We start from the raw sequence: 55,728 nt of genomic DNA, 5'->3' as shown, positions 1-55,728 counted from the left end.
CTGCCGCCCGCGAGCGAGTACGACAGCCGTGGCGGCCCCTCGCCCGAGGCGGTGAACGTCTGCAGCACACCGCCCGAGGAGTTGCCGTACAACGCGGAGAACGGCCCGCGCAGGATCTCGACGCGGTCCAGCGAGCCGATGTCGATGTTCGAGGTCTGCCCCTGCCCATCGGGCAAGGTCGCCGGAATGCCATCGACATAGAGCCGCACGCCGCGCACGCCGAAGGTCGAGCGCGCACCGAAGCCGCGGATGGACAGCTGCAGGTCCTGCGCGTAGTTCAGCCGGTTCTGCACCTGCAGCCCCGGCACCGCGCCCAGGCTTTCGGAGAGGTTGATCTGCAGGCGGCTGTCGCGCATCTCGTCGCCGTCGACGCGGTCGACCGAGCCGGGCACGTTGAAGGGCGCAACCTCGCCGCGCGGCGTGGAGACGGTGATCTCGCGCAGGCGCGCGCCGCTGGCGCCTGGATCGGCCGGCGGCTCCTGCTGGGCCTGCGCGGCCAGCGGGACACCCAGCAAGAGAAGGCAGGCGGCGGCGGCGGGCGCAAGTTTCATCGCGCCGATTCTGCTTCGGCATGCCGGCCGCGCATGTCGCGGTGGCGCGACTCTCAGGGAAAACTAGCGGGCCGGCGCCTTGCGCCAGGCATGCCAGGCGCCCACCACGACCGGGATGCCCAGCGTGATCCAGGCCAGGACGTCGCCCAGCCCGCCGTCGCTGAAAAGCGCCGAGATCAGCCCGAAGGTCGTCAGCAGGCCCAGCACCGTCGGCCAGCCCCACATGCGCCAGAAGCTCCGGTGCTGCGTCATGCCTGCACCTTCATGGCCGATGCCGGCTCGGGTTGTGCGGTGCCGCCGGAGACACGCGCTTCATGCGCCGCGGCCCTCGGGGACGCGGGCACGGGGTTGCCCCGCTTGAGCCACAGGTACAACCCGCTGCCCAGCACGATGATGGTCGCTATGTCGAGCAGCGCCCAGATGATCTGCATCGGCATGCCGCCGTAGTCGCCGAAGTGCAGCGGCTGCGACACCAGCAGCGCCGTGAGGTACCAGGGCAGCTTCGGCACCGCAGTCACCTCCGCTGTCTTGGCATCGACCAGCACCGGCTGGAACAGCTTCGATGTGAAGGGCTCGTTGCCACGCACGAAGAAGGTCGTGTGGTGCGGGCTCGAGAACGATGTGCCGGGAAAGGCAATGAACGACAGCTTCATGCCGGGCGTCTTCTGCATCGCGGCGTCCATCGAGCGCTGCACCGAGGCACGCTCGTTCACCGCCACGATGGGTTCGCTCTTGTAGGGCGCGAGCAGCGAACTGAGCTGGTCGTGCTGCCAGTACTTGATGAGCAGGTCGGCCCAGGTGTTGATCATGCCCGTGGAGCCCACCACGAACAGCCACACCAGCGTGACGATGCCAAGCAGGTTGTGCAGGTCGAGCCACTTCAGGCGCGGGCGCTTCTCGCGCCGCACCGTGCCGAAGTCGAGCTTGCGCATGAAGGGTGAATACAGCACCACGCCCGAGACGATGGCCACCAGCAGCAGCAGGCCCATGAAGCCGAGGAAGAGCTTGCCCGCCAATCCCGCGAAGAGGTCGACGTGCAGCTTGAACATCACGTACATGAAGCCCTCGTCGAACTTCGGCTGCGCGAGCACCTCGCCCGTGCGCGCGTCGATCGCGACCGACTTGAAGTCCTCCGTGGCTTGCGGCGTGGGCGTGAGCGTGACGAACCACAGGCCGTCGTCATCCTCGGGCTGTGAGACGAACTGCACCACGCGGCCGGGGTGATTCGACTTCGCGATGTCGAGCACGCGGTCGAGACTGGCGCGCGGCGCGCCCGCGGGCATCTTCGGCGCCTCGACCTCGGTGCCCAGCAGATGGCCGATCTCGTGATGGAAGATCAGCGGCAGGCCCGTGATGCACAGCAGCAGCATGAACACCGTGCACACGAGGCTGCTCCACTTGTGCACCCAGGCCCAAGTCTTGATTTTTCGGCTGTTCATGTGGGGGCTGTTCCTGAAGGTCGTGTTCTAGAAGCGATAGGTCGCGCTCGCGACGATGTTGCGGCGCGAGCCATACCAGCAGTCGCCGCGCGACAGGCAGGTGCTGAAGTAGATCTTGTCGGTCACGTTGTTGATGTTGAGCGCATAGCGCCAGCGGTCGGTCTCATAGGCGAACACGAGGTCGGCCAGCGCGATGCCCGGCACGCGCGGACCGGTGCCGAACTGCGTGTCGCGAAACGAACTCATCAGGCGCACGCCGGCGCCGGCCGAAAAACCGTTCACGCCGCCGATGGAAAACCTGTACTTCGCCCAGAAACTGGCCTGGTGTTTGGGCAGGCCTTCGATCTGCGCATCGGCATCGGCGTAGTTGTAGTGGGCGATCAGGTCGAGGTTCGGGCCGGCCGAGCCCTTGGCCTCGAGTTCCACGCCCTTCGTCTTCGTCAGGCCGCGCTGCGAGAACACGTTCGGCTGCTCCTCGACGATCTGGTTCTTCTCGCGCAGGTCGTACACCGCTGCGCTGAACGCCAGGGCGCGGTCCCTGGGCTCGTACTTGACGCCGGCTTCCCACTGCTCGCCGCGCAACGGCGTGAAAATGCGGCCTTCGCGCGGCGACTGCGGCGTGAACGACTCGCTGTAGCTCAGGTACGGCGACCATCCCGACGGCGAGGCGTACATCAGCCCGAAGCGCTTGGTGGTCGCGCTGCTCTTTTCCTCGTTGCTTCCCGCGGCACTGGACACGGCCCTGTCTTGCCGCAGGCCCGCCACGAAGATCCAGTTGTCGAGCCTGACCTGGTCCTGCAGGTAGACGCCCGTCTGTCGCTGGCGGGTGCGTGGCCTCGCATCGCGCACGGGCTCGTCGAGATGGCCGTAGACCGGCGCGTAGACGTCGATGGTGTCGAAGGTGGTGCCGCCCCAGACGTTCTCGCGCTGGCGCGCGAAGTCCGCGCCCACGAGCAGCGTGTGCTTCAGCGCGCCGGTCTGGAAGCGGCCCTCGACGTGGTTGTCGAGCGTCTGCGTGCGGTTGCGGGTCAGTTGGCTGTCGTAGTAGCGGCCGAGCACGCGCTTGAAGACCGGGTCGGTGGACCAGCTGTCGAATCCGCTGAACGAACTGCCGTAGTGGTAGCGGTTGTCGTTTTCGTTGCGCGCGTAGCGGAAGTTCTGGCGGAAGGTCCAGCTGTCGTCGAACTTGTGCTCGAACTGCCAGCCGAAGGTCTTGCGCTCGCTGTCGTAGTAGTCGCCCGGCTCGCCGATGAAGCGGCTGCTCGGCAGACGTCCGTTCGGGTTCGGCAGCAAGGTGCCCTCCCACGGCAGGAACTGCGAACTGCTGCCGCTCTTGTCCTTCTGCCAGAGGCCCTGCAGCGTCAGCGAGGTCATGGCATTGGGCCGCCAGGTCAGCGAGGGCGCGATCACGCTGCGGTCGTCGGGCACGTGGTCGACCTGCGTGCCGGACTTGCGCTGCAGCGCGATCAGGCGGTACGACAGCGTGCGGTCGGCGTTCAGCGGGCCGGTCAGGTCGGCCTGGATCTGCTTGCGGCCGAAGCTGCCGAACTGCACGCCCACTTCGCGCTGGGCCTCCTGCAGCGGCCGCTTGCTGACCATGTTGACCACGCCGGCGGCCGTGCCGGCGCCGAACAGCATGCCCGAGGGGCCGCGCAGCACTTCGAGGCGCTCCAGCGTGTAGGGCTCGGTGCGGGTGGTGCTGGTGTAGTAGCCGTAGGCCTGGCGCAGGCCGTCGAGGTAGACGTCGGGATAGGCGCCGCGCACCCGCACGGAGTCGGTGCGGGAATCGAGTCCGTAGGCATCGGAACGTACGCCGGCCGCGTAGTTGAGCGCGTCCTGTACATTGGCCGCGCCCTGGTCGATCATCTGGTCGCGCGTGATCACGGTCACGGACTGAGGCGTTTCAGACAGCGGCGTGTCGGTCTTGGTGGCGGTGACCGCATTTTTCGCGCGGTAGCCGATCACCGGCGTGGTCGCCGTCTCGGTTTCGGCATTCGCGTCGACCCGTACTTCCGGCAGCGAGCCCGCATTCGTCGCCTGGGCCAGCACCTCGCGCTGTGTGCAGATCGCCAGACACCCTATCAGCACCGATGCAGCCTTGCGCCGCGCCTCCAACCTCTTCATCCCGGCCTCATTACAAATATTATTAAGAATGATTCGCATTTTATTACGTGACTTCTTTGTGCCTCCCCAATCACCGCTCCGATGAAGGGTGTTGCGTTGCGAAATTGCGTCTGCGGGTCCAGGGCGGACCGGCTACCATGCCGCCCGCACGCTTCCCGTGCGTTGGCAAGCCCTCATGCTCAAGCTCATCGCCTCTCTGTTTCCCGCACTGCGCGGTCCGGCTCTGCGGCTGATGGTCCTCGCGGCTGCCATTGCCCTGGCCGGCTGCGCGGGGCTCCCACCGCGCACGCCTGAACCGCCCACCCTGGCGATTGCGGCCTCGCCTGCCACCGAGCTCGGCCGCGCCGCCGTCAGCCTCGACTCCCCACCCGACGGCCTGAGCAGCATGCGGCCGCTGATCGAGGCCTCTTTTGCGCTCGACGCCCGGCTGGAGCTGATGCGGCGCGCGAAGTCGTCGCTCGACATCCAGACCTACCAGCTCGGCAACGACAAGACCGGTCGCCTGCTGCTGCGCGAAATGCGCAATGCCGCCCGGCGCGGCGTGCGCGTGCGGCTGCTCCTCGACGACTTCTACACGGCCGGCATGGACCGCCTGCTGCTCGGCCTCGCCGCCGAGCCCAATGCCGAGATCCGGCTGTTCAACCCGTTCGTGAACGCGCGCGACCACTCGTCGGGGCGGTGGCTGGAGTTCTTCACCGACTTCCGGCGCCTCAACCACCGCATGCACAACAAGCTGTTCGTGGCCGACGGCGCCATGGCCATCGCGGGCGGCCGCAACCTGGCCGACGAGTATTTCCTGCGCAGCGAGAGCGCGAACTTCATCGATTTCGAGCTGCTGCTGGCCGGCCCGGTGGTCCCCGAGTCAGCCGCCATCTTCGACACCTACTGGAACAGCGACGTGGTCTACCCCCTGCAGCGGGTGGCCAGCACCAGCAGCACGCCGCAGGCGCTGAAAGCCGATTTCGAGGAAGCCACTTCCCCGGCCCATGCGCCGCCGCCCGACCCGCTGCCTCCCACCGACCTGCTCGGCGACCTGCCGCTGGGCGCCCAGCTTGCCCGAATCGACGAGGCCAAGTGGATGCGCGCCGAGGCCCACGCCTCCGCCGACAGTCCCAACAAGGCGCTGGGCGTCATGGCGCAACCCATGGAGCCGCTGGCACAGCGCTTCCACGAGATGCTGGCCACGGCCAAGTCGAACGTGGTGGTGATCTCGCCCTACTTCATTCCAGGCGACGAGGGCATGGAACGCATCCGCATGGGGCGTGAGCACGGTGTGAACATCACCGTCATCACCAATTCGCTGGCCGACAGCGACGAGCCGCTGGTCAACATCAACTACAACCGCTACCGCGTCGACATGCTCAAGCTGGGCGTGAATCTGTACGAAGTCAGCACCCGGCAGCTGCGGCGCAGCGGCCAGTTCCGCGACCTGCTCAAGAAGGCCCGCGGCCGCCTGCATGCCAAGCTGGCACTGGTCGACCGTCAGTGGGTGCTGCTCGGCTCCATGAACCTCGACCCGCGTTCCGCCCGGCTGAACACCGAATTCGGCATAGCCGTGCGAAGCTTCGACCTGACGCAGGCGCTGCTATTCGCCTACGAGCTCGACGACATCGAGGGCGTCTACCGCGTGGTGCTCAAGCCCGACGGCCAGAACGTCCAGTGGATCGGCACCGGCGACGTCCACAACGAGGTGCTCGACAGCGAACCGGATTCGAGCATGCTGACGCGGCTGCAGCTGCTGCTGTTCTCGTGGTTTGTGCCTACGGACCAGTTGTAGGCGGCTGCGGAACCCCTTGAAAGCCCGCCGATTGCCCTTATGATTAGCACTCGCTGCTGACGAGTGCTAACAGCCTCGCTTCCAGTCGATGGGCTGCCGGCCTCCGGTCCGGCACCCGACCACAAATCCGTTTCTTATCCATACATCCAGGAGATGCAATGAAACTTCGTCCTTTGGCCGATCGCGTGATCGTCAAGCGTGTTGACAGCGAAACCAAGACCGCCTCCGGCATCGTCATCCCCGACGCAGCCGCTGAAAAGCCCGATCAGGGTGAAGTCCTGGCCGTGGGCCCGGGCAAGCGCAACGACAAGGGCGAGCTGGCCGCACTGACTGTCAAGGTCGGCGACCGCGTCCTGTTCGGCAAGTACAGCGGCCAGACCGTCAAGGTCGGCGGCGACGAACTGCTGGTCATGAAGGAAGACGACCTGTTCGCGGTCGTCGAGAAGTAATTCAACAAATCCATTCGGAGTAAACAAACATGGCAGCAAAAGACGTAGTCTTCGGCGGTGAAGCCCGCGCACGCATGGTCGAGGGTGTCAACATCCTGGCCAACGCAGTCAAGGTGACCCTGGGCCCCAAGGGCCGCAACGTGGTGCTCGAGCGCTCGTTCGGCGCCCCCACCGTCACCAAGGACGGTGTGTCGGTCGCCAAGGAAATCGAACTCAAGGACAAGCTCCAGAACATGGGCGCGCAGCTCGTGAAGGAAGTGGCTTCCAAGACTTCGGACAACGCCGGTGACGGCACCACCACCGCGACCGTGCTGGCACAAGCCATCGTTCGCGAAGGTTTCAAGCTGGTGGCTGCCGGCATGAACCCGATGGACCTGAAGCGCGGCATCGACAAGGCTGTCACGGCCCTGGTCGCCGAGCTGAAGAAGGCTTCCAAGCCCACCACCACGTCGAAGGAAATCGCTCAAGTCGGCTCGATCTCGGCCAACAGCGACGAAACCATCGGCAAGCTCATCGCTGACGCGATGGACAAGGTCGGCAAGGAAGGCGTGATCACCGTGGAAGACGGCAAGTCGCTGGACAGCGAACTCGACGTCGTCGAAGGCATGCAGTTCGACCGCGGCTACCTGTCGCCCTACTTCATCAACAACCCCGAGAAGCAATCGGCGCTGTTGGACAATCCCTTCGTGCTGCTGTTCGACAAGAAGATCAGCAACATCCGCGACCTGCTCCCCACGCTGGAACAAGTCGCCAAGGCTGGCCGTCCGCTGCTGATCATTGCCGAAGAAGTCGAGGGCGAAGCCCTGGCTACGCTGGTCGTGAACACGATCCGCGGCATCCTGAAGGTCGTGGCTGTGAAGGCACCTGGCTTCGGCGACCGCCGCAAGGCCATGCTGGAAGACATCGCCATCCTGACGGGCGGCAAGGTCATCGCTGAAGAAGTGGGCCTGACGCTCGAAAAGGTGACCCTGGCCGACCTGGGTCAAGCCAAGCGCATCGAAGTGGGCAAGGAAAACACGATCATCATCGACGGCGCTGGCGCCGCTGGCGACATCGAAGCCCGCGTGAAGCAAGTGCGCGTACAGATCGAAGAAGCCACGAGCGACTACGACCGCGAAAAGCTGCAAGAGCGCGTGGCCAAGCTGGCCGGCGGTGTTGCCGTGATCAAGGTTGGCGCCGCCACCGAAGTCGAAATGAAGGAAAAGAAGGCTCGCGTCGAAGACGCCCTGCACGCTACCCGCGCTGCAGTGGAAGAAGGCGTTGTGGCTGGCGGCGGCGTGGCTCTGTTGCGTGCCAAGCAAGCCGTGGGCGACTCGATCAAGGGCGACAACGCCGACCAGGACGCCGGCATCAAGCTGGTGCTCAAGGCCATCGAAGCACCCCTGCGCGAAATCGTGAACAACGCCGGCGGCGAAGCCTCGGTGGTGGTGAACGCTGTGTTGGCCGGCAAGGGCAACTACGGCTTCAACGCTGCGAACGACACGTACGGCGACATGCTCGAGCTGGGCATCCTGGACCCGACGAAGGTCACGCGCACCGCACTGCAGAACGCCGCTTCGGTGTCCTCGCTGCTGCTGACGACCGAAGCCATGGTTGCTGACGCACCCAAGGACGAAGGCGCAGCCGGCGGTGGCATGCCCGACATGGGTGGCATGGGTGGCATGGGCGGCATGGGCATGTAAATTTCGCTCGCCCCCAGGCTGCGCGGCACTTCGTGTCCGCTACGCCCACCCCCTACCGGGGGCAACACCTGCGGACCGGCAGAGCCGGATCCGCGGTGTTTCGCGAAATGAAAGAAGCCCGGCTTGCGCCGGGCTTTTTTCATGGGCGGTCGTGATCGCTCTGCTACTGGAATTGCGCCTGCACCGCCTTGTAGAGCGCCTGGAAGCGCGCATGCCTCGTCCTGTGGACATCGGCTACTTCGGTCGAGGCAACCAGCTTCTGCTTCACAGGCGGCAGCGTGCACACCTCGGCCACCGAGCCCCCATCCGCCAACCACGCCAGCCGCGCCGCACCCAGTGCGCCACCCGTCTCGCCGCCCGCATAGAGCGTGAGCGGCACGCCGAAGATGTCGGCCAGCAGCTGCCCCCACCACACGCTGCGCGCACCGCCGCCCACCAGCGCCATGTCGCGCAGCGGCATCCCGGCCGGCAGCCGCAGCGTGTCGAAGCCGTCGCGCAGGCCGAAGCTCACGCCCTCGACCACGGCGTACGCGATTTCCGCTGGCCCGTGTGCGTGCGTGAGGCCGAACAGCACGCCCTGCGCGTTGGGGTTGTTGTGCGGCGAGCGCTCGCCGGAGAGGTACGGCAGGAACAGCGGGCAGCCCTCGCGCTGTGCCAGCGGGACGGACGCCGCCGCTTCGAGCAGCGCGGCCTCGTCCGCGAACCTGAAAGTCTTTGCGGCCCAACTCACCGCGCTCGCAGCCGAGAGCATCACCGACATCTGGTGCCACCGCCCCGGCAGCGCATGGCAAAAGGCGTGCATCGCCAGCGCGGGGTTCGGCAGGAAGCGGTCTGTCGAGACGAACACGATGCCCGAGGTGCCGAGTGACACGAATCCCTGCCCCGGCTCGACGAGGCCCATGCCGACGGCGCTGGCCGCGTTGTCGCCGGCACCGCCGGCGATCACCACGCTGGCGCTGCCCACGCCCCAGCGCGCCGCCAGTTCGGGTTTGAGCTGCGCCGACATCTCGCTGCCTTCGACCAGCCGCGGCATGTGCGCGCGCGTGAGGCCTGTGGCTGCCAGCAGTTCGTCGGACCAGTCGCGCGCGCCCACGTCGAGCCACAGCGTGCCCGCCGCATCGGACATCTCGCTGACCGCCTCGCCGCTGAGCATGAAGCGCAGCCAGTCCTTGGGCAGCAGCACGCGCGCCACACGGCCGAAGATTTCAGGCTCGTGCTCGCGCACCCACAGCAGCTTGGGCGCGGTGAACCCCGGCATCGCGAGGTTGCCCGCGATCTCGCCGAGCCTCGGCACGGCGCGCGCAAGCGCCTCGCACTGCGCACCGCTGCGGCCGTCGTTCCAGAGGATCGCAGGGCGCAGCACCTCGCCCGCCGCATCGAGCAGCGTGGCACCGTGCATCTGTCCCGACAGGCCGATGGCGCGCACCGCCGCGAGCTCCTCGGGATGCGACTTGCCGAGCGCACGCATCACCTCCTCGAGCGCATGCCACCACTGCTGCGGCGCCTGCTCCGACCACAGCGGCCGCGGCCGTTCGACCGCGAGCGGCGCGCGGGCCACGCCGACGATGCGGTGGTCGTCGGCGAGCAGCAGCGCCTTGAGCTCGGACGTGCCGAGGTCGAGTCCCAGGTACAAGATGAACCCCCTGGCTTTGTCTAGGAAGAGATGCCGCCGCCGAAGCGGGTGTCTGCCTGCTTTCGGAATTCGCTCGGCGTCATTCCCTTGATTTCAAGAAAACGTCGATTGAAATTCGCCACGTTGTTGAAGCCCACCTGGTAGCAGATGTCGGTCACGTAGTGATCGGTCTGCATCAGCAGGTGGCAGGCGCTGTTGATGCGCACGCGGTTGACGAAGTCGGTGAAGCTGTTGCCGGTGGAGCGCCGGAAGAAACGGCTGAAGCGGCTCTCGCTCATGCCCAGTTCGGCCGCCACGTCCGACATCGAGATCGACTCCGCCATGTTGCTGGTGATGCGGTTGACGATGTCGTTGATCTGGTCGACCTGCGCATCGCCCTCGATGCCCTGGGCGCCCTGCATCTGCACGCTCGACAGCAGCCGGTAGTCGGTGCATTGCGCGAGGTCGGCCATGCACTCGAGGAACCGTCCGAGCCGGCGCACGCCGCGCGCGGCCTTGATGGCGTCCCAGTGCGTCTGCGCCTGCTGCGACATGCCGAAGAACTCGATGCCGTGCCGCGCACGTTCGAGCAGCTGCATCACTTCGCGCAGCTCGGGAATCTCGGCCGCGGCGTGCTCGATCGGCTCGTGGCGGAACTGGATCACCCGGTCGCGCCCAGCGGCGCCGCCTTCGGGCACGTCGAGCGAGATCCAGTTGTGCGGCAGGCGTGGCCCGCAGAGCACGAGGTGTCCGGGCTGGAACGGCCCGATCCAGTCTCCTATGAAGGCCTTGCCCGAGGTCTCGGTGATCAGGTGCAGCTCGTAGTCTTCATGGAAATGCCATCGCACCAGCGGGCTCGGGAAGCCGTGCGCCAGGCAGCGCACCAGGCCGGTTTCGGGGGCCTCGTAGCCCAGCGACGGGGAGCGCGCAATATCGCGCTCCAGCTCGGGTTGGCGCTGACGGGGAATCGAGCGTTTGCGTGTGGACGTTGTCATGGCAGCACGGGGTCAGGACCGGGAAGCGACGGCCCCATTGTCTTCCTGCGCCAGCGCGGCGTGAACCGCTTCGAGCGTGGGTGGATCGGCGCCTTCGCGGGTGCAGTTGAGGGCGGCGGCCGTGGCGGCGAAGCGCATCACCTCGCGCCAGGCCTCGTCGCCCAGCTCGCCGAGCTGGGCCGGGTGCTCGACGCCGTGCGCGAGCAGCGCCACCGAGAGCCCGGCCGTGAAGGTGTCGCCTGCGCCGATGGTGTCGACCACCTTGACGCGGGGCGCCGCCACGGCGAGCGGCGCGTGCCCCGTGCGCCAGAGCGTGGCGCCCGCGCCGCCGCGCGTGACGACCACGGCGTGCGCGCCGGCCTGCAGGCAATCCGCCGCCAGTGCATCGACCGGCCGGCCGGGGGCCAGCAGTTCGGCATCTTCGTCGCTGAGCTTGACCAGGTCGGCCATGGCCAGCCAGTCCGTCATGTGCTCGCGGTAGGCGGCCATGTCGGGAATCAGGCTGGGCCGCACGTTCGGATCGAACACGATCACGCGGCGGCCCGCGTTGGCCGTGACCAGCTCGGCAATGCGCGTGGCCGCCGGCTCCTGCAGCATCGAGATCGAGCCGAAATGCAGGAAGCGGCAGTCCGCCGGCAACTGCGGCAGCGGCTCGGGCGCCCAGGTGGCGTCGGCGCTGCCGCGCGTGTAGAAGGCATAGCGGTTGGTCCGCGGCGTGCGCTCGACGAAGGCCAGCGTCGACGGCGCATTGCTGCGCAGGATGAAGCTGGTGTCGACGCCGTTGCGTTCGAGAAAACGCATCAGCCGTTCGCCGAACAGGTCGGTCGACAGCTGCGTGAGAAAGCCGGTAGGCTGGCCAAGGCGCGCGCAGGCCACGGCGGTGTTGAGCGGCGAGCCGCCCTCGTGGCCCAGGAACGCGAGCGTGCCGGCCTCGCTGGCGGTGAAATCGATCAGGGCTTCGCCCGTGAGTGCAATGCGCATGGTGCTCGGATTTTCCTCTGTCAGGGCAAGGCGCGTGCATCGGCCAGGAAGCCGCGTTCGGCGGCGAGCGTGGCGGGATGGTCGAGCAGCTCGGCAAAGAGGCGCGGCGGGATGGTGATGGCTCCCACGCCGAGCCCCAGCAGGGCAAGGTAGGCCGCGCGCGAACGGATGCTGGCCACCAGCAGCCGCGTGCCCGACGAAGGGCGCTGCGCGACCAGCGACTGCATCTGCGCGATCAGCGCCAGCCCGTCGACACCGGCGTCCTCGAGCCGCCCGAGGTACGGCGCCGCATAGGCCGCGCCCAGTTGCGCCGCGAAGTGCGCCTGCTCGGGCGCATACACGGCCGTCCACGTGACGGGCACGCCTTGCGCGATGAGCCGCGCGCCGGCATCGAGGCCCTGGCGCGTGGCGGGAATCTTGACGACCAGCTGGCCCCGGTCGAAGTGCGAGAGCAAGGCCGCAGCGTCTTCGAGCATGCCGTCGACCTCGCTCGAATACACCTGCGCCTGCACCTGCCGTGCGCCCAGTTCGATGCAGCGTTTCAGCAAATCGGGCACTTCGCCGCGGCCAATGCCCGCACGCTTGAGCAAGGTCGGGTTGGTCGTCACGCCATGCACCACCGGGTGCGGCAGGCAGGCCTGCAGTTCAGACAGGTCGGCACTGTCGAGGTACAGATGGAAGTCTTCGTTCATCGCATTTTTGCAAGCATGCAGAGAATCATCAGCTCATGACATTGCCGCCATCGACATTCAAGGTCTGCGCCGTGATGTAGCGCGCCTCGTCGCTGGCAAGAAACACGGCCGCGCCCGCGATGTCGGCCGGCACGCCCATGCGGCCGAGCGGCACCTCCAGGCCCACGCGGCGCTTCTTCTCGCCGGGCGGCAGCCCTTCGGCCTTGGCGAACAGGCTGTCGACATGGTCCCACATCGGCGTGTCGACCACACCGGGTGCAATGCCGTTGACACGGATGCCGTGCGGCGCCATGGCCAGCGCAGCGCTCTGCGTGTAGCTGATGACCGCGGCCTTGGTCGCGCAGTAGTGCGACACCAGCGCTTCGCCGCGCCGCCCGGCCTGCGAGGCCATGTTGATGACCGACGCGCCCTGCGTGCCCGCTTCGACCATGTGGCGCAGCACGGCCTGCATCACGAAGAACATGCCCTTCACGTTGACCGCGAACAGCCGGTCGAACGAAGCTTCGTCGCTGTCGAGCAGCGGCGCCAGGTCGAACACGGCAGCGTTGTTGAACAGCGTGTGGATCGGCCCGAAGGCGACCTGCGCCTCGGCCAGCATGTGCGCGATGGCCTGCGTGTCGGTCACGTCGGCCGCGATGTAGGCGAGCTTGTCGGGGTGGCGCTGCTGCAGTGCCCGCACGGCCTCGGGCGCCCCTGCAGCGCGGTCGACCACGCTGCAGCGCGCGCCCTCGGCAATGCAGGCCTCGGCCACGGCCAGACCGATGCCGCCACCGGCGCCGGTCAGCAGCACATGGCGGTTCTTCAAACGTTCGCTCATATCGTTGCTCCAGAGTTCAGGAAATTTGCCACGCGCCCGCTCGCTGCGCGCACGGCGTCGACCAGCCGTGCATCGCCCGCGGCGGTGCCCCACAGTCCCGCGTCCGAACACAGCGCGAGCACCGGATCGGCGGCGTCGCAGATCGCGTGCGCCGCGGCCTCGTCCATGCCCTGGTCCTGGTAGGCATAAGGCAGCGCGCCGCGATGCCAGCGCTGCAGGAAGGCCAGGAACAGTGCGGGCAGCATCGCAACGCTGTCGATCGGCTGCCCCGCGGCGAGCCGCTCGCGCACTGTGGGCGCGATGAAGCCCGGGATCTTCGAGAAGCCGTCGGCCGCCACGCGCTGGTTGGTGTCGCGGATCGCGGGGTTGCCGAAGCGGTCGAGCACCACGTCGCGGTAGGCCGCGAGGTCGATCGGGCTCGGGCTCAGGCACGGGATCACGTCGTCGGTGACGTAGTCGAACGCCATCCGGCGGATGGCCGCGTCGTGCGTGCCTTCGTGGATGAAGTTCAGCCCTGCCAGCGTGCCCGCCCAGGCGATGCAGCTGTGCGTGGCGTTGAGGATGCGGATCTTGGCCTCTTCGTAAGGCTGCACCGATTCGACCAGCTCCACGCCCACACGGCCCCAGTCGGGGCGCCCGGCCGCGAAGTTGTCCTCGATCACCCACTGGATGAAGCTCTCGCCGGTGATCGCGGCCGCATCGTCGCGCCCCGTCGCGGCCTTCACGCGCGCGCGCAGCTCGGGCGGCGGGCGCGGCGTGATGCGATCGACCATTGCGTTGGGGCAGGAGGTGTTCGCTTGCACCCAGGCAAGCAGTTCCGCATCGCCCGCGCGTTCGATGAACTCCAGCAGCCCGGCACGGAAGCGATCGCCGTTGTGGCGCAGGTTGTCGCAGTTGAGCAGCGTCACCGGACCGGCCTGCGCGGCCTTGCGCGCGCGCAGGATCGCGCAGACGGCGCCATAGATGGTCACGCCCTCGCCACCCGCCTCGCCGCGCCGCGCGCGCTCGATGTCGGCTGCGAGATCGCCGAACGACAGGTCCAGCCGGCCCTTGGTATCGAGGTAGTAGCCGGCCTCGGTCACGGTGAACGAAATGATGCGCGTGGACGGTGCCGCGCCGCGCGCGACCACCGCGGCCAGCGAAGGCTCCCACGGCAGCACTTCGCGGATGGCTTCGATCTGTTCGTAGCGGTACTCGCCGGCCGGCGACACGGTTTCGAGCGTGTAGCGGCCGCCCTGCGCCTGCAGTGCGGCGACGACCTCGGCCATGTCGGGCCGGATGTTGGCGCCCGAGAGCGACCAGCGGGTGTCACCCGCATCGATCAGCCGTTGCAAATAGACGGCCTGGTGGGCCCGATGGAACGAGCCGAGTCCAAGGTGAAGCACCATGGACTCCGAAGGAGCCGGTGGAGTTGGCGCATCGAGAGGCGCTGCTGCGAGGGTCACGGGAATGTTCCGGAAGAAATCAGGCGGAGACCGAACGGCCTTCACGGTTGAACAAATGAAGAACCGACGGATCGAGCTCGACCGCCACGTCGTCGCCGGCATGCAGCGGCGTGCGCTCGTTCTGGCGTGCGATCAGCGGCACGCCGCCCACGTCGACGTGGATCAGTGTGTCGGCACCGAGGGCTTCGACCAGCTCGACGCGGCCCTGCACATCCGACACCGGCGCGCCCTGCTTCGGATGCACGCGCAGGCCTTCGGGGCGCACGCCCAGGAAGCCGTCGGCCGGCAGCTTGCCGCCGGTGGCGGCCGAGAAGCTGGGAATCGCATTCGCCGCCACCATGTTCATCGACGGCATGCCGATGAACTGCGCGACGAACTGATTGGCCGGGTGGTCATACAGCTCGAGCGGCGTGCCGACCTGCTCGATCAGCCCGTCCTTGAGCACCACCACGCGGTCGGCCAGCGTCATGGCTTCGACCTGGTCGTGCGTCACGTAGATGGTGGTGGCGCCGAGCGCGCGGTGCAGCTTGTGGATCTCGACGCGGGTGTTGCCGCGCAGCGCCGCATCGAGGTTCGACAGCGGCTCGTCGAACAGGAACACCTTGGGCGCGCGCACGATGGCGCGGCCGATCGCCACGCGCTGGCGCTGGCCGCCCGACAGGTCCTTCGGCGTACGGTCGAGGTACTGCGTGAGGTTGAGCGTCTTGGCCGCATATTCGACCTTGGTCCTGATCTCGCTCTTGCCCACGCCCGCGAGCTTGAGCGCGAAGGACATGTTGTCGTACACGCTCATGTGCGGATAAAGCGCGTAGCTCTGGAACACCATCGCCAGGTCTCGCTTGCCCGAGGGTGTCCAGGTGATGTCCTTGCCGTCGAGCAGCAGGTTGCCGCTGGTGATGGGCTCGAGCCCCGCGATCAACCGCAGCAGCGTCGACTTGCCACAGCCCGATGGCCCGACGAAGACGATGAACTCGCCCTTCTGGATTTCGAGGTCGACGCCCTTGATGATGTTGACTTCACCAAAGCTCTTCTTGATGTCTTTGAGTTGCAGGTAGGCCATGAGATGTCTCCCTTTCTTTACTTGACGGCGCCGAAGGTCAGGCCTTGCACCAGTTGCTTCTGGCTGAACCAGCCGAACACCACGATGGGCGCGATGGCCATCAGCGAAGCCGCCGACAACTTGGCCCAGAACAGGCCCTCGGGGCTGGAGTACGAGGCGATCAGCGTGGCCAGCGTGCCGGCCTTGGCGGAGGTGAGGTTGAGCGCCCAGAAGGCCTCGTTCCAGCTCAGCACCAGGCACAGTAGGCCGGTCGATGCGAGGCCGCCCACCGACAGCGGCATCACGACGTGTCGGAACTCGGTCCACAGGCTGGCGCCATCCATGCGCGCAGCTTCGAGGATCTCGTTCGGAATGTCCTTGTAGGCGCTGTAGAGCATCCACACCATGATCGGCAGGTTCGACAGCGTGAACACGATGGTCAGCGCGGTGAGCGAATCCAGCATGCCCGCGGTCTGCGCGATCACGTAGATCGGCACCAGCGCGCCCACGGCCGGCATCATCTTGGTGGAGAGCATCCACATCAGGATGTCGCGCGTCTTCTTCGTGCGGAAGAAGGCCATCGAGTACGCGGCCGGCGCGGCGATCAACAGGCCGAGGATGGTCGAGCCCAGGCTGGTGATGAGCGAGTTGCGCGCATACAGCAGGTAGTCGCTGCGGCGCTGCACCTCGCCGAAGTTGTCGAGCGTGGGCTCGAAGACGAAGAGCGGCGGCACATGGATCGCCTGCAGCTCCGTCTTGAAGGCCGTGAGGAACAGCCAGCCGAGCGGGAAGAACAGCAGCAGCGCGACGGCCCACGCGCCGACGGTGCGCAGCAGCTGCGGCAGGAAGTTGCTGGGAGCTTGTTGTTGCATGGTTCAGTTACTCCATCGTGCGGAGGGCAAGACACGGCCCATTCCAGGAACACCACGGAACCGGCTCGGCCGGGCCGTTGGTGTTGCCCCCTGCAAGGGGGTTGGCGAAGCGACACGAAGTGCGCGAAGACTGGGGGTGTGCAACATGACTAGTCAAGGTTCTTGCCGATGATGCGGATCAGAAAGACTGCCACGATGTTGGCCAGCACCACCGCGAACAGCGCACCCGCCGAAGCCACGCCCACGTCGAAGTTCATGAGCGACTGCTTGAAGATCATGTAGGTCATGTTCGTGCTCTCGTTGCCCGGGCCGCCGTTGGTGGTGATGGCGATCTCCGCGAACACGCTGAGCAGGAAGATCATCTCGATCATGATCACCACCGCCATCGGGCGGCCGAGGTGCGGAATGGTGAGATAGAAGAAGCGCTGGACGGCGCTCGCGCCGTCCATGCGCGCGGCCTCCATCTGCTCGCGGTCCAGCGACTGCAGCGAGGTGATGAAGATCAGGCAGGCGAACGGCAGCCACTGCCAGGCCACCATGATGATCACGGAGAGCAGCGGCACGTCGGTGAGCCAGTCGACCGGCTGGGCGCCGAAGGCGCGCCACACGTCGGCCAGCACGCCGTAGATGGGGTTCATCATCATGTGCTTCCACAGCAGCGCGTTGACCGCGGGCATGACGAAGAACGGCGAGATCAGCAGCACCCGCACGATGCCGCGCCCAGGGAAGGGCTCGTTCACCAGCAGCGCGAGCAGCACGCCCAGCACCACCGTGATGACGATCACGCTGCCGATCAGCAGCAGCGTGTTCCACGTGGCCGGCCAGAAGTCGGGGTCGGTGACGAAGTAGTGAAAGTTCTCGATGCCCGCGAAGGTGTGCTCGCCGGGCTGCATAAGGTTGTAGTTCACCAGCGAGAAGTACAGCGTCATCACGAGCGGCACGATCATCCAGGCGAAGAGCGTGAGCACGGCGGGCGCCATGAGGGCGCGGGGCAGGAGTCGTTTCATGGGCAGTCCCTTCTTGTTGTCTCTGGCTCCTTCCCCCTCTGGGGGAAGGCGGGGATGGGGGCTGCCCGATCAGGCGCGGCACCGAACGATGCGCCGCGAGCCCCCACCCCTACCTTCCCCCAGCGGGGGAGGGAGCAAGCCCGAAGACTTACTTGTAGTACCCGGCCTTCTTCATCTCGCGCTCGGCCGCCGTCTGCGATGTCTTCAGCGCCTGGTCCACAGTGACCTTGCCCGACAGCGCCGCGCTCATCTGCTGGCCCACCGCTACGCCGATGGCCTGGAACTCGGGAATGGCCGCGTACTGCACACCGACGTACGGCGACTTGGGCAGCGTGCTGTCGGTGAGGTTCGCGCTGTCGATGGCCTTCTTCTCCGCTTCGGCGAACTTGGCGACCTTCTGGAACTCGGGGTTCGCGTAGGTCGATTTGCGCGTGCCGGTCGGCACCGAAGCCCAGCCGGTTTCCTTGGCCACGAGGTTGATGTAGTCCTTGGAGGTCGCCCACTTGATGAACTTCTGCGCCGCCTCGTCCTTGGTCGAGCTGGCCGGAATGGCGAGGTTCCACGACCACAGCCAGTTGGCCCCCTTCGGCGTGGTGGCCGTGGGCGCCTGCGCGAAGGCCACCTTGTCGGCCACCTTCGACTGCTTCGGGTCACTGATGAACGAGGCCGCGATGGTCGCGTCGACCCACGCGGCGCACTTGCCTTCGTTGAACAGCGCGAGGTTCTCGTTGAAGCTGTTGGCCGAGGCGCCCGGGGGGCCATCCTTCTTCATCATGTCGACGTAGAAGGTGATCGCGTCCTTCCAGGGCTTGGTGTCGATCTGCGGCTTCCATTGCATGTCGAACCACTGGCCGCCGTGGGTGTTCACCAGCGTGGTCAGGAAGGCCATGTTGTCGCCCCAGCCCGGCTTGCCGCGCAGGCACATGCCGTACACGCCGGCCTTCGGGTCGTTGACCTTGTCGGCGAACTCCTTCACCTGGGCCCAGGTCGGTTGCTCGGGGAACTTGATGCCCGCCTTGTCGGCCAGGTCCTTGCGGTACATGAGCATCGAGCTCTCGCCGTAGAAGGGCGCGGCGTAGAGCTTGCCGTCGTTCGACAGGCCGTTGCGGATGGCGGGCAGCAGGTCGTCGATGTCGTAGGCGGCGTCGGTGGCAATGGGCTTGAGCCAGCCCTTCTTCGACCAGATCGGGGTTTCGTACAGGCCAATGGTCATCACGTCGAACTGGCCACCCTTGGTTGCGATGTCGGTGGTCACGCGCTGGCGCAGCGTGCCTTCTTCCAGCGTGACCCACTTCACCTTGATGTCGGGGTTGGCTTTCTCGAAGAAGGGGGTGAGCTTCTGCATCTCGATCATGTGGCCGTTGTTCACGGTCGCGATCACGAGTTCGGTGGCGGCCTGGGACAGCGCGCCCGTGCCGATGAGTGCGAGGACGAGGCCCGCTTTCAGAAAACGCTTCATGTTGTCTCCTAGAGGTGAGCGACGCCCTCTTGTTTGTCGGGTCGCCGTGGTCGGATTCTGGAGAAACGCGTTTGCGGTTTTGGTACTTCCGCAGTTGATACCAGTACTTTCATGCACCAGTTGGCTAGTGAATTCCCTAGTTCACGCAAGACAGCATGTAAAACGGCAACCCAAAGGCTTCAGCCGCCGCCCAGCAACTGGCGCCGGAACTGGGCGGCGGCCGGCGAAAGCGCACGGTCCTCGCGGGTGATGAGGCAAATCGGCGGCACGCGCACCGGCAGTTCCACCGGAACGGTGCGAAGCACGCCCAGCCGGGCGTAGTGGCTGGCCTGCGAGGCAGGCATCACAGCCGCCATGTCGGAGCTTTCCAGCAAGGCGGTGATGGCAATGGGCGATGCCGTTTCGATGATGTCGAGCCGGGCCTGGATGCCCGCCTCGCGCATCGCCGCCTCGAAGCGCCCGCGCTGCGGCGAGCCCGGCGGCTGCAGCACCCAGGACCAGTTCGCCATCTCGGCCAGCGTGACCGTGGGGCGATCGAACACCGGGTGCGCGATGCGCACCACCACCACCTGCGATTCGCCCAGCAGCGGCACGCTCGCGTACTTCGCCTCGTCGTGGCCGTCGGTGAGCCGGCCCAGCACGAGGTCGACATCGCCCTGCTCCAGCTGCGCCTGGATCACGTCGCTGGTCTCGACCACCACCGACACGGCCACCTGCGGATGGCGGCGGTGGTACTCCACCAGCGCCGGCGCCAGCAGCTCGGGCACGGCGCCCGGTACGCTGCCCACGCGCAAGGCGCCGCTCAGGCCCGAGCGCAGGGCCAGCATCTCCTCGCGCGCAGTGCCGAAGTCGCTGAGCACGCGGCGGGCATAGCGGATCAGGATCTCGCCGTAGGGCGTGGGCTCCATGCCCCGCGCCAACCGCTCGAAGAGCTTTTCACCGAGCGAGTCTTCAAGCTGCTGCAGCAGCTTGGTGGCCGCGGGCTGGCTGATGTTCATGGCCTCGGCCGCGCGGCCGAGATGGCGGTGGGCATCGAGCCGGGCCAGCAGCAGCAACTGGCGCGGCCGCACGTGGAGCATCAGCGAGGCGTCGGTCGAGCCGGAGTTCATGCACAAAAGTATATGAAGCTTCGGGCTTTTTCGATTGGATCGGGATGGCGAAGCTCCGTACGCTCGGTCCCCACAACAAGCAGGAGACGACCCGATGAAGCTTTACTCCCTGGCCCGCGCGGCAGGCCTGGCCGCCGCGCTGCTGGCCGCGGCGTCGGCCGGCGCCCAGTCCGCCTACCCCGACAAGCCCCTGCGCATCATGGTGGGCGCCTCGCCCGGAGGCGGTACCGACATCCTTGCGCGCGTGCTGGCCGACAAGCTGTCGCCAGCGCTCAAGCAGCCCGTGGTGGTCGAGAACCGGCCCGGCGCCTCCAACACCATTGCCGGCGAACTCACGGCCCGCGCGCCGGCCGATGGCGCCACGCTGCTGCTGGCCACCAACACGGCGCAGGCAGTGGCGCCGCACATCCTCAAGCTCAAGTACGACCCGCTGAAAGACCTGCAGCCCGTGGGCCTGGTGGCCGTGATGCCCAACGTGCTGGTGGTGTCCGCGAACTCGCCGTACAGGTCGGTGAGGGACCTTGTGACGGCGATGGCAATGAAACCCGGCGGCTTCAAGTACGCGTCGTCCGGCATCGGCAGTACCCAGCACGTGGGCGGCGAGGCCTTCAACCTGGCCACCGGCATGAAGTCGATCCATGTGCCCTACAAGGGCAGTTCGCAGGCGCACGTCGACATCATCTCGGGAGAGGTCGACATGATGTTCGACAGCACCTCCTCGGCCATGGGCCAGATCAGGGCCGGCAAGTTCCGCGCGCTGGCCGTGAGCGCGCCGCAGCGCTCGCCCGAGCTGCCCGACGTGCCCACGCTGGCCGAGCAGGGCATCAAGGGTGCCGACGTGTCCACCTGGTACGGCCTCTACGTGACGGCCGGCACGCCCCGCCCCGCGATCGAGCGGCTGAGCGCCGAACTCGTGCGCACGCTGAAGCTGGCCGATGTGCAGAGCCGCATCAAGGCACTGGGCGGCGAGCCTGGAACACTGACCGGCGAACCCTTCGCGGCGATGAACAGGCAGGAGTTCGACCACTACGGCCAGCTCGTGCGCGACGCCAACATCAAGGCCGAATGAGCCGGTCCTTGTTCCCCTTTTTCTTCAACCGCATCCAACCGACACCATGCCCACCCCACCCAAGACGCCGAGCGTGATCTCCGCCAAGCCCCGCATCGCCGTGCTGCTCGGCGACCCCGGCGGCGTCGGCCCCGAAATGGCCGTGAAGCTGCTGGCGCGCCAGCGCAACCTGGACGCCGCGCGCGTGCTGCTGATCGCCGATCCGGTGGTGCTGGCCGCTGGCGAACGCGTGGCGGGCCTGAAGCTGGCCCCGCTGCAGGTCGAGAGCCTCGACGAGCTGCATTTCGAGGACGGCCGGCCCAGCCTTCTCGCGCGCGACTGGATGAAGGGACAGGAGCCGGTGCCCGGCGAGTCGAACGAACAGTCCGGCCGGGCTTCGTTCGAGGCGCTGGAACTGGCCACGCTGGCGGTGCGCCGCGGCCAGGCCGAGGGCATCCTTTTCGCGCCGCTCAACAAGCATTCGCTGCGCCTGGGCGGCCTCGTGCACGAGGACGAGCTGCGCTACATGCAGGAGCGCTTCGCGGTGACGGGCTTCGTCTGCGAGTTCAACCTCACCGGTTCGCTGTGGACCTCGCGCGTGACCTCGCACATTCCACTGAAGGACGTGGCGAGCCACATCACCGTGCAGGGCGTGAGCGACGCGGTGAAGATCATCGCCGCCGCGCTGCGCCGCGCGGGCGTGGCGGAACCGCGCATCGCGGTGACGGGGCTCAACCCGCACGCGGGCGACGGCGGCTCCATCGGCATGGAGGAAATCGAGATCATCGCGCCCGCCGTCGAGCGGTTGCGCGCCGAGGGCTTCGACGCACGCGGCCCGTTCTCGCCCGACACGGTGTTCATCGGCGCGCGCCGCGGCGACGTCGATGCGGTGGTGTCGATGTACCACGACCAGGGCCAGATCGCGATGAAGCTCATGGGCTTCGAGCAGGGCGTGACGCTGCATGGCGGCCTGCCTGTGCCAGTGGCCACGTCGGCCAGCGGCAGTGCATTCGACATCGCGGGCCGGGGCATCGCGAACATCGAGGGCCTGCAGCAGGCCTTCGACCTGTGCGTGCGCATGGCGAGCGGCCAGGAAAAAGGGCCGCTTGCGCGGCCCTGACGATCCGGCGCTGCGTGCGCCGTTGCAAAGCTCAGGCGCTCGCCGGTGCGCCGTGCGGGTTGGTCTCGGGCTGGGAGGGCTGCACGTAGAAATAGATCAGCACGAGGTTGACGATCGGGATGAGCATCAACAACTGGAGCCAGCCGCTCTTGCCGATGTCGTGCAGGCGGCGCGCGCCCACGGCCAGCGCGGGCAGCAGGAAACCCAGCGCCGCGATGACGTACACGAACTGATGAATGAGGCTCGCGACGATGAGCACGATGACCTCGGCCAGCACGAACCACCAATATTCCGAGCGCGATGCGCGCCCGTTGAAATCGGCGTATTTGCTGAAACAAGTCTTGACCGCTGTTTGAAAATCCATTGATCGACTCCTCTTGATGGGTCCCAGGGAAATTTCCCCGGACCGATCATATCGATGCATCTTCCAACGGCAAACTCGGCCATTCGTACGCAAACAAACGGCTTATTTCAAGAAGCCGCCCAACGAATCCGGGTCCGGATTCTTCAGTTTCCCAGCCGCTTCAACAGCCCTGCCGTCGATGCATCGAGCCCCGCGACGTCGCCCGAGGCCAGGCGCGGCTCGATGTCGCGCGCGAGCACCTTGCCCAGCTCCACGCCCCACTGGTCGAAACTGTTGATGCCCCACAGCGCGCCACTGGTGAACACGCGGTGTTCGTACATCGCGAGGAAGGCGCCCAGCGATTCGGGCGTGAGCTTCTCGAACACGAAGAAGGTGCTTGGCCGGTTGCCCGGGAAGTTCTTGTGGCCGCCCTCGTCGAGCTTGCCGACCATCAGCGCCTGCGCTTGCGCGAGCGCGTTGGCCAGCAGCTTGGGGTGATGGCCTTCAAGGTCGTGCGCCGCGTCGCGCACCGCCACGAATTCGAGCGGAATCACGTCGGTGCCCTGGTGCAGCATCTGGAAGTAGGCATGCTGGCCGTTGGTGCCGGGCTCGCCCCAGAGCACGGGCGAGGTGCCGAAGTCCACGGGCTTGCCGCTGGCATCGACCTGCTTGCCGTTGCTTTCCATCTCGAGCTGCTGCAGATAGGCCGGCACGCGCTTGAGTGCGCTGTGGTACGGCGCGATGCTGCGGCTCGTGAACTTGTGGAAGTTGCGATACCAGACGTCGAGCAGGCCCAGCCGCACCGGCAGGTTGTGCTCCAGCGGCGCGGTGCGGAAGTGCTCGTCCATCGCATGCGCGCCCGCCAGCAGGCGGCGGAAACCGTCGGCGCCGATGGCCAGCGCAATCGGCAGGCCGATGGCCGACCACAGCGAATAGCGCCCGCCCACCCAGTCCCAGAAGCCGAAGGTGGTGTCGATGCCGAACTTCTTCGCCGCTTCCACGTTGGTGGTGAGCGCCGCGAAGTGGCCCGCGATGTCGGTGCCGCCCGACTGCTCGTACCAGCGCCTGGCCGACTGCGCGTTGGTCATCGTCTCGGCCGTGGTGAAAGTCTTCGAGGCAATGAGGAACAGCGTGTGCTCGGGCGCCAGGCCCTGCAGCACGCCGGCCAGCTCGTGGCCGTCGACGTTCGAGACGAAGTGGAATCGCTTGCCCGGCGCGGCGAACTCGGCCAGCGCCAGCACCGCCATCTGCGGGCCGAGGTCGGAGCCGCCGATGCCGATGTTGACCACGTCGGTGATCGTGTGGTCGCCGCGCACCTTCTCTGCATAGGCCAGCATCGCGTCGAGCGTGGCGTGCACCTCGCGCAGCTCGTTCGCGGTCTTGGGCCCGGTCGGCGCATCGGCCGGCGCACGCAGCAGCGTGTGCAGCACGGCGCGGTCTTCGGTGACGTTGATGTGCTCGCCCGCGAACATGGCGCCGCGGTGCGCCTCGAGGCCGCATTCGCGGGCCAGCGCGAGCAGCAGCTCCTCGGTGCGTGCGTCGATCAGGTTCTTCGACAGGTCGGCGAAGACATACGGCGCCTCCTGGCTGAAACGTGCAAAGCGGTTCGCGTCGTCCACGAAGGCATGGCGCACGTCGAACTGGCGGCCCGCCGTTTCGAAGCTGGACTGGAGTTGCGCCCAGGCCGGCGCATGGTCGCAGCGAAGGGTCATGGCCATGTTTACTTGCCGCTTTCCTGCATGAGTTTTTCGAGCTTCACAGCGTCGGCTGCGAAGGCGCGGATGCCTTCCGCGAGCTTCTCGGTGGCCATGGCGTCTTCGTTCAGCGCAAAGCGGAAGCCCGCCTCGTCGTAGCTGACCTTGGCGATGTCGCCCCCGGGTGCGGCCTTGGCGTCGAGCGCGTGCTGCAGCGGTTCGTTGCTGGCGGCCAACTCGGCCAGCAGCTCGGGGCTGATGGTCAGCAGGTCGCAACCAGCCAGCGCCTGGATCTGTCCCACGTTGCGGAAGCTCGCGCCCATCACCTCGGTCTTGATGCCGTGCTGCTTGTAGTAGTTGAAGATTTCCCGCACCGACTTGACGCCCGGGTCGTTGGCGCCGGCACTGGCCGCTTCGTCCCACTTGGCGCCGGCCGACTTCTTGTACCAGTCGTAGATGCGGCCCACGAAGGGCGAGATGAGCTGCACGCCGGCCGCGCCGCAAGCCACGGCCTGCGCGAACGAGAACAGCAGCGTGAGGTTGGTGCGGATGCCCTTCCTCTCGAGTTCGCGCGCCGCCTCGATGCCTTCCCAGGTGGAGGCCACCTTGATCAGCAGGCGCTTTTCGGTGTCGATGCCTTCGGCCTTGTAGAGCGCCACGATGCGCTCGCCGCGCGCCACGGTCGCGGCCGTGTCGAAGGACAGGCGGGCGTCGACCTCGGTCGACACGCGGCCCGGGATGATCGAGAGGATTTCGCTGCCGAAGCGCACCAGCAGGCGATCGATGACCTCATCGAGCGGCTTGCCGGCGTGCTTCTTCACGGTTTCATCGAGCAGCGGCCGGTATTCGGCCTTCTGCACGGCCTTGAGGATGAGCGACGGATTGGTGGTCGCGTCCTGCGGCCTGGAAACGCTGAGCTGCTTGAAGTCACCGGTGTCGGCGACGACGGTGGTCCACTGGCGGAGGGCATCGAGTTGGTTCATGAAATGATTATCCAGTGCGGGTTGTGACAAGTCCTGCACGCAGTTGCGCGTGGGCCGATGTTTTCATGCGCACCGTAGCACGGGTTTTCCGCCGCTCTATCAGCCTGTTGCGTACAGGGTTGTCAGCCGCCCTGCCCTACACCGGCTGTGGTCCGTGGCTGACGGCATCGGCCGCCCGCCCGGGGCTACGCTGCGCTCCACGCCGAAATTTTCAGCCAGGAGCCCTCCATGTCCCATCGCCAACGCGGCCCCGCGCCTCCCGACGGCCAGCCCTTCGACGACCGCCGCACCAGCGCGGCGATCGGCACCATGGCCACTGCTTTCGTCATGGGCGGCGCCGCGGCCTGGCTGGCCCTCCAAGCTTCGCGCACCGCGCGTGTGCAACCGGCCGGCCCGGCCGACGGCGCACCGCTGATGCGGGCTCCGCTGCAGGTGGTGGCGCCGGTCGACCTGCGGCGCTATGCCGGCATCTGGCACGAGCAGGCGCGCCTGCCGAACCGCTTCCAGAAAGCCTGCGCCGGCTCCGTGACCGCCGAGTACACACTCCAGCCCGACGGCACCGTGCAGGTCGTGAACCGCTGCGCGCGCGCGGACGGCAATTTCGACCAGGCGACCGGCACCGCGCGCGTGGTGTCCGTGGCAGGCCAGCCCGGCGCGGGCCGACTCCAAGTGCGCTTTGCGCCCGCCTGGCTTAGCTGGCTGCCCATGGTCTGGGGCGACTATTGGATCCTGAAGCTCGACCGCAACTACGAGGTGTCGCTCGTCGGCACGCCCGACCGCGAATACCTCTGGGTGCTGTCGCGCGCGCCGCGCCTGGACGACGCGATGCTGAAGGCCGAGCTGGACTACGCCAGCAGCCTGGGGTTCGACACCGACAAGGTGGTGCTGACCGGTAGATAGCGCTGCAGCTGCGACGGCAGCATGGCCGGCGTGGTGCAGTGGATGGCCTGCCAGCCGAAGGCGCGCGCCGCCTCTACGTTGGCGGCGGAGTCGTCGATGAACACGGTCTGTTGCGGATCGAGCGCGTAGCGCATCGCCAGCACCTCGTAGATCTCGCGCTCGGGCTTGAGGAACTTCACGTCGCCCGAGAACACGCCGCCGTCGAAGCGTTGCATGAACGCATGCCGGCGCTCGATGGCGCGGGCGTACGACGCAGGCATGTTCGACAGGTAGTACAGGCGCAGCGGCTGGCCGGCCTCGCGGTGCGCGACCAGCTGTTCGAGCATGTCGACCGTGACGCCGATCGGCTCCAGCCGCTCGCCCAGTCCTTCGAGCATGGTGCGAAGCGGCCCGGCCGGCAGCGAGAGCCGGGCCGACATGCGGGCGATGGCATCGTCCAGCGTGCGGGTGCCGCAGTCGAAACCCGTCCAGTCGTCGTGATGGAAAAGTGCCCGGCCCATGGCGACCGCGGCAGCCTCAGTGGGCGCGTGCTGCGCGAGATAGGCCTGTACCAGCCGGGTGGGCTCCCATGCGAACAGCACGGCGCCCAGGTCGAAAACCACGTTCATGGCGCCATTGTTTCATGCACCGGGCACCACGCTCACGCCGTGGGCTCCCAGCGACAGCGTGGCCTGCGCGCCCGCCGCCAGCGGACGGGACAGGTCGTTCGACACCACGAAGACCGGCCCCAGGGTGGTGTCGAAGCCGTATTCGTAGAAGCTGCCGAGGTACGCCGCCTTGCGCAGCGTGGCCGGCAGGCCGCTGCCCGCGTCCGCGGCGCCGATCTGCCAGGCTTCGGGACGCACCGCGACCTTCACCGTGCCGGGTACCACCGCATGGCGCGGCTGCAGGCGCAGCGGGCCGAGCGCCACGCTGCCGTCGACGTGCGCCGTGGCGGGGAACACCATCGCCTCGCCCATGAAACCGGCGACGAACTCGCTCTCGGGCCGCCCATAGAGCTGCTCGGGCGTGCCGCGCTGTGCGATCACGCCGTGGTCCATCACGATGATCTGGTCGCTCACGGCCAGCGCCTCGCTCTGGTCGTGCGTGACGTAGGCCACGGTCAGCTTCAAGCGCTGCTGCAGCGCGCGGATCTCCTCGCGCATCTCGCGGCGCAGGCGGGCGTCGAGGTTGGAGAGCGGCTCGTCGAAAAGCAGCACCGCCGGCTCCAGCACCAGCGCGCGCGCCAGCGCCACGCGCTGCTGCTGGCCGCCCGAGAGTTCGCTGGGCAACCGCTCGTCGAAGCCGACCAGGCCCACGCCGCGCAACGCCTCGCGTGCCCGCGCGGTGGCCTCGTCCTTCTTCACGCCGCTCATGCGCAGCCCGTAGCCCACGTTCTCGATCACGTTCATGTGCGGGAACAGCGCGTAGCTCTGGAACATCATGCTGACGTTGCGCTCGGCCGGCCCCAGCGTGGTGACGTCGCGCCCGCCCATGAAAATCGAACCCGAGGTCGGCGACTCGAGCCCCGCGATCATGCGCAGCGTGGTCGTCTTGCCGCAGCCCGACGGGCCGAGGATGGTGGTGAGCGTGCCGACAGGCACTTCGAAGCTGATGCCCTTGACGGCCAGCGGCGCGTTCCTGTCGGTGCCGTAGCGCTTGGTGACGTTGCGGAATTCGATGCCGTTCATGCCAGGCCTTCCATTTTGTGATGTCCCTGATGCTGCGGCGTGGCCCCTCGTCGTCCCAGCTTTCGCTCTCCCACCACGAACTGCACCAGTGCAATCGCCAGCGACATCAGGATCATCAGCACCGTGCAGTACGCCAGCGCGATGCCGTAGTCGCCGTTGCCGACGCGGCCGATGATGTAGGTGGTGGCCAGCTCGTTCTCGGCCGTGACCAGGAAGATCACCGCGCTCACCGTCGTCATCGCGCGCACGAAGCTGTAGACCAGCGCGGCCACCAGCGCGGGCTTCAGCAACGGCAGCACCACCTTGAAGAGCGTCTGCGAGGTCGATGCGCGCAGCATCAGCGAGGCTTCGTCGAGCGAGCGGTCGAGCTGCTTGAAGGCCGCAGTGCCTGCACGCACACCCACAGGCAAATTGCGAAACATGAAGCACAGCACGATGATGAGCCCCGTGCCCGTGAGCTCGAATGGCGGCACGTTGAAGGCCAGGATGTAGCTCACGCCGAGCACCGTCCCCGGAATGGCGAAGGCCAGCAGCGCGCCGAACTCGAACAGCCCCTGTCCCCTGAACTCGTTGCGCGCCAGCAGCCACGCGATCAGCAGGCCGAGCGCCGCAGTGATGGGCGCCGAGATGCCCGCGAGCTTGAGCGTGGTGATCAGCGAGTTCCATGCCGTACCCGCCCACACCAGCCCGAACTGCCCCCATTCGAGCGAGAACGCGTTCCTGAAGTGGTTCAGCGTGAAGCTGTAGTCGCGCCCCCAGGTCTGCACGAAGCCGCCCGCGAAGGCGAACAGGTAGACCACCGCGGTGAACGCGATCCACGGCAGCGCGATGCACTGAATGGTGCGGCGCACGCCGTCGGGCAGCGCCATCGCGATGCCGGCGTCGCCCTTGCCGCTCACGGTGGTGTAGTTCTGCTTGCCGAGCAGGCCGCGCTGCAGCGCGAACACGCCGAGCGCAAACAGCGTCAGCACCCAGGCCAGCGAGGCCGCGCGGCCCTGGTCGTACTGCGCGCCGACGATGGCGAAGAAGATGTCGGTCGACAGCACCGAGAACTGCCCGCCCACCACCACCGGGTTGCCGAAGTCGGCGATGCTCTCGATGAATCCCACCAGGAAGGCGTTGGCCAGCCCCGGCTTCAGCAGCGGCAGCGTGATGGTGAAGAAGGTGCGGCGGCGGTCGGCGCGCAGCATCTGCGCGGCTTCCTCGAGGCTTGGCGCAATGCCCTGCACCACGCCCCGCATGATCATGAAGGCGATGGGCGTGAACGCGAACAGCTGCGCCACCAGCACGCCCGGCATGCCATAGAACCAGCGCGTGGGCTCGATGCCGAACACGTTCTCCAGCACCTGGTTGACGATGCCGGCGCGGCCGAACAGCAGGATCAGGCCGAGGCCCACCACGAACGGCGGCGTGATGATCGGCAGCAGCGCCAGCACCCGCAGCGCGCCTTGCCCACGCTTGCTGCCGCGCTCGGCCATCAGCGCCATCAGCGTGCCGAGAAAGGTCGTGCCGGCCGCGGTGAGCAGGGCCAGTACCAGCGTGTTCCACGCCACGCCGCAGCGCACGCCGCCGGAAAGGCACCCCAGCCCCCAGATGCGTTCGGTGAACACGCGCGCGACAAACGCGGCGATCGACCACTGCCCGTCCTCGTTGAAGAACGCGCCGGACAGCGCCTTGCTCACCGGGTAGGCGATGAACAGCGCCATCAGCACGCCGCAGCCGATGACCGCGGCCGCCACGAACAGGTCACCCTTGAAAAGGCCGAGCCGCGCGATGCCGAAGGCGGCCAGCAGCACGAGCGCAGTGAGCGCCACGAAGCCGCCCGCGCCGATGCCGAACTGGTTGACGGCCAGGTCGCCGAACTGCGCGTTGAGCGCCGCGAAGCTCCAGCCCCGCGCGCCGATCGCGAAGCCTGTCACGGCCAGCCCGATGGCGCCGACCGCGCCACCCGCGAGCAACCAGCGTCCCTGGCTGCGGCCAGCAGGCAGCCACGCACCTGCCGCGCACATCAGCAGCCCCGCAAGGCCGACGAAGAGCCAGCCCCGACCCTGCGTCGCCGCCTGCATCAGGCCGTTGGCACCCTCCGCCTGGCCGAACACCTGAGGAACGGCTTCGTACCAGGTCGCGTCCTGAATCGCATACCAGGGCAGCAGCAGGTACGCGGCCAGGCCCAGCGCGATCCATGCCCAGATCCAGCGCTGCGAGCGCCTGGCCGCGGCCAGTGACGCCGGATTGACCGGCGCGCCGGTGTCGATCAAATGCGCAGCCACTCAGCGCGGCAGCGAATTGACGTCTTTTTCCCAGCGCGCGATCAGGCGCCGGCGCTCGGTGCTCGCGCCGTACTTGGCGTAGTCGTAGTTGATGAACTTGATCTTCTTGAAGTCCGGGATGCGCGGGTCGAGCTTGGCGTTCACGTTGCTCGGCAGCTGGAACTGCTTGTTGGCGGCGCCGAGCTCCTGCGCGGCGGGCGTCAGCGCCCACTCGTAGAACTTCTTGGCCGCCTCGAGGTTGCGCGCGCCCTTGACGATGCTCATGGAGCCGATCTCGGCGCCGGTGCCGTCGCTCGGCGTGATGGTCTCGACCGGGAAGCCCTGCATCTTCTCGCCGGGGCCGTCATGCACGAAGCTGATGGAAATCGCGGTTTCGCCGCGCGCCACCGCCTTGATCGGGCCGGTGCCCGAGCGGGTGTACTGGCCGACATTCTTGTGCAGCGCCTTCAGGTAGTCGAAGGCCTTGTCCTCGCCCATCAGCTGCACCAGCGTGGCGATCATGGTGTAGGCCGTGCCGCTGGAGGCCGGGTTGGCCACCTGGATGTCTCCCTTGTACTCGGGCTTGAGCAGGTCGGCCCAGGTCTTGGGCACGGGCAGCTTCTTCTTGGCCAGCAGCTCGGGGTTGTAGCCGAAGCCCAGCGGACCCGAGTAGATGCCGACGGTCTTGTAGCCCGACTGCCTGGCCTGCTGCTGGGCCCAGGGGTGCAGCTGCGAGAGCGTGGGTGACTTGTATTCGAGCGTGAGCCCCTGCTCGGCCGCCTGCAGGTGCGGGTCGCCGGTGCCGCCGAACCAGACGTCGGTCTTGGGGTTGTCCTTTTCGGCGATCAGCTGGGCCAGCGCCTCGCCGGAGCCCTTGAGCGCCATGTTGATGCGCACACCGGTGGTGCGTGCGTAGACGGTGGAGATCACGCTGCACCACTCGGCCTGGACCGAACAGATCACGTTGACGGTCTGCGCCGACGCGGCGGCCGACAACCCGAGCAGCGCGGCTGCGGTAAAAAGCTTCTTCATTTGAATTTTCTCCGCCTCATGCATAAAAAAAGGCCTCGCGGCCACAGGTCAGCGTAGCTTTAGTACAGGTCGGGCGAATCGGTACAAGTACCATCGCATGTGGCCCTCTCGGCGGCCCACGACCTGCTCGGCATTCAGACAAAGGAAAGTTTTTCATGAGCTTCGATCTCGTTCTGTTCGGCGGCACTGGCGATCTCGCGTGGCGCAAGCTCATGCCCGCGTTGTTCCAGGCATTCCGGCACGGCAGCCTGCCGCAAGACGGGCGCATCGTCGGCGTGGCGCGGGACGACCTGTCGGACGACCAGTACCGGGAACTGATCCAGTCGCGCTTCAGCGCGGTCGAGGGCGCCAAGCGGCCCTCCCCCGAGGAGTTCGAGAAGTTCGCATCGATGCTGCACTTCCTGCGCATGGACCTGTCCAAGCCCGACGACTATGTGCGGCTGGCCGACCTGCTCAAGCAGCGCGACGCGAAGACGATCGTGATGTACGTCGCCACGGCGCCCGCGCTCTTCACGCAGGTGGTCGAGCAGATCGCCGCGGCCGGCCTCAACGGGCCGAGGACGCGCATCGTGCTCGAAAAGCCGCTGGGCCATGACCTCGCCTCCAACCGCGCGATCAACGCCGCGGTCGGCAAGGTGCTCGAGGAGAAGCAGGTCTTTCGCATCGACCACTACCTCGGCAAGCCATCGGTGCAGAACCTGTTCGCCATGCGCTTTGGCAATGCGCTGTTCGAGCCCATCTGGCGCCGCGAGCACATCGCCAACATCCAGATCACCATGGCCGAGGACCTGGGCGTGGAAAAGCGCGGCGCCTTCTACGACCAGACCGGCGCGCTGCGCGACATGGTGCAGAACCACGCGCTGCAGTTGCTGTGCGCGATCGGCATGGAGCCGCCGATCAACTCGCACGCCGACGCCATCCGCGACGAAAAGCTCAAGGTGCTGCGCGCGCTCAAGCCCTGGACGCCCGAAACGCTGGGCCTGCACACGGTGCGCGGCCAGTACACGGCCGGCACGGCCTACGGCGAGCGCGTGCCGGGCTACCGCGACGAGCCCGGCGTGAACCCCGATAGCCGCACCGAAACCTTCGTGGCGCTGCGCACCGAAATCGCCAACTGGCGTTGGGCCGGCGTGCCCTTCTACATCCGCACCGGCAAGCGGCTGGCCTCGCGCGATGCGCGCATCGAGGTCAACTTCAGGCCCACGCCGCATGCGATCTACCGCGCGCCGACCGGCAACGTCAACAAGCTGGTGATCAACCTGCAGCCCAAGGACGGGCTGGAACTGCACATGCTCGCGCAGGCCCAGGACAACCGGCAGCGTGGCGGCAACGGCCACAGCAACGCCGCGCAACTGGCGCCGGTTCAGCTCGACCTCGACTTCGACAAGCGCTTCGGCGCCGAGCGCGTGGGCGCCTACGAGCGCCTGCTGCTCGACGTGATCGACGGCCGCCTCAACCTGTTCGTGCGCAGCGACGAGCAGGAAGAAGCCTGGCGCTGGGTCGAGCCGCTGATCGACAGCTGGGAATCGGACGGCGGCCCGCGCCCCTATGCGGCCGGCACCTGGGGCCCGAGTGCGTCGAGCGCGATGATTGCGCGCGACGGGTTCGCCTGGGGCGAGGAGCAGTAACGCTGCTGCCGCGCCCCGGCGCGCTCAGCCGAACTGCAGGCAACGCATGCTGAGCGTGCCCGACTGGAATCCCTCGTAGACCGTCTTCGCGCGTTCGCTGGTTCCTGCGGCACCGAGGGCGTAGAGGAAGGGGTAGTAGTGGTCCGGCGTCGCCACGGCGGTGGAGGCTCCGTCGAGCTTTGCGTAGTCGACCAGCGCACGGTCGTCCCGGCCTGCCAGCGCCGACTTCACCGCATCGTCGAACGATTGCGCCCATGGCCGGCTGGCGCTCGGCCCATCGGGCGTGCCGCGATCGGTGGCGCGCAGGTTGTGCACCACGTTGCCACTGCCCATCACCAGCACGCCCTTGTCACGCAAGACTGCGAGATCGCGCCCCACCGCATAGTGAAAGGCGGCCGGCTTGTCGTAGTCGATGCTGAGCTGGAACACCGGGACGTCCGCTTTCGGATAGAGATGCTTCAGCACCGACCACGTGCCATGGTCGAGGCCCCATTGCTCGGTGGCGATCACCGGTGTCTGCCTCACCGCGCCGACGGTCTCGCTGGCGAGTGAAGGATGGCCGGGCGCGGGGTATTCGACGTCGAACAGCGCCTGCGGGAAGCCGCCGAAATCATGGATCGTCTTCGGCCGCACCTGCATGCCGACACCGGTGGCGCCACGGCTCAGCCAGTGCGCCGACACGCTGAGGATGGCCGTCGGCCGTGGCAGCTCCCGACCCCAGGCCGCCAGCCGGCGCGTGAACGCGTTGTCGCTGATGGCGTTCATGGGCGTGCCATGGCCGATGAAGACGACCGGCATGCGCCGCTGCGGAGCCGCACGGGCGCGCGACGCCAGGGATGCCAGCACGGCGGTCGCGCCGAGCGCGGTACCCATGACGAAACCTCGGCGGCCCAGTTCGGTTGCGCCTTGCCGTTCGATGTCCGAGAAATTTGCCTTGCCTGCCATGGTTCCCTCCGGGTCAACCGCCCACTGTGCGGCAGCGCCCGATGCGGTGCAGTGCCTTAACGCACACTTTTCAGCGGCTAGATGCGGCCCTCTTCCACCGCGTGGCAGGCCACCTGGACACCCGCGATGCTCAGCAGCTTCGGCCGCTCCGAGGAACAACGCGCATTGGCATGCGGGCAGCGCGGATGAAAGGCGCAGCCCGTCGGCGGGTTCAGCGGGTTCGGCACCTCGCCCTGCACCGGCGTGCGCGAGCGCCCCGTGTGCTTCATCTGCGGGATGGCATCGAGCAGCATGCGCGTGTACGGATGCCGCGGCTCGGCAAAGAGCTTCTGCTTGTCGGCCACCTCGACCAGCCGGCCGAGGTACATCACGCCGACCTGGTCGGCCACGTGGCGCACCACGGCAAGGTTGTGCGAGATGAACAGGTAGGTCAGGCCCTGCTCGCGCTGCAGGTCCTTCATGATGTTGAGCACCTGCGCCTGCACGCTCACGTCGAGCGCCGAGGTGGGCTCATCGCACACCAGGAACTCGGGCTGCGTGGCGAGCGCGCGCGCGATCGAGATGCGCTGGCGCTGGCCGCCCGAGAACTGGTGCGGGTACTTGCTCATGTCCAGCGGCGAGAGGCCGACCGACTTGAGCAGCTCGCCCACGCGCTCGCGCAGCGCGACCTTTTCGCTCAGGATGCCGTGCTCGCGCAGCGGCTCGCCGATGATGTCCTCGACGATCCAGCGCGGGTTGAGGCTCGCGTAGGGATCCTGGAAGATCATCTGGATGCGGCGGCGCAGCTTGCGGCCCTCGGGCGTCTTGAACGCGGCATGCGCGTCCTGCCCGTCGAACTGCAGGCCACCGCGCGTGGGCGCATACAGGCCCACCAGCAGACGCGCCACGGTGCTCTTGCCGCAGCCCGATTCGCCCACCAGCGCGAGCGTCTTGCCGCGCTCGATGGAAAAGCTCACGCCGTCGACCGCATGCAGCAGCACGCGCGGCTTGCGTTCGAGCACGCGGTTGAGCCAGGGTGGAGAGACGTCGAAGGTGCGCGCGAGGTCGTGCGCGACCACGAGCGGTTCGTTCGCGGCGGCGCTCATCGCGTCACCTCCGCGATGGGCTCGGCCGCTTCAGGCGCGGCGCGTTCGCCGGCCGACAGCGCATCGTGGTGCTTCGCCGCGATCTCGGCCTGGCCGGCGTGCGGGTCGGTCGCGTCGTGCAGCCAGCAGGCCGCGCGCGTGGCGCCGGCATGCATGAGCTCGGGCCGCTCGACGAGGCAGCGCGCAAAGGTGCGCGGGCAGCGCGGGTTGTAGGCGCAGCCGGCGGGAATGGCATTGAGCCGCGGCATCGCGCCGTCGATCTGGTTGAGCCGCTCGCGGTCGCTCGCCATGTCGGGAATCGAGGCCATCAGGCCCGATGTGTAGGGATGCGCGGGCTGGTGGATCACCTCGTGCACCGGGCCGATCTCGGCGATGCGGCCCGCGTACATCACGGCCACGCGATCGCAGGTTTCGGCGATCACGCCCATGTCGTGCGTGATCAGCATCACCGCCGCGCCGCGGTCCTTGCACACCTGCTTGAGCAACTGGATGATCTGCGCCTGGATCGACACATCGAGCGCGGTGGTCGGCTCGTCGGCCACGATGAGCTTGGGCTCGGCCGCGAGTGCCAGCGCAATCACCACGCGCTGCCGCATGCCGCCCGAGAACTGGTGCGGGAAGTGGTCGATGCGCTGCTCGGCGGCGGGGATGCCTGTGTCCTGCAGCAGGCCGATGGCCCGCTTGCGCGCTTCGGATTCCGACACGGGCAGGTGCGCGCGAATGGTCTCGACCAGCTGCCGGCCCACGGTGTAGAGCGGGTTCAGCGAGGTCAGCGGATCCTGGAAGATCGCGCCGATCTTGCGGCCGCGAATCGGCCGCATCGCATCGAAGCCGAGGTTGTCGATGCGCTGGCCGTCCAGCACGATCTCGCCGCCGGCCACGCGGCCCGGCGGTTCGAGCAGGCCGATGATGGCCGCGCCCGTGAGCGACTTGCCGGCGCCCGATTCGCCCACCACGCCGAGGATTTCACCAGGCGCGATGTCGAAGGAAATGCGGTCGAGCGCGCGCAGCGTGCCGCGGCGGCCCGGAAATTCGACGACGAGGTCTTTGACCTGGAGCAGCGTCATGGTGGCGTTCTCCTTGTATTCAGCGCAGTCGCGGATTCAGCGCGTCGCGCAGCCAGTCGCCGAGCAGGTTCACGCTGAGTGCGATCAGCACCAGCATCAGGCCCGGAAACACCGTGATCCACCATTCGCCCGAGAACAGGTACTGGTTGCCGATGCTGATGAGCGTGCCCAGCGAAGGCGAGGTCGGCGGCACGCCGACGCCGAGGAACGAGAGCGTGGCCTCGGTGATGATCGCCGTCGCGACCTGGATCGTGGCCAGCACCATCACCGGCCCCATCACGTTGGGCAGCACGTGGCGCAGCATGATGCGCAGCGGCGCCACGCCGGTGACGCGCGCGGCCTGCACGTACTCCTTGTTGCGCTCCACCAGCGTGGAGCCGCGCACCGTGCGCGCGTACTGCACCCAGCCGGTTAGCGAGATGGAGATGATCAGCACGCCGAAGGCCAGCGACTCGTGCGCGCCGGGAAAGAGCGCGCGGCCGACGCCGGCGATGAGCAGTGCCACCAGGATGGGCGGGAACGACAGCATCACGTCGCATATGCGCATCAGGAAGGAGTCGAGCCAGCCGCCGAAGAAGCCGGCCAGCAGGCCCAGCACCACGCCGACGGCGAGCGACAACGCCACAGACACGAGGCCGACGATCAGCGAGATGCGCGCGCCGTAGATCACGGCCGAGAGAATGTCGCGGCCCTGGTCGTCGGTGCCGAGCAGGTATTTGGAAGAGCCTTCGGCGCTCCATGCAGGCGGCAGGCGCGCATCGCCGAGTTCGAGCGTGGCGAGGTCGAAGGGGTTGTGTGGCGACACCCAGCCGGCGAACACCGCGCAGATGACGCAGGCCAGCGCGATCAGCGCCGCGACGATGGCCACGGGCGAGGTACGGAAGCTGTAGCCGACATCGCTGTCGAGCCAGCGGGCTAGTGTTTTTTTCATCGTGAGGCAAAAGGAATGGGCCCGCAGGAAGCGGGCCCATGGTCAGGCCACCGCGCGAGCGGCCCTCAGTCTTACGGCTTGATGCTCATCCACTTGAAGGGCATGTAGTTGTCGGCCATTTGCGTGAGCGACACCTTCTTGCTGACACCCCAGGCCAGCGTCTGCTGGTGCAGCGGCAGGTGGCCGATGTCGGCGGTGTGGATGTCGAAGGCTTCCTTGATCATCGCGTCGCGCTTGGGCTTGTCAGTTTCCGACTGGATCTTCTTCGTCAACTCGTCGAGCTTCGGATTGCAGTACGCGCCCAGGTTGAACTGGCCGGCGCCGGTCTTGTCGTCCGGGCAGGCCATCAGCGCGGTCAGCGCGTTGTGCGAGTCGTAGGTGGTCGGGGTCCAGCCCAGCATGTAGAAGCTGGTGTCGCGGCGCAGCACCTTGGGGAAGTAAGTGCCCTTGGTCTCCGCCGCGAGGTTGATCTTGACGCCGATCTTCGCCAGGTTCGCCGCCACGCTCTGGCAGATCTGGCCGTCGTTCACGTAGCGGTCGTTCGGGCAGTTCATGGTCACTTCGAAGCCGCTCGGATAGCCGGCGTCGGCCAGCAGCTTCTTGGCGCCTTCGACATCGAGCGGCAGGCGTTTGTCCTGGGCTTCGGTCCAGCCGTTGATGCCGGGGCCGACCATCAGCCCGGTCGGGCGCGAAGCGCCGCGCATCACGGTGCGCTGGATGCCGACGATGTCGATGGCCTGGTAGAAGGCCTGGCGCACGCGCTTGTCCTTGAACGGGTTCTTGCCCTTCACGTTCGAGTAGAGCAGTTCGTCACGCTTCTGGTCCATGCCAAGGAAGATCGTGCGCAGCTCGGGGCCGGCGATGACGCGCGCCGTCGGGCTGGCGTTGACGCGCGCGATGTCCTGCACCGGCACGGGTTCCATCACGTCGACTTCGCCCGAGATCAGCGCGGCGACGCGGGTGGCCGGATTGGCGATCGGCGTGAAGATGATCTCTTGCGCGTTGCCTTCGATCTTGCCCCAGTAGGTCGGATTGCGCGTGAAGACCGTGCGCACGTTCGGCTGGCGCTCGCGCACGCGGTACGGGCCGGTGCCGTTGGCCTTGAAGGAGGCTGTGTTCTCGATGCCCTTGCGGCGGTCCACTGGCGTGACGGCCTTGTTTTCCTCGCACCACTTCTTGCTCATGATCATGATCTGCGTGATCACTTCGGGGAGGATCGGGAACGGACCCTTGGTCTCGATCTCGATGGTGTGCGAGTCGACCTTGCGCACTTCCTTGATGTCGGTGGTGTTGGACTTCATGTCCGAGCCGTCGCCCGATGCGCGCGCGAAGCTGAAGAGAACGTCGTCGGCGGTGAACGGCGTGCCGTCGTGGAACTGCACGTTCTTGCGCAATTCGAAGCGCCACACGGTAGGCGAGGTTTGCTTCCAGCTCGTGGCAAGCAGCGGCGCGACGCTCAGATCCTTGTTGCGCCCGACCAGCGTTTCATACACGTTGGCGGTGGTGCTCAGCTGCAGCGATTCGTTGAGCGAGTGCGGGTCGAGCGACAGCGCGTCACCCTGGTTTGCAACACGGATGGTCTGCGCGCCGGCGACCATGCTGACGGCGCCCAGCGCGCACAGAACGGCGGCCGCGGCCACATTTTTCTTGAAACTCATGGGAACACTCCTCGGGTTGGAATCAAACACATCACGTCGCCGCGGTGGCGGCGGCTTTCTCTGGCCGCGCACCGCGGGTAGCGGAAAGCGGCATGCCCTGCTCGATCAGGCCCGCATGCAATGCGGCACCGAGCGGCAGGATCTCGTCGTTGAAGTCGTAGCGGCTGTTGTGCAGGAAGGCGCCTTCGCGCACGTCCTGCCCGATGCGCAGGTAGGCGCCCGCTTTTTTCTGCAGCATGAAGGAGAAATCTTCGGCGCCCATGCTGGGCTCCATGCTGCGCTCGACGTTCTTTGCGCCGACCAGCGACTCGGCCACGTCGGCCGCAAACATGGCCTCGGGCGCGGTATTGATGGTGGCCGGGTAGATGCGCTCGTACTTGATCGTGGCGGTTGCACCGAAGCCGCCGGCGATGGCCGTGCACAGTTCGGTCAGGCGCTGCTCGACCTGCGCCTGCACGCGTGCGCTGAAGGTGCGCACCGTGCCGACCAGCGCGGCCTCGCCGGGCACAACGCTCATCGCGCCGAGGTCACCGGCCTGCATCGCGCAAATGCTGACGACGGCCGCATCGATCGGGCGCACGTTGCGCGAAACGATGGTCTGGGCCGCGGTGATGATGTGCGCCGCGACGATCACGGGGTCGATGGTCTGGTAGGCATGCGCCCCGTGGCCGCCCTTGCCCTTGATCTCGATGGTCACGCGATCGGCCGCGGCCATCATCGCGCCGCGGTTGATGCCCACGGTGCCGGCCGGCATGGCGGGCCAGTTGTGCATCGCGTAGACGGCATTGACGGGGAAGCGGTCGAACAGGCCGTCCTCGATCATCACGCGTGCGCCGGCGAAGCCTTCTTCGCCAGGCTGAAAAATGAGCACGGCGGTGCCGTCGAAATCGCGCGTCTCGGCCAGGTAGCGCGCGGCACCGACCAGCATGGCGGTATGGCCGTCGTGGCCGCAGCCGTGCATCAGGCCGTCGCTGGCGGAGCGCCAGCCGAAGTCGTTGTCCTCGCGCATCGGCAGCGCGTCCATGTCGGCACGCAGGCCGATCATGCGGCCGCTGGCGGTCGAACGGCCGCGTATGACGCCGACCACCCCCGTCTTGCCGATGCCTTCGTGAATCTCGTCGACGCCGCAGGCGCGCAAGGCCTCGCGCACGCGGCCGGATGTGTAGACCTCTTCGAAGCCGAGTTCGGGGTGTGCGTGCAGGTCGCGGCGAAAGGCGGTGATCTCGGGGTAGAAGTTCGCGATGTGCGCGAACGCGCGTCCGGAAGCCTTGAGGCGCGGGGCCGTGGATGTGGTTGCCGTCATGATGTCAATGACCTCCCGCCTTGCCCACGCGCAGCCGCGGATCGACCACGAAATACAGCAGGTCGACCACGAGGTTGATCACCACGAAGATCAAGGCAATGAGACACAGGTAGGCTGCCATCACCGGGATGTCGGCGAAGGTCACGGCCTGGATGAACAGCAGGCCCATGCCGGGCCACTGGAACACCGACTCGGTGATGATGGCAAAGGCAATCAGGCCACCGAGCTGCAGGCCGGTGATGGTCATCACCGGCACCAGCGTGTTCTTGAGCGCATGGCCGAAGTGGATGGCGCGGTTCGACAGGCCTCGTGCGCGCGCGAACTTGATGTAGTCGGTGCGCAGCACCTCAAGCATCTCGGCGCGCACCAGCCGCATGATCAGCGTCAGCTGGAAGATCGCCAGCGTCACCGCCGGCAGCACGATGTGGTGCCAGCCGTCGGCGCTGAAGAGGCCGCTGGTCCACCAGCCGAACTTCACGGTCTCGCCGCGGCCGAAGCTCGGGAACCAGCCCAGCGTGACCGCGAAGACGAGGATCAGCAGGATGCCGATCAGGAAGGTCGGCAGCGAAACGCCGAGCAGCGACACGGTCATGAATACCTGGCTCATGAAGGTGCCGCGGCGCAGCGCGGTGTACACGCCCATCGGAATGCCGATGAACAGTGCCAGCACCGCCGCCACGAGTGCCAGTTCGAGCGTGGCGGGAAAGCGTTCGCCAATCAACCGCGATACCTTCGCGCCCTGGCGCAGGCTCAGGCCGAACTCGCCTTGTGCAGCGTTGACAAGAAAGTGCCAGAACTGCACGAAGAAGGGTTGGTCGAGCCCCAATGCGGAGCGCAGCTCGCGGATCTGTTCGGGCTTGGCGTCCTGCCCCAGCAGGAACACGACTGGGTCGCCAACATATTGGAAGAGGAGGAAGGCGATGAAGGCGACCGCGATCATCACGATCACGGCCTGGATCAAACGGCGCAATACAAAAGCGATCATTCAGCAAACAAAGTGAACGGGCATGCTAGCAGTGCAAGGTGCGTGCCCGCACGGTGATTCCCCGGGGGTGCACGCAGATGGTGCTCTTTGCCAACATGATTCGCGATGATCGAGCCCGAACGAAAAAAGCCACTCGACTTTCGTCGAGTGGCTTTTGAGCTTTTGATTCGAAGCTGGCTTACGCCAGCGTCAAATTAGAAAGCGTGGCGGATACCGAAGTCGTAGCCGGTGGAGCTCTTCGGGGTGAAGACGCCAGCTGCGTTGTTGTAGAAGGCCGGGCCGCCAACCGTGTAGCCAGCGCCGTTCTTGTTGCTGATGCGAGCGATCGTAGCGTACAGAGCCGTGCGCTTCGACAGGTTGTGCACATAGCCCAGAGCGATCTTGTTGGCCTTGGGATCAGGCGTGTTCAGAGCGAACGGGTTGTTCGGCAGGTTCTGGTCCAGCTTGACGTGCGACCACGAAGCGCGGATCAGGCCAGCGCCGACCGGCACGGTCACGCCGAGCAGGTAGCCAGTCAGATCGATGTCGGGACGGCCGCCAGCCAGCGGGGTCACTTCGTAGTCGATCTTGTTCTTGGCCTTCGACACTTCACCGAACAGCTTCACGGGACCGAAGTCATACGAAGCGCCCAGGTTCAGGGTGTTGACCTTGGTGGTCGTGCCGACGTAGTAGTCGTCGCCAACGGTGCTGCTGCCATAAGCCAGCGCAACGTCCAGAGGACCGTTTGCGTAGCCGAAGCGGCCACCGATGTAACGGCCTTGACGCTGCGAGTTCAGCGTAGCGGGCGTGAAGATGCCCGAGTCGTACTTGGTCTTCTCTGCCAGGGCGTATTGCACTTGGCCGTAGAAACCACCCAGGTTCGGCGGCAGGAAGTAGCCGATCGAGTTGCTGGCGCGAACGTAGTTGCTGGTGCCCACGTTGGTGAACGCACCGGTCGAAGCTGCGGGCGTACCGAAGCCACCGAAGGCGGTGTTGGCCGTCGAAACCAGGTTGGTGCCAACGCCGTTGGTGCCGAACGGATCGAACACGGTGTCGTTCCAGAACGTCGGGGTGTAGTCACGACCCAGGCGGACTTCACCGAAACCACCCGACAGGCTCACGGTCGAACGACGAGCGAACGTCGCGATACCTTGCTGGCCGTCGTCATTGGAGATCGGAGCTTCGAGCCAGAAGCTGGCTGCCAGGCCACCGCCCAGGTCTTCCGTGCCACGGAAGCCGATGCGGCTCGAGTTGTAACCCGAGTTAGCCAGTTCGCGACGGCTGGTCTTGACCGAACCTTGGTTCAGGTAGACGGGGATACCGAAAGCGTTGGGGAACACGGTCGCGCGGTTGTCGCGGGCGGTGTTCGAGTAGCCGCTGATCGACGCGTCGACCACACCAAACAGCGTGACGGACGACTGAGCCGAGGCAACACCGGCAACAGCCAGGGCAGCCAGAGCAACTAGAGATTTTTTCATTGCAAGTTTCTCCAAGGTTAAACATAGGGCTCCGGTGCGAAGGGCTCACCGTGACTGGCACTTTTGTGCTCCCACCGGACCCCGGGCCAACCTCCTTTTGGGAAGTTGATGCTATTGCACCAGAGCCGATGCGGCAGGGCAAAACAATTCGCCCGAAATCTTGGATGGCCCGCGCGTTTCGTTGCACGCCTGCAACAAAGGACTTAGGCCTTGGCGCACACCACCATGTGAAATGTGACAAGGCTTCCGCCTGGCATTTCGCATGTGCGTTCAAATAGGCGCATGACACTCATGACCGACTCCGTCCTGGCCGCGGCAGACGCGGCGTTGCGCACCCTTTTCGCGCGCCCCCATGCCACGCGGGCGACGCCCACCCCCTCATTGGCGCCCGGCGAACTGAGTGAAGCGGAACGCCGCGAGGCCGGCGCGCTGATGCGGGTGAACCACGTCGGCGAAGTCTGTGCACAGGCGCTTTACACGGCCCAGGCGGCCGTGGCGCGCGACCCTGCGCTGCGCGCCCATTTCATCGAGGCGGCGCACGAGGAAACCGATCATCTGGCCTGGACCCGACAGCGTCTGGACGAACTGGGCGCACGCCCGTCGCTCCTGAATCCTCTCTGGTATGCGGGCGCTTTCGGGTTCGGCTTGGTTGCGGGCCGTCTCGGGGACCCGCTGAGCCTGGGGTTCGTTGCGGAAACCGAGCGTCAGGTAGAAGCCCACCTGGAAAGCCACCTTGGCCGCCTCCCGCCCGCAGACAGCGCCTCCAAGGCAGTGGTCGAGCAGATGAAGCTCGACGAAGCCCGCCATGCGTCACAGGCTGTCGACGCCGGCGCAGCGGAACTCCCCGCACCAGCCAAGGCCCTGATGCGTGTGGCTTCCCGCGTGATGACCACGGTAGCGCACCGCATCTAGGCCATCCGCTCAAGTTTCGATCAGGTCGAAACTGGTAGTGATCTCGGCAGTCTTCGCCAGCATGATGCTGGCGGAGCAGTAGGTTTCGTGGCTCAGTGCAATTGCGCGTTCTACGGCGGAGGCCGGAATTCCCTTGCCCGCCACGGTGAAGTGCATGTGGATCTTCGTAAAGACCTTGGGATCCTTTTCCGCGCGCTCGCTGGTGAGCTTGACGCTGCAGCGCTCGACGCGATGGCGTCCGCGCTTCAGTATCAGCACGACGTCGTAGGCGGTGCATCCACCGGTGCCGGCAAGAACGGTCTCCATCGGCCGCGCGGCGAGGTTCTGCCCGCCGTTCTCGGGTTTCGCGGCATCGGGGGCGCCGTCCATCATCAGGACGTGGCCGCTGCCTGTCTCGGCAACGAAGCCCATGGCCGATCGCGTGCCTGCGTCGCCGGTCCAACTCACTGTGCATTCCATGGTTTTCGGGGCTCCAAGTCTGAGATGCCGGGCAAAAATACACGCCGGCCTCCCTTTGTGTGTGGGAAAAGCATCACTCGCTTGTTGCAACGCAACAAACAATAGATATACTTTATTTCATTGCGCGCTTGGTTGTGCGCACCCAGTTGTCTCCTCCACCCTTCCAATTGGTGGATTTAGCCCCGAGCTGCAAAGCTCGGGGCTTTTTTCTTTTCAGCCCCTGGCCGGCTCGGCGCCACTCTAGTTTTCGCGCCGAAAGGGTAGTTGCTCTGGCTGCCCTGGCTGTTGCCGGTGTTGCCTCGGCCCAATCGTCCGTCACGCTGTTTGGTGTGGTCGACGCGTCGATCAGCGGCTACTCGAACAGTTCACGCGACCTGAACAACGGCGTGACGTACAACGCCCTCGGCTTCCCAGTCGCTTACAACCCGTTCTATCTGAACCAGGGCAGCGTCAGGGTCAGCCGCCGCGAACTGGCCAACTCGGCCTACAACTCCAGCAAACTGGGCTTCCGTGGCACGGAAGACCTCGGCGGCGGCCTGGCGGCCAGCTTCTGGCTCGAAGCTCCGATCAAGAACGACGACGGCTCGGAAGGTGTTGCAACCTTCTCTCGCCGTTCGACCGTGAGCCTGTCGGGCGGTTTCGGTGAAGTCCGCCTCGGCCGCGACTACACCCCGACGTTCTGGAACAACAGCGTGTTCGACCCGTTCGGCGCCAGCGGCGTTGGCACCAACCTGATCCAAACGGCCACCGGCGCTTTTGGCAACCCGACCCGCACCGGCAATTCCATCGGCTACTTCCTGCCGTCGAACCTGGGTGGTTTCTATGGCCAATTGCAGTACGCCTTCCATGAGAAGGACAAGTACAGCCCTGGCTTGGCTACGCCTCATGCGGCTAACAATTCGCGCACCGGTCGCTATGTCGGTGGACGTTTCGGCTACGCCAACGGCCCCCTGGACGTTGCAGCCGCCTACGGCAGCAGCACCGTGGGCGACGACTACTACGCCGGCACGACTACCAAGGTCAACACCTTCAACCTCGGCGCTTCGTATGACTTCGGCCCCGTGAAGCTCTTCGGCGAACTGTCTCGAGCCAAGCGGAAGACCGACATCGACGGCGACTTCTTCGTCCGGCCGGCTGCGATGGCATCGGACAAGCTCAACGGCTGGCTGGTGGGTGTGACGGCCCCCGTGGGTGCCGGCCTGATCCGTGCATCGTATTCGGCCGTGAAGTACAAGACGGACGATAACAATCCGTACTTCGACACACCGGACAAGAAGGCCAACAAGCTGGCACTCGGCTACGTGCACAACCTGTCGAAGCGCACGGCCCTGTACGCAACGATCGCTCGTGTCAGCAACAAGAACGGTGCTGGCTACACGGTTGGCGGCCCGGTCTTCTACAACAACGCAGCCAACGTCTTCACCCCGAAGACCTCGACCGGCTACGACTTCGGCATTCGCCACGCCTTTTGACAGAGTCTGATCCCGATGCTGGCAGCAGCCAGTTCGAGTCAATTCAGTGTCAAGCCGCCCAGCTCATGCCGGGCGGTTTTTTTGCTTTTCTTCTCAACTCGCGCGGCCGCGTCTGCTTTGCAGCAGCCCCACATTCATTTCTCCGCTCAGAACCGAAGCGTAGAAACGTTCGACCATGTTGACGCTCGTTCGCGCATTGCGTGCCAAGGTCAGCATGTCGATTCCCTGGCCGTACAACAGCCGCAGCGTGATGGCGGTATGGCGCAGGCAGTAGAGCGTCCTCGACTGACCCAGCGGTCCTTTTTCAAGGCCGCTCTCCTCGAGCACCCAATGGAAAAGAAAGTTGAGCACGGCCAGCGCGTGCTCGCGGTTCTTCAACTGCGGCAGAAAGAGATAGTCGTCCGCCGCGCCGCAGCCATGTTCGCGGCGATGAGCGAGCAAGCATTCGTAGACCCGCACCGCCGGCCGCAGGCTCACGATCGGCTGGCTGTGCCGCTTGGTCTCCGGCAGGTTCATGCGCAAATAGACGTGCTTGCTCCGAACGATCTCGATGTGCTTGTGCTTCATGAGCTTGATGTCGCTCGGACGCACGAAGGTATTCACCATCCAGCGGATCAGCCAGGGCAGCTCGTCGGGCATGGCGAGCAGTTCGCGCGCAATCCAGAAGCGTTCGCCCGCCGCAAGCTGGTCGAGCACCGGATGCGCGTGCCCGCGCAGGCTGCGCGCGGTCCTGGTGATCGCCCGGTACTCCGCAACGCTAAAGCTGCCGCGCGGCTGGCTGCGCACCTTGACCTTCGGAAATGCGGGCACATCGCGAAGCACGCCGATGTGCACGCCATGCATCACCACCTTGCGCAACAGCACGAGGTACTGCGCAATCGTCGTGCTGCTGAAGCCCCGTTCTCCGAGGCGATCGATCAAGCGTTGTGCGTCGGACGTTGCAAACGACTGCGCCGGCACATCACCCAGCAGCGGAACGATGTGCGCACGCAATCTGTTGCCCATCACCTGCCACGTGGGGCGGCCGATTTCGTTTCGCCGAACCCGCGCAGCCTCGGCCTGCATCAACCCTTTCGAAAGATCACTGACAGAAATTGATAACAGATTTTTTTCAATTGTGAACTGATTGGCGGCCGCCGGGGCCGGTGGACAGGTGCGTCCAAAAAAACCTGAATCATTTGCGGCTGGAGCGTTGCTGAAGAGGTTTATGACATTTGTGTCCATGTCATGCCCGCATGCAATCCCGATGCCTCTTATCATCGACAGTTAGCAAATGAAAACTCCCTTGGAAAAAACCGTGCGCAATGCACCTGTTAATCCGGCGCTGACGCCCGCCGACTATCTCAGAAAAATTCTCAACGCCCGGGTCTACGACGTTGCCGTCGAATCCGCACTTGAGAAAGCGCGCGCGCTCAGCGAACGGCTGGGCAACACCGTGCTGCTCAAGCGCGAAGACCAGCAGCCGGTCTTCAGCTTCAAGCTGCGCGGCGCCTATAACAAGATGGCGCACCTGAGTGCTGCGCAATTGGCGAGCGGCGTTATTTGCGCATCGGCCGGCAATCACGCGCAAGGCGTTGCATTGGGTGCACGCAAGCTCGGCACGCGCGCGGTGATCGTGATGCCGGTGACCACGCCCAAATTGAAGATCGATGCGGTGCGCGGCTTCGGCGGCGAAATCGTGCTGCACGGCGACAGCTATTCAGATGCCTATCTGCACGCGCTCGAATTGCAGGCGCAGCAAAACCTGACCTTCGTTCATCCCTTCGATGACCCCGACGTCATTGCCGGCCAGGGCACCATCGCAATGGAAATCCTGCGACAGCACCAGGGCCCGCTCGATGCCGTGTTCGTCGCGATCGGCGGAGGCGGCCTGATCTCCGGCGTGGCCAACTACATCAAGGCCGTGCGTCCCGAGATCAAGGTGATCGGCGTGCAGATGAACGACTCCGACGCGATGATGCAATCGGTCGCCGCGCACCAGCGCGTGAACCTGCCCGACGTCGGCCTGTTCTCGGACGGCACGGCCGTCAAGCTGGTCGGAGAGGAAACCTTCCGCATCGCCAGCGAACTGGTCGACGAATACATCGCGGTCGACACCGATGCCGTGTGCGCCGCCATCAAGGACGTCTTCGTGGACACGCGCAGCATCGTCGAACCGGCGGGTGCATTGGCGGTCGCGGCCATCAAAGAGTACGTTGCGCAGCACGGCCGCCACGGCGAGACCTACGCGGCCATCCTGTGCGGCGCCAACATGAACTTCGACCGGCTGCGTTTCGTCGCGGAGCGCGCCGAGGTCGGCGAAGAACGCGAGGCGCTGTTCGCCGTCACCATTCCCGAGGAGCGCGGCAGCTTCCGCCGCTTCTGCGAACTGGTCGGCGAGATGCCCGCGAGCGATGCCGAAGCTGCGTTGGGCGGCGGTGGCGCACCGCGCAACGTGACCGAGTTCAACTACCGCATCAGCGACGCGGCCAAGGCGCACGTGTTCGTCGGCCTCACGACCTCGGCGCGCGGAGAGTCGGCCGTCATCGCGCGGACCTTCAACGAGCACGGCTTCGACGCGCTCGACCTCACGCACGACGAACTCGCGAAGGAACATCTACGGCACCTCGTGGGCGGACGCACCGGCCTTGCGCACGATGAGCGCCTGCTGCGCTTCGTGTTTCCCGAGCGTCCCGGTGCGCTGCTCAAGTTCCTGAGCCTGATGCGGCCGAACTGGAACATCAGCCTGTTCCACTACCGCAACCAGGGCGCCGACTACGGCCGCATCCTCGTGGGCCTGCAGGTGCCGTCCGGCGAAGCCACCGAGTTCGACGCCTTCCTCGAAACGCTAGGCTATCCCTACGTCGAGGAAACGGCCAACCCCGCGTATCGCCTGTTCCTGCAGGCCTGAAAAAGCTACTGCGCGGGCGCCTGCTGCGGCGGCGCCATCGCTGCAGGCTGCTGCAGCGGGCCAACCGGCTGCTGTGGCTGCTGCTGCAATTGCGGTGGGGCAACCACGGCCGGCATCGTCGCGGGCAGAGGCCCGGCCGGCAGAGCCATCGGCACCGCCGGCAACCCCGGGCTGGAAACGCTGATCGGCGCACGCACCGGCAGTTGCAGCGTGAATGCCGCCGGCCCGTCGGCCCGTGCGCCGATGGTCGCCGAGCGCAGGCCCACCGACTGCAGCACATAGTTGTCGCCGACCGCCGAGCCGACACGGAACGGCCGCGGCGGCTTGCCGTCGATGGAGATCAGCGCGGCGCCCTGCTGCGAAGGGTCTGCCACCACGCCCGACAGAGCGAAACGGCTGGCCGCCTCGGGCGCCACCGCTGCCGTACGGGACGCGGGCAGCACGCCCAGCAGCCGTGCCACCGAATCCGAATCGGCCGCCACCGAAGGCCGCGGCATCGTCGCCGCCGCTGCCACGGCCTGCGCCGGCGAAGCCAGGCGCAGCGCCCAGAACACGGCAGCGCCGGCCGCCAACGCCCAAAGCCCGGTCGTAGCAAGTGGGGCATGCCAGCGGGCGGCGGAGTAAGGACTTGTCATGGGCGCGGATTATCATGCAGCGCGCCTTCCGAATCATGTCCGCCCAACCTATGAACAAACTCCTTCGAGCCGCCACCCGCACCGCCCAACGCGGCTTCACGCTGATCGAACTGATGGTGGTGCTGGTCATCATCGGCGTGCTGGCGGCGCTGATCGTGCCGAACGTGATCGAGCGCGCCGACGACGCCCGCGTGACGGCCGCCCGGACCGACATCAACAACCTGATGCAGGCGCTCAAGCTCTACCGCCTGGACAACCAGCGCTACCCCACCGCCGAGCAGGGACTGCAGGCGCTGCTCACGCGTCCGACCACCGGCCCCGCTGCCCCCAACTGGAAGCCTTACGTGGAGAAGCTGCCCAACGACCCCTGGGGCCATCCGTACCAGTACATGAACCCGGGCATCAAGGGCGAGATCGACGTGCTCTCTTTCGGCGCCGACGGCCAGAGCGGCGGCGAGGGCAAGAATGCCGACATCGGCAGCTGGCAATAGCGGCACTGGCGCGCCGCGCCGCAACCGGTTCCCACGCCGCCACACCCGCCCGGCCTGCGGCTTCACGCTGCTGGAGCTGATCGTGGTGATCGCCATCATCGCGATGGCCACTGCCGCCGTGAGCTTCGCGATTCGCGACACCAGCGCAGCCAAGCTCGACCGCGAGGCCGACCGGCTCGCCGCCCTGCTCGAATCGGCCCGCGCCCAGTCGCGCGCCAGCGGCATCGTGGTGAGGTGGCGGCCAGTCGAAGGCAGCTTCGTGTTCGACGGCCTGCCGCCGGGTGCGCTGCCCAGCGGATGGGCCGCCGAGGGCATCACCGCACAGGCCGCGCTTTCCAACGGCACGCCGGTTCCGGCGCTGCAACTCGGGCCCGATCCGATCATTGCGGCGCAGCAGGTCATGCTCCATTCCGCCGGACCGCCCGCACGCGCGCTGCGCATCGCGACCGACGGGGTTCGCCCCTTCACCGTCTCGGCGGTGCAATGAGCTCGCGGCACCCTGCTTCGTCCCCGCGCGCAGGCGGCTTCACGCTGATCGAAGTGCTGATCGCGCTCGGCATCGTCGCGCTGGCACTGGCCGCAGGTTCGCAGGCCACCATGTCGCTCACGCGCAATGCACAGCGCCAGTCCAACCTCGTGCTGGCCGACCTGTGCGCCGAGAACGAACTCGCCAAGGCTCGCCTCTCGCGGCAGATGCCGGCGATCGGCGACTCCGGGTCGATCTGCCTGCAGGCCGGCGTCACGTTCAACGTGACGACCTCGACCGTCGCCACGCTGAACCCGAATTTCCGCCGTGTCGACGTGCAGGTGCGCGACGAAGCCGACGCGCCGATCCTGCGCATCTCCACCGTGGTGGGCCGCTACTGATGCAACGCGCCAAAGCCACCGCACCCCGCGGCTTCACGCTGATCGAGCTGCTCGTTGCCATCGCCGTGATGGCGCTGCTCTCGCTCGTGAGCTGGCGCGGGCTCGACAGCATGTCGCGCGCCACCCTGCAGAACCAGCAGCGCGCCGACGCCGTCCTCACACTGCAGGCCACGCTCGCACAGTGGGGCGCCGACCTCGATGCCGTGACCCCGCTCGCGCAGACCCGTCCGATCGACTGGGACGGCCGCGCGCTGCGGCTCACGCGCCGCGGCAGCGACGATGCGGCGCCGTCGGTGCAGGTGGTGGCCTGGACGCTGAAGTCCGGCCCCGACGGCGTGCGCTGGCGGCGCTGGCAGTCGCAGCCCTTCACCACGCGCGGCGATTGGCAGCAGGCCTGGAACCTGGCGGCCGCCTGGGCGCAGGACGGCGGCTCGGGTTCGGGCGGCTACAACGACGTGCCGCTGGTGCCGGCCAGCAGCTGGCAGCTCTACTACTTCCGCGACAACGTCTGGGCGCCTGCCGGCCAGCTGCCCACCGCCGCGCCCAACCCCAACAACCCCGCGGGCCCCGTCGTCGCGATGCCGGACGGTGTGCGCCTCGTCATCACGCTGCCGCCCGGCGACGGCCTCGCGGGCACGCTCACGCGCGACTGGGTCAGGCCGACCGTGGGGGCGCCGAAATCGTCATGACGGCAGCGAACAAGAAAAAGCACCAGGCCGGCGCCGCCCTGCTCGCCGCGATGCTGACCGTGATGCTGGTGGCCACCTTCGCCGCCGCGGCACTGTGGCAGCAATGGCGCTCTGCCGAAGTCGAAGGCGCCGAGCGCGCACGCGTGCAGGCCGCCTGGGTGCTGGTCGGCGCGCTCGACTGGTCGCGCCTGATCCTCGGCGAAGACGGCCGCACCGGCGGCCCCGACCACCTGGCGGAGCCCTGGGCCGTACCGCTCGAGGAAGCACGGCTCACGAGCTTCCTGTCCGCCGACAAGAACGTGTCGAGCGACAGCCTCGAAGGGTTGCCCGACGCCTTTCTCTCGGGCCGCATCGTCGACGCGCAGTCCAAGCTCAACGTGCTCTCGCTGGTCGACAACGGCAAGCCGGTGCCCGCGAGCGTTGCCACCTTCACCCGGTTGTTCAACCTGCTGGGCCTGCCGGCGTCGGAGTTGAGCCAGATGACCACAGGCCTCGCGGCGGCCCTTGCCATGGGCACCGCGACCGACGGCAGCAGCGGCGATTCCGGCGCCGCGCCGCTGATGCCGCAACAGGTCTCGCAACTGGTGTGGGTCGGCCTGTCGTCCTCGACCGCCGCCGCGCTCGAACCGTACGTGACGATCCTGCCGGTGAAGACCACGCTCAACCTCAACACCGCGAGCGCCGAGGCCATCAGCGCCAGCATGGAGTCGCTCAACATCGCCAGCGCGCGCCAGCTGGTGGAGCGCCGCGCGCGCGCCTTCTTCAAGGACATCGCCGCCGCCAACGCCGCGCTGCCCAGCGGCAGCGCGCCCTTCAACGCGGCGCAGCACGGCGTGGGCACGCAGTATTTCGAGGTCTACGGCAAGCTGCGGCTCGACCGCACCTACGTCGAGGAGCGCTCGCTTCTACAGCGCAGCGGTGTCACGGTGACGACGATCTGGCGCACCCGCGGCGCCGGCGCAACGAACACCCCGGTCAAACCCTGATTTCAATGCACTACTTGTAGACAAAAAGCCTTCCGACACGCGTCACACCTGCGCGACACGCTATCGAAACAAGAGCACCAACCTGTCGGCCCCCACCTACAATCACCGGCTTTTCCAAGACCCACATGACCCCCCTGCTGCTCATTGCCCCCCTCCCCCCGGCCGATGCCGCGGGCGAGTACGACTGGGCCCAGGCAGGCGACGACGGCATTGCGTTGCGCAGCCAGGGCCGCGCGCTGCTGGCCCTGCTGCCCTCGGGCGCGGAGGTCATGCTCGGCATTCCTTCCGCCGCGCTCTCGTGGCACCGCGTCACGCTGCCCAAGGGCAGCATGGGCAGCGCATCGAAGCTGCGTGCGGTGCTCGACGGCCTGCTCGAAGAACACCTGCTCGACGAACCCGAGGTCCTGCACTTCGCGCTCGAACCCGACGCCAAGGCCGGCGCGCCCGTGTGGGTTGCGGCCTGCAATCGCATCTGGCTGCGCAGCGTCGTGCAAGGGCTCGAAGCAGCCGGCCGGCGCGTGGTGCGCATCGTTCCCGAATTCGCGCCGCAGCCGGCCGACGGCCCGCCGCTGCTGCTGGTCACGGGCGAGCCCGAGGCGCCGCGGCTCACGGTGTGCGATGCCGACGGCGTGGTCTCGCTGCCGCTGGCCGGCGCGGGGCTGGCGCTGTCTGGCGGCCTGCCGCTGGACACCGCTGTCATCACCACCGAGCCCGCCGTGGCCGAAGCAGCCGAGCAGTTGCTCGAACGCCGCGTGCCCATCGTTCAATCGCCACAGCGCTGGCTGCAGGCCGCGCGCACGCCCTGGGAGCTCGCACAGTTCGACCTCGCCGCGACCGGCCGCGCGCGCGCCGGCAAGAAATTCGCGTCGGTCCTGCAAACACTGCGCTATGCGCCCGAGTGGCGCGCCGCGCGCTGGGGCGTTGTCGTGTTGCTGCTCACCCAATTGATCGGCCTCAACGCCTGGGCCTGGAAGGAGCGCAATGCGCTCGAATCGAAACGCCAGGCCGCCAAGACCATGCTGACCCAGACCTTCCCCTCGGTGAAGATCGTGGTCGACGCGCCGCTTCAGATGCAGCGCGAAGTCGCCGCGCTGCAGCAGGCCGTGGGCGACGTGGCGGGCAGCGACTTCGAACCCATGGTCGGCGCGCTCGCCGCCGCCCTCCCGCCCGGCAAGGTGCCGAGCGCCGTCGACTTCAGCGCCGGCCAATTGCGCCTGCGCGGCCTCGGGCTGCAGCCCTCGGAGGTGTCGCAGATCACCCATGCCATGGCGCCGCGCGGCTACAACGTGCGCACCGAAGGCGACCTGCTGCTCGTGCAGGCACAGGCCGAGGCCGCCCGATGAATTTCAGCGAACAGCTCAAGGCCCGCTGGGCCACCCTCGAAGCGCGCGAGCGCCGCATGGTCGCCGCCGCCGCCGCGCTCGTGGCGCTGGCATTGCTGTGGTGGATCGCACTCGCGCCCGCGCTGCGCACGCTGGCCGCGGCACCGGCCGAACACGCGCAGCTCGACGCGCAGCTGCAGCAGATGGCCACCCTTCAGGACCGCGCGAAGGCGCTGCAGTCGCAGCCGCGCCTGAACCGCGACGACGCGCTGCGCGCGCTCGAGGCCTCGGTGCGCGACAGCCTCGGCGCCGGCAACGCGCAGCTCATGACGGCCGGCGGCGACGGCGCCGCCACCGCCTCGCTGCGCGCGGCGCCCGCGGCCAGCGTCGCCCAATGGCTCGGCCAGGCCCGCGGCAACGCGCATGCAGTGCCGCGCGAAGTCCACCTGACGCGCGCCCCCGCCGCCGCGCCACCGCCGCCATCCGGTGGCAAGGATGCGCCGACGACGCCGCAGGTCCGCTGGGACGGCACCATCGTCATGGCGCTGCCCGCGGCGCGATGAGCAGCAACAGCAAGCCCGCATGCTGACCCGCCCCCCGATCTCCGAACCCCGGCCGCGCCGCGGCTGGCGCTGGGCCCTGCTCGGCCTCGCGATGGGCGCGCTGCTGGCGGTGGCGCTGTTCGCGCCGGCGCGCTGGCTGTCGGCGGCATTGTCGAGCTGGAGCCATGGCCGCCTCGTGCTGGCCAACCCGCGCGGCACCGTCTGGAACGGCACGGCCGCGGTGGTGCTCGCCAGCGGCGCCGGCGGCACCCAGGCGGTGTCGCTGCCCGGCCTGCTGCACTGGCGCATGCGCCCGGGCTGGAGCGGCATTTCCGCCAGCCTCGACCTGCCCTGCTGCGCCGAGCGGCCGCTCGAACTCAAGGCCAGCCCGCGCGCCGGGGGCATGCAGCTGGCATGGCAGGACAGCCGCTCGCGCTGGCCCGCCACCCTGCTCACCGGCCTGGGTGCGCCCTGGAACACGCTCAAGCTCGAAGGTGCGCTCGATCTCTCCACCAAGGCCTTCTCGATGCAGTGGGACGGGCCGGCGCTGCGCATCGCCGGGCAGGCCACGCTCGACGCGACCGACGTCTCCTCCAGCCTGTCGACCCTGCGGCCGATGGGCAGCTACCGGCTCACGCTCGAAGGCGGCCCCCGTCCCACGCTGCTGCTGAGCACGCGCGAGGGCAGCCTCGAACTGAACGGCAGCGGCAGCTGGAGCGGTACGTCCTTCCGCTTCAACGGCGAAGCCAGTGCCGCACCCGGCCGCGAAGACGCGCTTTCCAATTTGTTGAACATCATCGGACGGCGCGTCAACGCACGTTCGATCATCACCCTGGGTTGACCCTCATGATGAAGCCACTGTTTTCGACCGGCACCGTCGCACTCGCCGTGCGCGTGCTGATCGCCGCCACGTTCCTGCAAGGCGCGCCCGCCGCGCTCGCGCAGACCGGCGACGCGCCGCGCCGCGGCGAGCCGATCACGCTGAACTTCTCCAATGCCGACATCGAGGCCGTGGCCCGCACCATGGCGGTGGTCACGGGCCGCGACGTGGTGGTCGACCCGCGCGTCAAGGGCACGATGAACCTCGTCACCGACCGCGCGATCCAGCCGGCCGCCGCCTTCAACCAGTTCGCCTCGGCGCTGCGCCTGCAGGGCTTCGCGGTGGTGGAGGCCGACGGCCTCTACAAGGTGGTGCCCGAGGCCGACGCCAAGCTGCAGAGCAGCACGGTCAACACCTCCATCAGCGCCACCGCGTCGAGCGGCAGCAACCAGATCGTCACGCAGATCTTCCGCCTCAACTACGAGTCGCCGAACAACCTGCTGCCGGTGCTGCGCCCGCTGATTCCGCCGAACAACACCATCAACGTGAACCCGGGCAACAACTCGCTCGTGATCACCGACTACGCCGACAACATGCGCCGGCTGGCGCGCATCATCGCCTCGCTCGACGTACCCAATGCGTCCGACATCGAAGTCATCCAGCTCAAGCACTCGGTCGCCACCGACATGGTGCCGCTGGTGCAGCGCCTGGTCGACGGCGGCAGTGCCGCCGCCCCGGGCGGCGCAGCACCCGGGGCGACCGATGCCTCGTTCCGCACCACGCTGCTGGCCGATCCGCGCAGCAACTCATTGATCCTGCGCGCGGCCAATCCGGCGCGCGTGGCGCTGGTGCGCACGCTGGTCGACAAGCTCGACCGCGCGCCCAGCGAAAGCAGCAACGGCGCGGCCGGCAACATCTACGTGGTCTACCTGAAGAACGCCGATGCGGTGCGGCTGGCAGCCACGCTGCGCGCCGCGATGGCGGCGAACCAGCAGAGCACCACGCCGGGCGCAGCCGGTGGCGCAGGTGCCGTGCCGCAACAGAGCGCGCCGCAGGCCATGCAGGTGAACCTGAGCAACAACCAGGGCGGCGGCTCGGCCGCGGCCAACGCCCCGCTCAACAACGCCAACCAGCCCTCCACCGGCGGCCAGATCCAGGCCGACCCGTCGACCAACTCGCTGATCATCACGGCGCCCGAGCCGCAATACCGCCAGATGCGCGCGGTGATCGACCGGCTCGACGGGCGCCGCGCCCAGGTCATGATCGAGGCGCTCATCGTCGAGGTCAGCGCCAACAAGGCCGCGAACTTCGGCGTGCAGTGGCAGAGCGCGCTGGGCAACAACGCGGTCATCGGCACCAATTCCAGCCTGAACAAGACGAACATCCTGGCGCTGACCCAGGCGCTGGCCACCCGGAATGCCGCCGGCCTGGCGACGTCGATCCAGCCGGGGCTGAACCTGGGCATCGCCGGCAAGATCGGCGGCCAGTACATCCT

General features: G+C 67.0%; 52 protein-coding genes (1 of these 52 only partly in view). 19 read left to right on the top strand and 33 right to left on the bottom strand.

From position 1 onward, the window contains the following. The 4 genes from ACCD11_RS20305 to ACCD11_RS20290 all read right to left on the bottom strand — a co-directional run. On the bottom strand, nt 1-551 hold the start of the coding sequence (locus ACCD11_RS20305; RefSeq protein ID WP_413315213.1) for a TonB-dependent receptor domain-containing protein. 1,588 nt of this gene lie to the left of the window's left edge; only the first 551 of its 2,139 coding nucleotides appear in the window; it begins with the start codon at nt 549-551; its stop codon lies beyond the left edge, outside the window. Nucleotides 552-614: 63 nt separating this feature from the next. Further along, the gene (locus ACCD11_RS20300) at nt 615-803 is read right to left on the bottom strand and encodes a hypothetical protein (RefSeq protein ID WP_042673654.1); all 189 of its coding nucleotides are present in this window, start codon (nt 801-803) and stop codon (nt 615-617) included. Continuing rightward, nucleotides 800-1,990, bottom strand: a complete 1,191-nt coding sequence (locus tag ACCD11_RS20295; protein WP_413315212.1) for a PepSY-associated TM helix domain-containing protein — start codon at nt 1,988-1,990, stop codon at nt 800-802. The genes ACCD11_RS20300 and ACCD11_RS20295 overlap by 4 nt, the downstream gene beginning before the upstream one ends. 27 nt (nt 1,991-2,017) lie before the next feature. Next, nucleotides 2,018-4,114: a TonB-dependent siderophore receptor gene (locus ACCD11_RS20290; RefSeq protein ID WP_413315210.1), complete on the bottom strand. Its 2,097-nt coding sequence runs from the start codon at nt 4,112-4,114 to the stop codon at nt 2,018-2,020. A gap of 175 nt (nt 4,115-4,289) precedes the next feature. On the opposite strand from ACCD11_RS20290, the gene ACCD11_RS20285 reads away from it, so the two are divergent. From ACCD11_RS20285 to groL, 3 genes are all read left to right on the top strand, one after another. Further along, nucleotides 4,290-5,891 (top strand): phospholipase D family protein, encoded by a 1,602-nt coding sequence (locus ACCD11_RS20285; RefSeq protein ID WP_413315209.1) that lies wholly within the window; start codon nt 4,290-4,292, stop codon nt 5,889-5,891. Between the two features lie 158 nt (nt 5,892-6,049). Next, the gene (locus ACCD11_RS20280) at nt 6,050-6,340 is read left to right on the top strand and encodes a co-chaperone GroES (RefSeq protein WP_007835162.1); all 291 of its coding nucleotides are present in this window, start codon (nt 6,050-6,052) and stop codon (nt 6,338-6,340) included. A gap of 29 nt (nt 6,341-6,369) precedes the next feature. Next, entirely contained in the window at nt 6,370-8,022 is a 1,653-nt protein-coding gene (groL, locus tag ACCD11_RS20275) for a chaperonin GroEL (protein WP_413315208.1), read from the top strand. Nucleotides 8,023-8,185: 163 nt separating this feature from the next. On the opposite strand, the gene xylB is transcribed toward groL, so the two are convergent. From xylB to ACCD11_RS20220, 11 genes are all read right to left on the bottom strand, one after another. Further along, nucleotides 8,186-9,655 (bottom strand): xylulokinase, encoded by a 1,470-nt coding sequence (gene xylB, locus ACCD11_RS20270; RefSeq protein WP_413315207.1) that lies wholly within the window; start codon nt 9,653-9,655, stop codon nt 8,186-8,188. A gap of 20 nt (nt 9,656-9,675) precedes the next feature. Further along, nucleotides 9,676-10,629 carry an AraC family transcriptional regulator gene (locus tag ACCD11_RS20265; RefSeq protein WP_413315206.1) on the bottom strand — a complete coding sequence of 318 codons (954 nt, stop codon included), beginning with the start codon at nt 10,627-10,629 and terminating at the stop codon, nt 9,676-9,678. 12 nt (nt 10,630-10,641) lie between these two features. Further along, nucleotides 10,642-11,610 (bottom strand): carbohydrate kinase family protein, encoded by a 969-nt coding sequence (locus ACCD11_RS20260; RefSeq protein WP_413315205.1) that lies wholly within the window; start codon nt 11,608-11,610, stop codon nt 10,642-10,644. A 20-nt stretch (nt 11,611-11,630) separates the two neighbouring features. Beyond that, nucleotides 11,631-12,302 carry a transaldolase family protein gene (locus ACCD11_RS20255; RefSeq protein WP_413315204.1) on the bottom strand — a complete coding sequence of 224 codons (672 nt, stop codon included), beginning with the start codon at nt 12,300-12,302 and terminating at the stop codon, nt 11,631-11,633. 28 nt (nt 12,303-12,330) lie between these two features. Further along, nucleotides 12,331-13,119, bottom strand: a complete 789-nt coding sequence (locus ACCD11_RS20250) for an L-iditol 2-dehydrogenase (protein ID WP_413315203.1) — start codon at nt 13,117-13,119, stop codon at nt 12,331-12,333. Then, nucleotides 13,116-14,507: a D-arabinitol 4-dehydrogenase gene (dalD, locus tag ACCD11_RS20245; RefSeq protein WP_413315221.1), complete on the bottom strand. Its 1,392-nt coding sequence runs from the start codon at nt 14,505-14,507 to the stop codon at nt 13,116-13,118. The genes ACCD11_RS20250 and dalD overlap by 4 nt, the downstream gene beginning before the upstream one ends. A 76-nt stretch (nt 14,508-14,583) precedes the next feature. Further along, entirely contained in the window at nt 14,584-15,624 is a 1,041-nt protein-coding gene (locus ACCD11_RS20240) for an ABC transporter ATP-binding protein (RefSeq protein ID WP_413315202.1), read from the bottom strand. Nucleotides 15,625-15,641: 17 nt separating this feature from the next. Continuing rightward, complete coding sequence (locus tag ACCD11_RS20235; protein WP_413315201.1) at nt 15,642-16,475, bottom strand: carbohydrate ABC transporter permease; 834 nt, start codon at nt 16,473-16,475, stop codon at nt 15,642-15,644. A gap of 149 nt (nt 16,476-16,624) precedes the next feature. Beyond that, the gene (locus ACCD11_RS20230; RefSeq protein ID WP_007834021.1) at nt 16,625-17,482 is read right to left on the bottom strand and encodes a carbohydrate ABC transporter permease; all 858 of its coding nucleotides are present in this window, start codon (nt 17,480-17,482) and stop codon (nt 16,625-16,627) included. 148 nt (nt 17,483-17,630) lie between these two features. Further along, nucleotides 17,631-18,941, bottom strand: coding sequence for an ABC transporter substrate-binding protein (locus ACCD11_RS20225; RefSeq protein WP_413315200.1), 1,311 nt, complete (start codon nt 18,939-18,941; stop codon nt 17,631-17,633). 179 nt (nt 18,942-19,120) lie between these two features. After that, on the bottom strand, nt 19,121-20,050 hold the full coding sequence (locus tag ACCD11_RS20220; RefSeq protein ID WP_007834019.1) for a LysR family transcriptional regulator: 930 nt from the start codon (nt 20,048-20,050) through the stop codon (nt 19,121-19,123). A 94-nt stretch (nt 20,051-20,144) separates the two neighbouring features. Between ACCD11_RS20220 and ACCD11_RS20215 the strand changes: the two genes are divergently transcribed. Further along, nucleotides 20,145-21,119 carry a Bug family tripartite tricarboxylate transporter substrate binding protein gene (locus ACCD11_RS20215; protein WP_413315199.1) on the top strand — a complete coding sequence of 325 codons (975 nt, stop codon included), beginning with the start codon at nt 20,145-20,147 and terminating at the stop codon, nt 21,117-21,119. Between the two features lie 46 nt (nt 21,120-21,165). Next, nucleotides 21,166-22,218 carry a 4-hydroxythreonine-4-phosphate dehydrogenase PdxA gene (locus tag ACCD11_RS20210; RefSeq protein WP_007834017.1) on the top strand — a complete coding sequence of 351 codons (1,053 nt, stop codon included), beginning with the start codon at nt 21,166-21,168 and terminating at the stop codon, nt 22,216-22,218. A 31-nt stretch (nt 22,219-22,249) separates the two neighbouring features. Here ACCD11_RS20210 and ACCD11_RS20205 read toward each other — a convergent pair whose 3' ends face one another. The 3 genes from ACCD11_RS20205 to tal form a co-directional block, all read right to left on the bottom strand. Beyond that, nucleotides 22,250-22,582 (bottom strand): DUF805 domain-containing protein, encoded by a 333-nt coding sequence (locus ACCD11_RS20205; protein WP_007834009.1) that lies wholly within the window; start codon nt 22,580-22,582, stop codon nt 22,250-22,252. A 143-nt stretch (nt 22,583-22,725) separates the two neighbouring features. Then, nucleotides 22,726-24,279 (bottom strand): glucose-6-phosphate isomerase, encoded by a 1,554-nt coding sequence (gene pgi, locus ACCD11_RS20200; protein ID WP_413315198.1) that lies wholly within the window; start codon nt 24,277-24,279, stop codon nt 22,726-22,728. Nucleotides 24,280-24,281: 2 nt separating this feature from the next. Beyond that, complete coding sequence (gene tal / locus ACCD11_RS20195) at nt 24,282-25,238, bottom strand: transaldolase (RefSeq protein ID WP_007834007.1); 957 nt, start codon at nt 25,236-25,238, stop codon at nt 24,282-24,284. 228 nt (nt 25,239-25,466) lie between these two features. Here tal and ACCD11_RS20190 point away from each other — a divergent pair, with 228 nt between their 5' ends. After that, nucleotides 25,467-26,138, top strand: coding sequence for a lipocalin family protein (locus ACCD11_RS20190; protein ID WP_413315197.1), 672 nt, complete (start codon nt 25,467-25,469; stop codon nt 26,136-26,138). Here ACCD11_RS20190 and ACCD11_RS20185 read toward each other — a convergent pair. From ACCD11_RS20185 to ACCD11_RS20170, 4 genes are read right to left on the bottom strand one after another with little or no spacing between them, the layout of a single operon-like run. Next, nucleotides 26,084-26,746: an HAD family hydrolase gene (locus tag ACCD11_RS20185; protein WP_413315196.1), complete on the bottom strand. Its 663-nt coding sequence runs from the start codon at nt 26,744-26,746 to the stop codon at nt 26,084-26,086. The genes ACCD11_RS20190 and ACCD11_RS20185 overlap by 55 nt on opposite strands. 12 nt (nt 26,747-26,758) lie before the next feature. Then, nucleotides 26,759-27,808, bottom strand: coding sequence for an ABC transporter ATP-binding protein (locus tag ACCD11_RS20180; RefSeq protein WP_413315195.1), 1,050 nt, complete (start codon nt 27,806-27,808; stop codon nt 26,759-26,761). Next, the gene (locus ACCD11_RS20175) at nt 27,805-30,066 is read right to left on the bottom strand and encodes an ABC transporter permease (protein WP_413315220.1); all 2,262 of its coding nucleotides are present in this window, start codon (nt 30,064-30,066) and stop codon (nt 27,805-27,807) included. Before ACCD11_RS20175 ends, ACCD11_RS20180 begins: the two co-directional genes overlap by 4 nt. A 12-nt stretch (nt 30,067-30,078) precedes the next feature. Beyond that, complete coding sequence (locus ACCD11_RS20170) at nt 30,079-31,089, bottom strand: ABC transporter substrate-binding protein (protein ID WP_042673464.1); 1,011 nt, start codon at nt 31,087-31,089, stop codon at nt 30,079-30,081. 155 nt (nt 31,090-31,244) lie between these two features. Here ACCD11_RS20170 and zwf point away from each other — a divergent pair, with 155 nt between their 5' ends. Then, nucleotides 31,245-32,717 (top strand): glucose-6-phosphate dehydrogenase, encoded by a 1,473-nt coding sequence (gene zwf, locus ACCD11_RS20165; protein WP_413315194.1) that lies wholly within the window; start codon nt 31,245-31,247, stop codon nt 32,715-32,717. Between the two features lie 24 nt (nt 32,718-32,741). Here the strand turns inward: zwf and ygiD are convergent, their stop codons facing one another. The 8 genes from ygiD to ACCD11_RS20125 form a co-directional block, all read right to left on the bottom strand. Continuing rightward, nucleotides 32,742-33,662: a 4,5-DOPA dioxygenase extradiol gene (ygiD, locus tag ACCD11_RS20160; protein ID WP_413315193.1), complete on the bottom strand. Its 921-nt coding sequence runs from the start codon at nt 33,660-33,662 to the stop codon at nt 32,742-32,744. A 77-nt stretch (nt 33,663-33,739) separates the two neighbouring features. Further along, complete coding sequence (locus ACCD11_RS20155) at nt 33,740-34,747, bottom strand: ABC transporter ATP-binding protein (RefSeq protein ID WP_007833990.1); 1,008 nt, start codon at nt 34,745-34,747, stop codon at nt 33,740-33,742. After that, nucleotides 34,744-35,814 (bottom strand): ABC transporter ATP-binding protein, encoded by a 1,071-nt coding sequence (locus tag ACCD11_RS20150; protein WP_413315192.1) that lies wholly within the window; start codon nt 35,812-35,814, stop codon nt 34,744-34,746. The genes ACCD11_RS20155 and ACCD11_RS20150 overlap by 4 nt, the downstream gene beginning before the upstream one ends. Before the next feature lie 19 nt (nt 35,815-35,833). Further along, on the bottom strand, nt 35,834-36,745 hold the full coding sequence (locus ACCD11_RS20145) for an ABC transporter permease (RefSeq protein WP_007833986.1): 912 nt from the start codon (nt 36,743-36,745) through the stop codon (nt 35,834-35,836). Nucleotides 36,746-36,816: 71 nt separating this feature from the next. Next, nucleotides 36,817-38,403, bottom strand: coding sequence for an ABC transporter substrate-binding protein (locus tag ACCD11_RS20140; protein ID WP_413315191.1), 1,587 nt, complete (start codon nt 38,401-38,403; stop codon nt 36,817-36,819). 31 nt (nt 38,404-38,434) lie between these two features. Continuing rightward, the gene (locus tag ACCD11_RS20135) at nt 38,435-39,706 is read right to left on the bottom strand and encodes a M20 aminoacylase family protein (RefSeq protein ID WP_413315190.1); all 1,272 of its coding nucleotides are present in this window, start codon (nt 39,704-39,706) and stop codon (nt 38,435-38,437) included. 4 nt (nt 39,707-39,710) lie between these two features. Continuing rightward, nucleotides 39,711-40,691 carry an ABC transporter permease gene (locus ACCD11_RS20130; RefSeq protein WP_007833981.1) on the bottom strand — a complete coding sequence of 327 codons (981 nt, stop codon included), beginning with the start codon at nt 40,689-40,691 and terminating at the stop codon, nt 39,711-39,713. 194 nt (nt 40,692-40,885) lie between these two features. Then, on the bottom strand, nt 40,886-42,148 hold the full coding sequence (locus tag ACCD11_RS20125) for a porin (protein ID WP_413315189.1): 1,263 nt from the start codon (nt 42,146-42,148) through the stop codon (nt 40,886-40,888). Nucleotides 42,149-42,430: 282 nt separating this feature from the next. Between ACCD11_RS20125 and coq7 the strand changes: the two genes are divergently transcribed. Continuing rightward, a complete protein-coding gene (gene coq7 / locus ACCD11_RS20120; protein WP_413315187.1) occupies nt 42,431-43,060 on the top strand; it encodes a 2-polyprenyl-3-methyl-6-methoxy-1,4-benzoquinone monooxygenase in 630 nt (209 codons plus the stop codon). A gap of 9 nt (nt 43,061-43,069) precedes the next feature. Here coq7 and ACCD11_RS20115 read toward each other — a convergent pair whose 3' ends face one another. Next, complete coding sequence (locus ACCD11_RS20115) at nt 43,070-43,519, bottom strand: OsmC family protein (RefSeq protein WP_007834112.1); 450 nt, start codon at nt 43,517-43,519, stop codon at nt 43,070-43,072. Nucleotides 43,520-43,788: 269 nt separating this feature from the next. On the opposite strand from ACCD11_RS20115, the gene ACCD11_RS20110 reads away from it, so the two are divergent. Then, the gene (locus ACCD11_RS20110; RefSeq protein ID WP_042673499.1) at nt 43,789-44,991 is read left to right on the top strand and encodes a porin; all 1,203 of its coding nucleotides are present in this window, start codon (nt 43,789-43,791) and stop codon (nt 44,989-44,991) included. A 93-nt stretch (nt 44,992-45,084) separates the two neighbouring features. On the opposite strand, the gene ACCD11_RS20105 is transcribed toward ACCD11_RS20110, so the two are convergent. Then, nucleotides 45,085-46,215 carry a hypothetical protein gene (locus ACCD11_RS20105; RefSeq protein ID WP_413315186.1) on the bottom strand — a complete coding sequence of 377 codons (1,131 nt, stop codon included), beginning with the start codon at nt 46,213-46,215 and terminating at the stop codon, nt 45,085-45,087. Between the two features lie 49 nt (nt 46,216-46,264). On the opposite strand from ACCD11_RS20105, the gene ilvA reads away from it, so the two are divergent. Beyond that, nucleotides 46,265-47,881 carry a threonine ammonia-lyase, biosynthetic gene (ilvA, locus tag ACCD11_RS20100; RefSeq protein WP_413315185.1) on the top strand — a complete coding sequence of 539 codons (1,617 nt, stop codon included), beginning with the start codon at nt 46,265-46,267 and terminating at the stop codon, nt 47,879-47,881. Nucleotides 47,882-47,886: 5 nt separating this feature from the next. On the opposite strand, the gene ACCD11_RS20095 is transcribed toward ilvA, so the two are convergent. Further along, nucleotides 47,887-48,516, bottom strand: coding sequence for a type II secretion system protein N (locus tag ACCD11_RS20095; RefSeq protein WP_007834127.1), 630 nt, complete (start codon nt 48,514-48,516; stop codon nt 47,887-47,889). A gap of 50 nt (nt 48,517-48,566) precedes the next feature. Between ACCD11_RS20095 and gspG the strand changes: the two genes are divergently transcribed. The 9 genes from gspG to ACCD11_RS20050 form a co-directional block, all read left to right on the top strand. Beyond that, complete coding sequence (gene gspG, locus ACCD11_RS20090) at nt 48,567-49,007, top strand: type II secretion system major pseudopilin GspG (protein WP_042673496.1); 441 nt, start codon at nt 48,567-48,569, stop codon at nt 49,005-49,007. After that, nucleotides 48,982-49,494 (top strand): prepilin-type N-terminal cleavage/methylation domain-containing protein, encoded by a 513-nt coding sequence (locus tag ACCD11_RS20085; protein ID WP_007834132.1) that lies wholly within the window; start codon nt 48,982-48,984, stop codon nt 49,492-49,494. The genes gspG and ACCD11_RS20085 overlap by 26 nt, the downstream gene beginning before the upstream one ends. Further along, nucleotides 49,491-49,874 (top strand): type II secretion system minor pseudopilin GspI, encoded by a 384-nt coding sequence (gene gspI, locus ACCD11_RS20080; protein ID WP_413315184.1) that lies wholly within the window; start codon nt 49,491-49,493, stop codon nt 49,872-49,874. Before ACCD11_RS20085 ends, gspI begins: the two co-directional genes overlap by 4 nt. Next, nucleotides 49,874-50,563 carry a type II secretion system protein J gene (locus ACCD11_RS20075; RefSeq protein WP_007834140.1) on the top strand — a complete coding sequence of 230 codons (690 nt, stop codon included), beginning with the start codon at nt 49,874-49,876 and terminating at the stop codon, nt 50,561-50,563. The genes gspI and ACCD11_RS20075 overlap by 1 nt, the downstream gene beginning before the upstream one ends. Continuing rightward, the gene (gene gspK / locus ACCD11_RS20070) at nt 50,560-51,549 is read left to right on the top strand and encodes a type II secretion system minor pseudopilin GspK (protein ID WP_007834142.1); all 990 of its coding nucleotides are present in this window, start codon (nt 50,560-50,562) and stop codon (nt 51,547-51,549) included. The genes ACCD11_RS20075 and gspK overlap by 4 nt, the downstream gene beginning before the upstream one ends. Before the next feature lie 125 nt (nt 51,550-51,674). Then, nucleotides 51,675-52,892: a type II secretion system protein GspL gene (gspL, locus tag ACCD11_RS20065; RefSeq protein WP_413315183.1), complete on the top strand. Its 1,218-nt coding sequence runs from the start codon at nt 51,675-51,677 to the stop codon at nt 52,890-52,892. Then, complete coding sequence (gene gspM / locus ACCD11_RS20060) at nt 52,889-53,434, top strand: type II secretion system protein GspM (RefSeq protein WP_413315182.1); 546 nt, start codon at nt 52,889-52,891, stop codon at nt 53,432-53,434. Before gspL ends, gspM begins: the two co-directional genes overlap by 4 nt. Nucleotides 53,435-53,453: 19 nt before the next feature. After that, the gene (gene gspN, locus ACCD11_RS20055) at nt 53,454-54,254 is read left to right on the top strand and encodes a type II secretion system protein N (protein ID WP_413315181.1); all 801 of its coding nucleotides are present in this window, start codon (nt 53,454-53,456) and stop codon (nt 54,252-54,254) included. A gap of 5 nt (nt 54,255-54,259) precedes the next feature. Continuing rightward, nucleotides 54,260-55,728: secretin N-terminal domain-containing protein (locus ACCD11_RS20050; protein ID WP_413315180.1), on the top strand; the 1,469-nt coding region annotated here is incomplete at its 3' end.

Origin of the sequence: Variovorax sp. Varisp36, from assembly GCF_047304235.1 — a bacterium.
GTDB lineage: Bacteria > Pseudomonadota > Gammaproteobacteria > Burkholderiales > Burkholderiaceae_C > Variovorax.
Note: the sequence above shows the minus strand (reverse complement) of the source record. Positions and strands in the feature narration are given on the sequence as shown.

Excerpts from the sequence above, each read along its gene's own strand:
- ACCD11_RS20300 (WP_042673654.1), bottom strand. The coding sequence starts at position 803 with ATGACGCAGCACCGGAGCTTCTGGCGCATGTGGGGCTGGCCGACGGTG.
- ACCD11_RS20295 (WP_413315212.1), bottom strand. The coding sequence starts at position 1,990 with ATGAACAGCCGAAAAATCAAGACTTGGGCCTGGGTGCACAAGTGGAGC.
- ACCD11_RS20290 (WP_413315210.1), bottom strand. The coding sequence starts at position 4,114 with ATGAAGAGGTTGGAGGCGCGGCGCAAGGCTGCATCGGTGCTGATAGGG.
- ACCD11_RS20285 (WP_413315209.1), top strand. The coding sequence starts at position 4,290 with ATGCTCAAGCTCATCGCCTCTCTGTTTCCCGCACTGCGCGGTCCGGCT.
- ACCD11_RS20280 (WP_007835162.1), top strand. The coding sequence starts at position 6,050 with ATGAAACTTCGTCCTTTGGCCGATCGCGTGATCGTCAAGCGTGTTGAC.
- groL (WP_413315208.1), top strand. The coding sequence starts at position 6,370 with ATGGCAGCAAAAGACGTAGTCTTCGGCGGTGAAGCCCGCGCACGCATG.
- ACCD11_RS20265 (WP_413315206.1), bottom strand. The coding sequence starts at position 10,629 with ATGACAACGTCCACACGCAAACGCTCGATTCCCCGTCAGCGCCAACCC.
- ACCD11_RS20260 (WP_413315205.1), bottom strand. The coding sequence starts at position 11,610 with ATGCGCATTGCACTCACGGGCGAAGCCCTGATCGATTTCACCGCCAGC.
- ACCD11_RS20255 (WP_413315204.1), bottom strand. The coding sequence starts at position 12,302 with ATGAACGAAGACTTCCATCTGTACCTCGACAGTGCCGACCTGTCTGAA.
- ACCD11_RS20250 (WP_413315203.1), bottom strand. The coding sequence starts at position 13,119 with ATGAGCGAACGTTTGAAGAACCGCCATGTGCTGCTGACCGGCGCCGGT.
- dalD (WP_413315221.1), bottom strand. The coding sequence starts at position 14,507 with ATGGTGCTTCACCTTGGACTCGGCTCGTTCCATCGGGCCCACCAGGCC.
- ACCD11_RS20240 (WP_413315202.1), bottom strand. The coding sequence starts at position 15,624 with ATGGCCTACCTGCAACTCAAAGACATCAAGAAGAGCTTTGGTGAAGTC.
- ACCD11_RS20235 (WP_413315201.1), bottom strand. The coding sequence starts at position 16,475 with ATGCAACAACAAGCTCCCAGCAACTTCCTGCCGCAGCTGCTGCGCACC.
- ACCD11_RS20230 (WP_007834021.1), bottom strand. The coding sequence starts at position 17,482 with ATGAAACGACTCCTGCCCCGCGCCCTCATGGCGCCCGCCGTGCTCACG.
- ACCD11_RS20225 (WP_413315200.1), bottom strand. The coding sequence starts at position 18,941 with ATGAAGCGTTTTCTGAAAGCGGGCCTCGTCCTCGCACTCATCGGCACG.
- ACCD11_RS20220 (WP_007834019.1), bottom strand. The coding sequence starts at position 20,050 with ATGAACTCCGGCTCGACCGACGCCTCGCTGATGCTCCACGTGCGGCCG.
- ACCD11_RS20215 (WP_413315199.1), top strand. The coding sequence starts at position 20,145 with ATGAAGCTTTACTCCCTGGCCCGCGCGGCAGGCCTGGCCGCCGCGCTG.
- ACCD11_RS20210 (WP_007834017.1), top strand. The coding sequence starts at position 21,166 with ATGCCCACCCCACCCAAGACGCCGAGCGTGATCTCCGCCAAGCCCCGC.
- ACCD11_RS20205 (WP_007834009.1), bottom strand. The coding sequence starts at position 22,582 with ATGGATTTTCAAACAGCGGTCAAGACTTGTTTCAGCAAATACGCCGAT.
- pgi (WP_413315198.1), bottom strand. The coding sequence starts at position 24,279 with ATGGCCATGACCCTTCGCTGCGACCATGCGCCGGCCTGGGCGCAACTC.
- tal (WP_007834007.1), bottom strand. The coding sequence starts at position 25,238 with ATGAACCAACTCGATGCCCTCCGCCAGTGGACCACCGTCGTCGCCGAC.
- ACCD11_RS20190 (WP_413315197.1), top strand. The coding sequence starts at position 25,467 with ATGTCCCATCGCCAACGCGGCCCCGCGCCTCCCGACGGCCAGCCCTTC.
- ACCD11_RS20185 (WP_413315196.1), bottom strand. The coding sequence starts at position 26,746 with ATGAACGTGGTTTTCGACCTGGGCGCCGTGCTGTTCGCATGGGAGCCC.
- ACCD11_RS20180 (WP_413315195.1), bottom strand. The coding sequence starts at position 27,808 with ATGAACGGCATCGAATTCCGCAACGTCACCAAGCGCTACGGCACCGAC.
- ACCD11_RS20170 (WP_042673464.1), bottom strand. The coding sequence starts at position 31,089 with ATGAAGAAGCTTTTTACCGCAGCCGCGCTGCTCGGGTTGTCGGCCGCC.
- zwf (WP_413315194.1), top strand. The coding sequence starts at position 31,245 with ATGAGCTTCGATCTCGTTCTGTTCGGCGGCACTGGCGATCTCGCGTGG.
- ygiD (WP_413315193.1), bottom strand. The coding sequence starts at position 33,662 with ATGGCAGGCAAGGCAAATTTCTCGGACATCGAACGGCAAGGCGCAACC.
- ACCD11_RS20155 (WP_007833990.1), bottom strand. The coding sequence starts at position 34,747 with ATGAGCGCCGCCGCGAACGAACCGCTCGTGGTCGCGCACGACCTCGCG.
- ACCD11_RS20150 (WP_413315192.1), bottom strand. The coding sequence starts at position 35,814 with ATGACGCTGCTCCAGGTCAAAGACCTCGTCGTCGAATTTCCGGGCCGC.
- ACCD11_RS20145 (WP_007833986.1), bottom strand. The coding sequence starts at position 36,745 with ATGAAAAAAACACTAGCCCGCTGGCTCGACAGCGATGTCGGCTACAGC.
- ACCD11_RS20140 (WP_413315191.1), bottom strand. The coding sequence starts at position 38,403 with ATGAGTTTCAAGAAAAATGTGGCCGCGGCCGCCGTTCTGTGCGCGCTG.
- ACCD11_RS20135 (WP_413315190.1), bottom strand. The coding sequence starts at position 39,706 with ATGACGGCAACCACATCCACGGCCCCGCGCCTCAAGGCTTCCGGACGC.
- ACCD11_RS20130 (WP_007833981.1), bottom strand. The coding sequence starts at position 40,691 with ATGATCGCTTTTGTATTGCGCCGTTTGATCCAGGCCGTGATCGTGATG.
- ACCD11_RS20125 (WP_413315189.1), bottom strand. The coding sequence starts at position 42,148 with ATGAAAAAATCTCTAGTTGCTCTGGCTGCCCTGGCTGTTGCCGGTGTT.
- coq7 (WP_413315187.1), top strand. The coding sequence starts at position 42,431 with ATGACACTCATGACCGACTCCGTCCTGGCCGCGGCAGACGCGGCGTTG.
- ACCD11_RS20115 (WP_007834112.1), bottom strand. The coding sequence starts at position 43,519 with ATGGAATGCACAGTGAGTTGGACCGGCGACGCAGGCACGCGATCGGCC.
- ACCD11_RS20105 (WP_413315186.1), bottom strand. The coding sequence starts at position 46,215 with ATGGACACAAATGTCATAAACCTCTTCAGCAACGCTCCAGCCGCAAAT.
- ilvA (WP_413315185.1), top strand. The coding sequence starts at position 46,265 with ATGAAAACTCCCTTGGAAAAAACCGTGCGCAATGCACCTGTTAATCCG.
- ACCD11_RS20095 (WP_007834127.1), bottom strand. The coding sequence starts at position 48,516 with ATGACAAGTCCTTACTCCGCCGCCCGCTGGCATGCCCCACTTGCTACG.
- gspG (WP_042673496.1), top strand. The coding sequence starts at position 48,567 with ATGAACAAACTCCTTCGAGCCGCCACCCGCACCGCCCAACGCGGCTTC.
- ACCD11_RS20085 (WP_007834132.1), top strand. The coding sequence starts at position 48,982 with ATGCCGACATCGGCAGCTGGCAATAGCGGCACTGGCGCGCCGCGCCGC.
- gspI (WP_413315184.1), top strand. The coding sequence starts at position 49,491 with ATGAGCTCGCGGCACCCTGCTTCGTCCCCGCGCGCAGGCGGCTTCACG.
- ACCD11_RS20075 (WP_007834140.1), top strand. The coding sequence starts at position 49,874 with ATGCAACGCGCCAAAGCCACCGCACCCCGCGGCTTCACGCTGATCGAG.
- gspK (WP_007834142.1), top strand. The coding sequence starts at position 50,560 with ATGACGGCAGCGAACAAGAAAAAGCACCAGGCCGGCGCCGCCCTGCTC.
- gspL (WP_413315183.1), top strand. The coding sequence starts at position 51,675 with ATGACCCCCCTGCTGCTCATTGCCCCCCTCCCCCCGGCCGATGCCGCG.
- gspM (WP_413315182.1), top strand. The coding sequence starts at position 52,889 with ATGAATTTCAGCGAACAGCTCAAGGCCCGCTGGGCCACCCTCGAAGCG.
- gspN (WP_413315181.1), top strand. The coding sequence starts at position 53,454 with ATGCTGACCCGCCCCCCGATCTCCGAACCCCGGCCGCGCCGCGGCTGG.